We start from the raw sequence: 41,745 nt of genomic DNA, 5'->3' as shown, positions 1-41,745 counted from the left end.
ACATGGATCGCGCCCCAGCATCCCAGGCTCAAATCACAGATTGGCAGGTCCACTGCTCGACACAATGTTTGAGTGATCAGGCAGAAACGCGCCCTCCGTGTGGGAGCGGCCTTGCGCCGCGATGGGCCGCATGGCGGCCCCCGGCGATTTGAGGTGCGGGCTGAAATCCTGGGGCCGCTTCGCAGCCCATCGCGGCCGGTCCGGCGCCCCGGCGAGGCCGCTCCTACAGTGGATCGCGTGACCTGGGAAGAATCGCACCAAGCCCCGAAACATTTTGAACCAAAAATCTCACCCCGCTCTCCATCCGTAAACGAAGCGGCAAAAAAACCGCGGCGAACCCCGGCACCCCCTTGTATGCACCCCGGGCCTTTTACTGCTGGTAGCGGAGCCTCAAATGATCCAAACCCCCTTGCTGATCGGTTTCATCGTCATGGCCCTGGCATCCCTGGCCATCTACATCAAAGGCGCACACTACGGCCCGCTTCTCGGCCACACCCTCATCCATGCCGCCGTCCCCTTCATCGCCGCCACCGCCTACCTGTGCATGTACCTGGGCGTCGGCAACCTGATCAAAGTCGACGGCAGCGTCACCTACCTGGCCCGCTACGTAGACTGGGCCTTCACCACCCCACTGCTATTGGCAGGCGTCGTCAGCTCCGCCTACTACGGCACCCGAGACCTGTACGGCAAAAGCGGCTACATCACCGCCATCGTCACCCTCGACGTCATCATGATCGTCACCGGCCTGATCGCCTCCCTGGCCCCTTATGGCGTGATCAAGTGGGTGTTCTTCGCCTGGTCCTGCGCCGCGTTTGCCGGCGTGCTGTACCTGCTGTGGAAACCTGTCGCCAGCATCGCCAGCCAACAACCCGGCGTCAGCCCTGCCTACCGCCGCAACGTAGGCTTTCTCACCGTGTTGTGGCTGATCTACCCCGTGGTCTTCGCCGTCGGCCCTGAAGGCTTCTGGGCCGTGAGCGATGCCACCACCGTGTGGGTATTCCTGGTGCTCGACGTGCTGGCCAAGGTCGTCTACGCCTTTACCTCCGAACGTAACCTGCGCGCCGTACCGGTAGGCCGAGGCTACTGAGCATGACCTGCACAGGGCGCACCTGGCGCGCCCTTGTGGGGCTGGCAATAGCGGCCAGCCTTGCAGGCGGGCTGGCGCCGCTGGCCTACGTGCTGCTGGTCGGGCTGGGGCTTGGCCTGCTGCATGGGGCCAGCGACCTGTACCTGGTCGAGCACGGGCAGCGCAGGCGCTTTGTGCTCAGCTACCTGGGCGTGGCCGTGGTGTGTGCCCTGGTCTGGCAAGTGGCGGGGGCGTTGGCGCTTACCGCCTTTTTATTGCTGTCGGTTTGGCACTTTGCCCATGAGGATGAGGTGTTTCAGCGGCGGCATGAGCAGATTGCGCTGGGGCTGTTCATCCTGGGCGGGCCTGCAGTGTTGCACCGTGATGCGGTAGCCGAGTTGCTCAACCTGGCGATGGCGGCCGGTGCCTCTTCTGCCTTGGGCGGATGGCTGGCGGTGACGCTGGCGTGTGCCGGGCTGATTGCGTTCGGTGTGCTGCTGATGAGCGCCTGGCAACGGCGTGACCTGCGGCTGGCGGTGACCTTGCTGCTGGTGGTGGTGACGCCGCCGTTGATTGGGTTTGCGCTCGGGTTCTACCTGCTGCATGCCGAACCCCAAACCCGTGTGCGCGAGCGCATGGTAGGTGCCTTATCGATAGGCGACTACCTGCATCGCACCTGGCCAGTGCTCGCTGGGGCAGGGGTATTTGCCCTGGTGGGTGGAGCTGTGTTCTGGCAGCAGGAACAGACCGGCATTCGGGCCCTGTTCGTGGTGCTGGCAGCGTTTGCACTGCCGCATATGGTGGTGTTGCCGCGTTTTCTCTCGGGGCGCGCAGTGCCTCAGGTGTCGGGCCCGGTTTGACATCCCCGGCGCGTAGGTGCGCCGGGGGCAGCCCCCCTAAGGCGCTCCGGTGTTCAATCAACAATGAAACGAAGGGTGCCGGATCAATTCGGCTTGGCCTCTGTCGCGGCATCGTCGCTTAATACAGGGGCGGCGACATGCACCTTGGCCTCGGACAACGCAATACAGCGATGGACGTAGCTATCGATCTTTTTCAATCCGACATCTCGGTAGCTCGCGGGACAGATCAATAACGTATCGCCGAAGCGGAACAGACGGAACCCTCTAACACTGTACAAACCATTGGACCCCTCATAGCTTTCCAGTTGCCACGTGGCGCTACTGAACACCTCTTTCGGGTAGTCCTTTTCGCTCAACACATAGCTAAGCTCGGTATTGTCTCTGATCTTGATCAGATTGGCGGCGGAGTAAACCCACAAGTCCACGAAGGCCGGCAACAGCATTGCATTAACGAAGACGCACCCAAGTAATGCCAATGCGGCTCGCCCGATGCGGCGTATCGCATCGCCCTCTGTTAGGTAAAAGACGAGGACTGGCGCTAGGTACAGCGTCATGATCAGCAAGCAGAGCGCGATAGCACCAATGGCTTCCTCATCACTCTCTCCGCCTCGCCAGGTCATGATGGCTAGCTGGGCGGGCATGACGCCACTCATCGAAGTGAATGCCAGCAGCACACCGAGCCAGCCAACGACGGCTGTGTAAAAGATTTTGCGATGAGCAGGTTTGCGGGGGCCAGGTGGCAGTTCCAGTACTTTCTCGTGCAGGGGCGGATTGCGGCGAAGCACAATCAGCAGCGCACAGATGGCAGCGACTACGACGATAGGGAAGAAGTAGGCTGGGGCCATGGTGTAACCAAAGATTGCGCCCAGCAGGTTGAGTGATAGCAGTAAATAGCCCCCAACTACGATCAGGCCAAAGCGTAAGGCGAGCTTCTTTTCCAGCTCTCTGTCAACGTTGCATACAGACATGCTCAGCGTGAAGACCCAAGAGGGTACCGATACGACGATCAGCAGAGAGGCGAGTACCAGCAGGCTGAAGAATAACCAGGCAACCAAGTTTGAGGGGTTACCTAACGAGCTCAAAATCAACTCCGGGTGATGGATTACCCAAAGGTACTTGGTGAGGAGCAAGATTGAGATAAGCGTTGAAACTACTGGCAGCCACCATTTGATATCGGCAAGCAGTTTGAATACTGCTTGCCGGGTGGAGTTGGGGGTAGAGGGGTCGGGCGGTGGGTTGGAGGATTGGTTTTGCTGGACGGTTGTGGACGTAGATTCGGCTGTCATGGGTATGTGTTTCTTCCTTGAGTACAGTTTTGTGCTTAGGGAATGCAAAGACACGTTTAGGTGCTTTACACGTAGCCGCCCTTGATATCCGCATGTTGGGTAGGCATTAGCGTTTCAGGGCAAGCATGGCGATAGGCAACGACATGCGAGGCTAAGGGTAGGGGCAAGGCACCGCAATAGGTACGGCGGATTTCGTGGGTCTTTGAGAAGCGGACTACGAGGAAAGAAAATAATCTGAAAGTTTCAGCTTGCTTTTGAGGTGGAGGCTGTAGGAACGCTAAACTTTCAGTGCTGAGACTACTGGCATGTTGATGCATCGCAATATCCGCGACGTGGCAGAAGGGCGCCCGCGGTGTCTGGATAGTTGTCGCTTCGCCAGAGTAGAAGGCGATAAGAAACGATAACGGCTTGGGCTTGGGTCGTTGGATTTCACGGCTCTTTTATGAGCTCCCGCAAGCTTCACCCACGAGCCATGTCCCGGCGCGATGAGCAGCTTCATTCCGCCGGGGATCTATAGGCTTAGCGCATCATGCCAAGTTCAGCGTCGTCCAGCAGGGCTTTGCCGAGTGCGCAGAGGTAGTGGGCGGCCCAGATCAGTTTGGGTTTGTCTTCCATCAAGCCTTCGAGCGTGAGGTCGCGGGCGTAACCCATCAATTCCGAAGCCTGTTCGCGGGCGTGTTGGCAAGGGATGCCGGGTTCGATGCGGAACAGTGCGTGGGTGTGGTTTTCGCCCTGGTAGAAGACGGTTTGGCCGAGGGTGCGGGGGGTGTCTGGGGTGGACATGGGTGTGGCTCCCTGAAGTTTTTTGGGCTGGCTGTTTGGCTAGGCAAGTTGATGACTGCCGTTTTGCTTGAGCCAGGGGCTTGAGGGTTAGTGCGTGGGGTGTCGCGAGGGAGGGTGGTGGATTTGCAGGAGGGCTGATTCCAGCAGGCGGCGCAGGGATTCCAGCTCGTGCATGGAGGCCATGATCAGTGGGGCTGCCGGGGAGCGGGGCTGCATGAGGAGGGCTTGTTGGGCCACGGCTTCGGCGCAGAGGGCGTAGTCGGCGGCTAGGGTTAGAGTGTCTTCCAGGGTGGCGGGTGTGGGTGGTGGGTCGGGGACGATCTTCAGCATGTTCTGGTCCTCAGTGGAGCGACCAACGCTTGCTGTCAAACAAGTGGTGGCAGCTGTGCATGGGTTGACAGACCGGTGAAGACCAAACCGGCGCACACGAGGTGCCCCACACACAGCCGCCATAGGCAATCCGCGTGTTTGGTCGTCATCAGCCTGTCAAAGCTAGTCGTTGATGTGCAACGACGTGCTGAGACTAAGGGGGTGGAAACACGACCGCAATGGGAAAGGTGGGTTGGGAGTATCTTTGGGAAATGGACTACAGGGAAGGGGGGAAGTCTGAGGTTTTTGGTGGTATGGGCTATCCCTGAGCCGCTAATGTTCTGTGATGAAAGAACAGCGGCTCTTCTACATCAAAGTACCCCACGATTAGAGGGGGGGTGGCTTTGTGGGATGGTTGTGGGAGATACGGCTGTCATGAACGTGGGTTTTTTCCTGGAGTGCAGTGATCGTTGCTATGGCGTGCAAAGAGCTCGCCGAATTCAGTCATAGAGCCAAGGTTTCAGCGCGGTTAAGTTAGCGATCACGACCTGCTGCGCTTCTGGCTTAGGGTCCAGGTTCTTGGGGTCTATTTGATAACGTTGCAGCACATATTTGACTAACGCCTGCCGGCTCGGAATCTCCAGCTGGCCATTCTGCATTCCGTAGTCACCCTCTATGATCGCCTTTTGCGCGGCATCAAGCCGCGGGTCGGGCTTCAGGATTACCGAAACCTCAGTGTTCCAGACTGTATCGCCTTCGATGCCGTTGCCATTGCCGTCCAGCAGGTCTGGCTTGCCGCGTATGCGGCTGAGCACGAAGTCGCGATAAGCGCCATTTTTCTCGCAGTAGGCTCGAACGTGCCAACGCATACCGGTATGGATCAGAGTGTGCGGTTCGATCAAGCGAATTTCAGGCTCGGGGTTGGCTAGCGAAACGTATTCGACTTCGAGTCGCAACCCTTCCCGGCAAGCCCGCAAAAGGGGCCTAAGCACCTCGGGCTGAATGCTTCGGTCGGGAACTTGCAACATCAATGTATGCGCATAGGCCAGCTTCAGCCCTTCGATGTGCGTGGCCCGTTCATTGTTCTGAGCAAGCATATCGAGGTAGGCGCTGGCGCTGAGGTCGATGAAGCGTGGTTTGAAGTGCAGCGTAGGTACGTAGCCTTTGATTCGCTTGTCATATGTCAAGTTTCTTGACGCATGCTCGCTAATGTAAGTGTTGATGTCTTTAGACGCTTGCTGGCGGCTGATGCCAAAGCTCTGCATCAGGTGGCCCGTGGTCAGCCGGCCTTCCCACCAAGCCACGGTTTCGATTAGGCGATAGCGAAGTGCCAGGTCCCAGCGGACCTGAGCGATGGATTGCTTACGTTTCATAGCCCCTCCGTGTGTTCCATAACTTTACCTGTATGAGTCAACACTATGGACCTGTAAGCTAAAGCTACATATCGTCTTCCTGGCATAGATTGCACATCGCTACTTTTTAGGGAGACGAATATGAGTCTGTATGACTGGCTGACCGCAGGTGCGCTGGGCTTGATTGGGGTGATCTTGGTCGTGCTGTTGGTGCAGTATCTCCGGCTGAGGGAGATCTGGATGGGCCTTAGCCGGTGTAGAGAAATGCTGCGTTGGGCCAAGATATTCGAGAGCGAGAACCGCGAACTAAAACGTAGCTTACGCGCCGAGCAGCGTCTTAGTGGGCAGCTCAAAGCGCAGGTGGACCGGTTGAGCGCAAGCGCCAAGATCAAAGAGAACGACTGATACCGATTCGCCCATGTCTTACACGCCGGAGTGCTCCAAATGCTGCTGGCGCAAGACCGTTGAACCGGCAGCGATGCGCTGCAACCGGGGGAATGGTGCAGCAGCTGTCCACGGTGTAATGGCCAAGTACGCAAGAAAATACTGAGTGGGCCGATACAACGTTTAGTCGCTTAATGGTGGCTGTCGGCGCGGCGAAGGTGAACTTGACAGCCATAGTGGCAAAATGCGATTTACCGATCTGAATTGGATCCAGCCTAGAATGAACAGGGAACGATATGAGTAGGGCTCAAGATTTCTCCAAGCTGTACGCTCGGGTAGCGAATGACATTGCCACTGCGCTGGATGATGTCTCCCGGCTGGACGTGAGTAATGACAAAGGCAACACCCACCTTGCCAACGTCAAGAAAAAGCTTGGCGAAATGAAGTCGCGCTTCGACGGCGAAATCACCTATCTGGAGAAGCACGCCGAGTGGGAAAACTTCACCATCGCATTCTTCGGGGAAACCAACGCTGGCAAGAGCACTATCATCGAAAGCCTGCGGATCCTGTTCGAAGAGAAAAAGCGTCAAGCGCTGATCGAGCGTAATCAGGCGACCGCCAAAGACATCCAGGCGGTATTTTCTAGCAAAAGCGATGAGCTGATTGAAGAACTCAGCACACGCTACGTGAATTTCTGCGAAGACATCGCCTCTTTAGGCGACGATATCGGAGCGCTGGTCAACCAGACTCACCGTGATTTGGTGAGTACCCGCGAACAGCTGTTGCACACCCAGCAGGATCTCACTCAAAGCGAAGAGCGGCTGACCAGTGCGAATACCGATTTAGAAAGTACCCGCCAATCGCTGCAGAATAGCGAGGCGCGGTTGAGCCAAAGTCAGCTGGCGCTCACTGAGACTCAAAGTGCGATGCAGCAGGTCGAGCTTCAGTTGCAAGGCATGCGGGCCGATTTCCAGCGTAACCAGCAACAGCTGACCGAGCAAAGTAATCAGTTGCAGGCGACTCAAACGCAACTGAGCGAATGCCAACGCCATGGCGAAGCCACACGCGTCGCGCTTGAGCAGAGTGGGAAAATGAAATTGTGGTTCGGGCTGTTCGGCGGCGTGGTGATCGGTACTATTGTCGGTGCCGTGGGCTATATGCAGTTGATGTGAGCCGGGGCGGTGATCGCCTTGAACTGACTTTCATTTCATAGACTCCGGACTCCCCATGCGCGAACAACATTCTTTGAGCGAGCTGGTCAGCGACAGGCTACCCACTCTGCTGAAGCAACAGCAACAACTTGAGCGCCTGCAGCGCGTTGCCGGCCAAGTCGATGGCGAGATCGTCGGCACCGGTCAGGAAGACTTCACTCAGGACAACGTCGTTTATCACTTCACCCACCAAGGCAAGTCGTTCCAATTGATCGATGTGCCAGGCATCGAAGGCAACGAAAAGAAATACGAAGCAATGGTGCAAGCTGCCATCGCTAAGGCTCATTTGGTGTTCTACGTCAACGGCACCAACAAAAAGCCCGAACAGAATACCGCGCAGAAGATCAAGCACTACCTGAACCGAGATGCCAAGGTGTATGCCATCTGCAATTTGCGCGGCAAGGGTGACACCTACGAATTCGAGCGCGACCGCGAGTCGCTTGAGCAGACCCACAAAGACGCGGCAGCGATGCGCGACCAGACCCAAGAAGTGCTTGAAGACATGCTCGGCGCCGAACTGGTCAGTGGCTGCCAAACGCTGCAAGGGCTGCTGGGCTTTGCCAGTGTAGCCTTCGATCAGCGAGGCCTAACCAGCATCCACCCCAGCCGTACCGACTTGCTCAAGTCTCAGCGCACCTACTTGCAAGACTTTACCAGCCAGCAGGCCATGCGCAGCTTCAGTCGGTTGGATCAATTGCAGGATGTCATCGGCAACAGCTGCGCCAACTTCGAGATGGACATTGTCGAAAGCAACAAGCGCAAAGTGCTGCGCCTGTTGCAAGACACCGTCAATGACCTGCAAAAGCAGCGTAACGAGCACCAGGCTTTCTCCGAGAAAATCGGTGCCGAGGTCCAGGAGTGTCAGGACGTCATCCGCAAAAGTTTCGATGAGCTCAAAAGCAGCTTCAACTCCAAGCGCAATAGCGCTTTGAATCGTTTCTTCAATGAACTGAACTCGGCAGCCCGTGAAGCGGTTGAAGAGCATTTCAGCGATAAAGAAGATGTGGAGCGGGTAATTCAACAGCATGTCAGCAAGGGCCAGGATCGGTTAGGCAAGCGCTTGGAAACCATCCAGCAGCAATTGCTTGAGGACCTTACCCAAGCCATCGAACGCGCGCTCAAACGCCTGCAAGAAAATGCCAAGCGGGTGAACTTCCAACAGCAGTTGAGCGAAGCGGCGAACAACTCGTTGTCGCTCTCCAGCGCCATGAGCGCCATCAGCTTCAACTTCTCCGACGTCGGCAGCTTCCTGCTCAGTGTTGGCGGCTATGCACTCAGCGGCTTTGGCATAGGCACCGTATTCCCAGGGATAGGTAACATAGTCGGGGCAATCGTCGGCGGCGTATTCGGCCTCTTGGCTGCGGGCTTGAGCTACTTCTTTGGTGGGCGCGGCAAAAAAATCGCTGAAGCCCAAGAACAGGTGGCCAAGGCAATTCAGACCGAGCGCGAAAAAGTCACCAAGACCTTTGCCGCCGACACCAATGGGATGCTGGCAAAAATCAGCGAGCAGATCGAAGACAGCGTGCTGCGACACCTCAAAGACGAGCGCCGGAAGATGGCCGATGTCACCGCCCTGTTCGATGAAAAAATCGCTTCGATCCAGGCCCTTAAACAGCAAGTGGAAGCCAAACCCCATGGAACAATTTAAACAGTTCAACGCCAGCAAAACCGAGGTCATCAAGTCGCTCGACAACCTGCACAAGCTAGTTGGCGCGCTTGAAGAATTGGGCCTAGATGTTTCGCAAGATATCGACAAAATCAAGAAAGCCATTGGTGACGTGCAATCCGATGCCCTACGTATCGCCTTGCTCGGGGCATTTTCTGATGGCAAAACTAGCGTGGTCGCCGGTTGGCTTGGCCAGGTAATGAAAGACATGAAGATCGACACCAACGAGTCCTCGGACGCGCTGGCGATCTACCGCCCTGACAGCCTCCAGGACCGTTGTGAAATCGTCGACACACCTGGCCTCTTCGGTGACAAAGAGAAGGCGGAAAACGGTGCCTTGGTGCAATACGGCGATATCACCAAGAATTACATTTCCGAAGCACACCTGATTTTCTATGTTGTCGATGCCACCAACCCGTTGAAAGACAGCCATCAAGACATCGTGCGTTGGGTGCTACGAGACCTGAACAAACTCAGCTCGACCGTTTTCGTTATCAATAAAATGGACGAGGTTGCCGACTTACGCGATCCCGAGGAATTCGAGCAACAGAGCGCCATCAAGAAAACGAACCTGCTGAACAAACTGCAGCGCTTCGTCGAGCTAACGCCTGCAGAACGCGAAGCGATCAACGTGGTGTGCGTGGCTTCCAACCCCAACAGTCGCGGACTGGACTTCTGGCTGGAGCAAAAGGACCTCTACGACCAGCGCTCGCGTATTGGCGAACTCAAGCTGGTTACTCAACAAGTGCTTGACGGTAGCGGCCGCGATACCTTGATCAAAAAGACCGGCATCGATGTAGTGCGCGATGTACTGAGCAAGAAGATCGCCGTCGCTCAAGACGAGCTGATCAAGTTCAGGCTGCTAGCCGATAACCAGCGTCTCGATTCGGCGCGCATTCGAGAGGACATTGCGGAGGGCAAGCGCAAGGTTCTGGCTACCGTCGGCAACCTCTACGAGGAACTGAACAACCTCGAAACCGACTTGCTCAACTGCATTCGCACGTTGCCCCGTGACCAGGTGCACGCGTTCCTAGAATCGAGAATTGGCTTCACCAAGGAGGATATTGGCGAAAAGTTGCGTTTTCGCATCGATCACCTATTCAGCACCGCGTTCAATCAGTCGTCCAGCATCATGAATGGCATCAGCGCGAAGATCGAACATCAGCTCGATAGTTCTTCCGACTTCGCCGACAGCATTGCGGCGTCTGCCTTGACAGCCTCCAGCCGAGCGTTGAGCGCGGTTTCCAAAATTCCGGTCGAAAGCATCAAAAACGGGGTGTTCCTCGCGCGGGAAACGCTAAAGAACCTCACGGGTTACGTTTACAAGTTCAAACCCTGGGAAGCGACTAAGCTAGCGGCCAATATCAGCCGTTGGGCTGGGCCGATCGGTGCAGGGATTCAAGTGCTGAGCGACGCCATCAGCTTGGTCCAGCAGCAACGTGCGGAGGCCGAACTGAAGCAGTTGCAGAGTGATTTGGCTGAAGTAGTGAAGAGCCACTTTGCTGAGCCGATGAAGTTGCTTCAGGACCATGAAAAGGTGATGGAGATTTTCGCGCCTCAGATCAAAGCGTTCGAGAAGATTTTGCTGGAGCAGGAGCGAAGCTTGGAAGACTTGCGCAGACGGCAGGAGCAATTGGCGGAGTTGGAGAACCATCTGACCCAGGCGTTTGGCGCGCGTGCGCCGATTGAGGGTGAGTATCAGGTGGTTTGATAGCCAGGTTCCCAAGTATCTCCACGCTCATCGGCCCTGGGTGCTCTCGATGGGAGCACCCAGGGCCGCGAGCATGCAGCGCAGCATTGATTGAACATAAGGAGCCTGGATGTCCATCCCAGATTTTCAAACCATCATGCGCCCGGTATTAGAATCGGTGCGCGACGGCGTAGAGATGCCGCTGGGCGCGTTGCGCGAGCACATCGCTGATGTCTTCCAGTTGAGCGAGAACGAGCGCAAAGAGCGCCTGCCATCGGGGCGCCAGACTGTGATCAACAACCGAGTAGGCTGGGCTCGGACCTACCTGAATAAAGCCAGTTTGCTGACTATTCCAAGCAAAGGGATGGTACAGATCACCGCGCGTGGTCGGGAAGCGCTAGCCAATGGGCCCGAGCGGCTCACCGTGACTTGGTTGAAGCAATTTCCAGAATTTGCCGACTTTCACACAGCTAAACCACAAATGGTTGATGTGCTGGAAGGGATAGAGCCCGCGGTGCCCGAAATTACGCCAGACGAGCAAATGGCGCAGGCGCATCAGGCGCTTTTGCAATCGTTGGCTGATGAAATTCTCATACAAGTGAGGGCGTCAACGCCGACTTTTTTTGAGCAGTTGGTTGTTGATTTGATGCTTGCCATGGGCTACGGCGGGTCGCGAAGAGAGGCAGGTAGAGCGACACAGGCCACCAACGACGATGGAATTGACGGGATAATCAAGGAAGACAAGCTCGGCCTAGATGTGATCTACCTGCAAGCCAAGCGCTGGACTAACACCGTACATCGGCCCGAAATCGATAAATTCATCGGCGCGCTGACTCGGCAGCGGGCGCGCAAAGGTGTTTTTATTACGACCTCGGAGTTTTCGATGGGGGCTCGGGAGGCCGCACTTGGGTTGGATACCAAGGTGGTGCTGATTGATGGCGTCGAGCTGGCGCGGTTGATGGTTGAGAATAATTTGGGGGTTAGTGTGAAGCAGGTTTATGAGGTGAAGCAGATGGATAGTGATTATTTTGGGGAGGAGTGAGGGGAGGGGGGTAGTCGGGCGTGTGGGAAATCAGCAGCCCTATTACCCATTCTCGAATGCTCCGTTTATAGCCCTTCGCTTTAAGTCACCCAGTCTATCTCGCTTGACGCTGTAAACAGCCAAATGTCAGTAATTCATCAGCTAGGGCTGCAGTTGCGGAAGGTTACACACCTCAAGTCGGTGGGGGCTCGGTGCTGAACAGCGCGCCAGCATGTTCGATGAGTTCGACGCAGAAGTATTTTGCTGCAATCACTATGGCTTCTTTTCTGACGTTGGTAGCGCTTGGTGCGTGGATGTCTCAGTGGTGCCTGAATCCACGCTCGCTCCCCCAGTGAACCCGCGCAAAAAACACCACAGCCACGGCGGGTATCAATGCTGAGTAGCCGGGTTTCAACGCGGTCTTGAAATTAGTCATCCAGCGGCCGGTTATATGCTTGCCCATTAGCTCGGGCAACGCCGACAGCATGTTCCAGTCTGCTGATTGCTTGATGTTGAGCGTCCTGCCGATGACTGTCAGCGTTTGGGAGGTTTCCACCCCTGGAGCAGAAACTGGAGCCTTGACGTAGGAGGCCAAGGTCAAGCGCTTAGCCAGCGCGTCGACATGGCTGAAATAGGTGTCGGCAGACATGGCCTTAACTGCGGCAATAGGCGAACTGCTGAAGGGATGACCCTCCGGGAACGCGTTGTCGAACACTTGCCGAACCAACAGCGCCTCTAACTCCACTACAGCGCCGCAACGTTGTCGGTCATTGCCTAGGTCGAAGTGTTCCGCCAGCATGTCCAGCAGCGCGGAATAGGCAATACCCCGGCCCCGCAGGAAATTCACCATGCAGTGGCCACCCAGGTGCTGCATTTCGCGGACGAAGGAGTACAGCGGCTGTTGCTCATCAATGCTGGTCCAACTGCTGGTTTTGAGGTGTTTGATGCCTTGTGCCAGTACCTCTCGTGGGACTCCTTGGAGCAGGCCATATAACAGAACGTCGTTAAGCACCGGGTCTTGCACGTGAGGCTGGCCGAGTTGTTGGCCGTTGAATCCGGAAAACCTTGTGCGCATTAGTACGTCGTGCAGTTTCGGCCAGTAATCCAGGTGGCCGAATTTAGTCATTTCAACGTTTTCAAAGGGCTTAACTTGATGCCGTCCTAGGCACTTTTCATCGGCATTAAGCAGCAACACTCTGTCTGACTTGGAGTAGGCGTTGATTACACGTTTCGCGGTGTCATTCAGCGTTTGTGCTTCATCCGTCGACACTTCTACAGCAGCAGCCATCAGCAGCACGTCATTGATGACCAGGTCGCACGCATCGAGGTTTTGGGCCAGTTTGCGCAGCGCGCTGATCACCACTCGTCCGCCCAAAGAGTGGCCAACAAGGTTTACGTGGGTAACGTAGGGGTAGTGCTCCAGCAGGTAGTCCCCCAGCTCATCGAGCAGGGCTTCGCCAACGAGATTCGCGCGTTTGCGGGACACCGCGAAATGCACGGCCCGGTCTCCGGCAAACGCTGCCAGCGTAGCTGCAGGGTGCAGGCGTGAGGCGCCGAAGATGAAGTTGCGCGAAAGCTTGTTGATTGAACCGACGTGGCTGGACTCCCAAAACGCCAGCAGGTTGATATCGGTATTCAAGGTCTGCGGAATCTGGCTGACTAGCAGTGTCCGGTCGGTGAAGTTGTGGCCCGCAGAGTAGCCGTGGATAAACACGTTGGCGGTGGTGGCAGTGCTGTTGAAGGATTGGGTGGTGAAACTGAAGTGCTGAGGTTTCAAGGGCGAGAGCTCCGGGCGAGGGCGGGATCCACAGGGGCTTAGCATGTCAGGCTTGCTGGCAGACTGCCAGCTTGCTGGCGCAATCCACATACAGTGCTGTGGGCAATCAGCGTGTTTGGTCCTCATCAGTCAGTTAAAGCTGGCCGTTAATATGCGATGACGTGTTGAGCCGGAGGGGTTGGATAAACGACCGAAATGGGAAAATGGGTTGAGAATATTTTTGCGAAATGGACTGTAGAACGGGAGGGTTCAGAGATTTTGGGTCGTGAGAGCTATTCGTAAACTCGGTATCAGGGATGTCCGGCCGTTGATATGATTCACGGAATATGACATGGGCGCTCGTTTCAAGCGATATTGGCATAGCGGTTTCCAGATCCCAAGTGCCGACATGTGCTCAAAAGTAATTTGAAACTTCGCTGTGCCGGGGTGATCTGAATTTGACTCTTATTTTACTGAAATACATAAGAAAATATCGGTTTAATATTTGCATGGAATACCCATTGGAATACCGGTTGGCTGGAATCGTACTCTGGATGCCTCAGCGCTCACTGAGGCTGATCGCGTGATATCTGTCGATAAAAGGCTTTCGGTCATCGGTAAGGGATACACCAGCGTCAGCCTCTATCCGCGGGGGATGACTGGCAAATTTTCTTCGGTGGTGACTGCCTGCTAGATCAGCCCAACGGCAGCCATCAGTAACCCGCGGCGTGTGAATGCCCGTAGAGCCGAGGTGCATGAAGAAACTTAACCAGTGGAGGTGGCGCCGGCTGATAGGCTTAGGCAGCGTGGCTTTGCTGTTGAAGTGGGCTACCGGCCACTGGGGACCGAAGATGTGGATCTGATCAGCCACCTGGATGGTGTAGTGCGGCTCTTGGAGGTCAAGTCGTTGTACATCCGTTCGACCATCCATGAAGTCTGGCTCCATCGCACCCACACGTTGGGCAAAGCGGCATGGCAATTACGGCGCAAGCAGGTAGCTGTACTCAGTATCCTGGTGGCTGATCAACAGGTGTGGGCTGGCTTGAGTCATCCAGCTCAGGGTCTTGAGGCGGGTATGCGTGCCTGCAGTCCGTTAAAACCAGGAAATGAGCTCCCTTGGTTTGGTCTGCTGAGTATGGGGCATTGGCTTTTCCCTCGTGCCCTCGGCTGGACGTGCGAGGCATCCTCAGGCGAAGAAAATTTTGATGCCAAGTCGATAGCAGGTAAATTGGCAGTTTTGCCCCGCGCAACATTATTAGGATTCTTACAGTTAATGTTTGAACAAGCGTTCAAGAATATCGACGACGCGCTCTGGAAAGAGAGCGGCTGTACCACCGAGCTTGATTACACCGAGCAAACCTCTTGGTTGCTTTTCCTCAAGTATCTGGACGGGCTGGAGCAGGACAAGGCAAGCGAGGCCCTGCTTGAAGGTAAGTACTACTACTACATTTTAGATCCAGCCTACCGCTGGAGTACCTGGGCCGCTCCTAAGGATGCGAATGGCCTGCTCGACCACAACAGCGCACTGACGGGCGACGATCTGATCGATTTTGTGGATCGCAAGCTCTTTCCTTATCTGCATGGTTTCAAACAGCGTGCAGCTGGGCCGGACACCATCGAATACAAGATCGGCGAGATCTTCGGAGAGATCAAAAACAAGATCCGCAGCGGTTACACGCTACGAGACATTATCGATCACGTCGATGAGCTGCGCTTTGGCTCACAGGTCGAGAAGCACGAGCTTTCGGCACTCTACGAAGAAAAAATTAAACGTATGGGTAACGCTGGGCGTAACGGCGGCGAGTACTACACCCCGCGCCCGCTGATCCGCGCCATGATCCAGGTAGCTGCGCCGAAGATAGGTGAACGTATTTATGATGGCGCCTGTGGCTCGGCAGGCTTTCTCTGCGAAGCGCACGATTTCCTCCGCGCCAAGCCCAATCTGAGCACTAAAGACCTGGAAACCCTGCAGAGGCGTACCTTCTACGGCAAGGAGAAGAAAAGCCTCGCCTACGTGATCGCGATCATGAACATGATCCTGCACGGCATCGAAGCGCCTAACATCCAGCACACCAACACCTTGGCCGAAAACATCGCCGACGTGCAGGAGAAAGACCGCTTCGAAGTGATCCTCGCCAACCCTCCTTTCGGCGGTAAAGAGCGGCCCGAGGTGCAGCACAACTTCCCGATCCGTACCGGCGAAACGGCTTTTCTCTTCCTGCAGCACTTCATCAAGATGCTCAGGGCTGGTGGCCGTGCGGCCATCGTTATCAAGAACACATTCCTCAGCAATTCGGACAACGCTTCGGTCTGCCTACGCAAGCTGCTGCTAGAGAGCTGCAATCTGCACACAATTCTGGATTGCCCCGGCGGAACCTTTCAGGGCGCGGGCGTCAAAACCGTCGTGCTGTTCTTCGAGAAAGGCGCACCTACGCGCAAGATCTGGTTCTACAAGCTCGATCCCGGCCGCAATATGGGCAAGACCAACCCCCTCAACGACGCGGATTTGCTGGAATTCATCCAGCTGCAGAAGTCGTTTGCCGACTCCGACAAGAGCTGGAGCGTGGATGCTGCCAGCATCGACGCGACGAGCTACGACTTGTCGGTGAAGAATCCGAACAGCGGCGAAGAAATCACTCACCGCAGCCCGCAGGACATCCTCGACGAAATCGCCGCGCTGGATGCCGAGAGCACCGATGTATTGGCGAAAATCAGGGCGATACTATGAAAGCAGGGTGGCAGTCCAAGCCATTTGAGGAGTGTATCGCTAAAGTTAAATACACCCGAAAAATTCCTCGCCAGGATTTCCTTGACGATGGTGCATTTCCTATCGTTTCGCAAGAAGCCGAGTTCATAAACGGCTATTGGAATAATGAGGCCGACTTATTCAAGGTCAGCACTCCGCTGGTTGTTTTCGGAGATCACACAAAGTGTTTGAAGTACATTGATTTCGATTTTGTTCTGGGGGCCGACGGAGTAAAAATTCTTCAGCCTAAAGACTTCCTGCTCCCGAAGTTTTTCTACTACCAACTACAGGCAGCGTCTCTGGGTTCGCTCGGTTATGCGCGTCATTACAAGCTATTGAAAGAGCTTAAAATCGCCTACCCAGCGAAGCCAGAACAACAACGTATCGTCGCCATCCTCGACGAAGCCGTTACCGCCATCGCCGAGGCCTGTTCCGCTGCCGAGCAAAATCGCCAAAACGCCCGCGAGCTCTTCGAAAGCCACCTCCAGTCCGTCTTCAGCCAGCGGGGCGAGGGCTGGAGGGAGACAACGGTTGGTCAGTTGGTCCGGGATGGGCTCATTGCAAAACCCCAGGACGGTAATCATGGAGAGATTCATCCCACAAAAGCCGACTATGTCGAGGTTGGCATACCGTTTGTTATGGCTGCAGATCTTTTAGGTGGGCGTGTTGATACAAAGGGGTGCCGATTCATTTCCGAACAGCAAGCTCGATCGCTTCGAATTGGCTTCTCAGTCGATCAAGATGTGCTTCTTTCCCACAAAGGAACCATTGGAAGGGTCGCTATTCTTGAAATAGACCAAGAGTTTGTAATGCTAACGCCGCAAGTTACCTATTATCGGGTGCTGAATAAGTCAGAAATTTCAAATCACTACCTGTATTTTTATTTTCATAGCCCTAAATTCTTAGCCCAGATCGAGCATGTGGCTGGAGCTGGTTCGACTCGTGCCTACATCGGCATAACGAAACAACTCGATTTAAAAATACTGCTTCCTCCAATTGCGATTCAACAGCAGCTTGCCGTGCAATTCGAAGCGCTCCAGGATGAGTCTCGTTATCTTGAATCTATCTATATGCGCAAGATCACCGCGCTGTACGAGCTGAATCAATCTCTGCTGCATCAAGCTTTCAGCGGCAATCTGTAAAAGGACTTTCCCAATGGCCACCCAGCGTTACTCCGTTACACCGCATCCGGTTGAAACCCTGCTGACCTGGGTGAAGTCCGGTGAGATTGCGATTCCGGAAATTCAGCGGCCTTTCGTCTGGGAGGCTACACGGGTGCGCAACCTGCTTGATTCGCTCTATCAGGGCTACCCGGTCGGTTATCTGATCGCGTGGCGTAATCCGACAGTGAAGCTGAAGGACGGCACTGTTTCTGCGGGCAAGCGCATCCTGATTGACGGGCAGCAGCGAGTCACTGCGCTCATGGCGTCACTGCTGGGCGTGGAGGTGCTGACTGAGGATTATGAAACCGTCCAAATCCGCATCGCGTTCAACCCTCAGACCGAGAGCTTTGAGGTAAGCAACCCGGCAATCCGCAAAAACGTAGCTTGGCTGCCGGATGTGGCCGCGGTGTTCAACCCGACGACGAGCGTATTCCAACTGGTGAGTGAGTACTGCACTGCCAATCCAGGCTGCTCGCAAGATGTGGTCTTCAAGGTGATCGAACGTCTTCGCGGCATCGTGCATAACCACGTAGGCATTATCGAGCTGGCAGAAGACCTGGACATCGAAACGGTGACGGAAATTTTCATCCGCGTAAATTCGGCTGGGGCCCAGCTCTCACAAGCTGACTTCGCGATGTCGAAGATTGCAGTGAACGAGGGCTTTGGCGGTAATGTGCTGCGCAAGGCCATCGATTACTTCTGCCATCTGGCGGTGGCACCTGACTTCAAGGCCAAGATAGAGAAAGGCGACACTGCCTTCGTGGGCTCGGAGTTCTACAGCAAGATGAAGTGGATCTGCGATGCAAATGACGACATCTACGACCCCACCTACACCGACATGCTACGCGTGGCTTTTACTTCGGAGTTCGGGCGCGGCAAGCTGCAGGATCTGGTTGCCTTGCTCTCAGGCCGGAATTTCGAGAGCAAACAGTTTGAAGATGCTATTGCCGAACAGTCATTCGCCAAGTTGAAGGATGGCATTCATGCCTTCATCAGCGAGACCCACTTCAAGCGCATCACGATGATCTTGCGCTCGGCGGGCTTCATCACGAGCGACATGATCAGCAGCCAGAACGCGGTGAACTTTGCCTACATTCTGTATCTGCGTGGGCGTAAGGAGGGGGTGACTGCCGCAGAGCTGGAGCAACTGGTGCGGCGCTGGTTTGCGATGTCGGTGCTGCGCGGGCGTTATAGCGGCTCGCCCGAGTCGACCTTCGATTTTGACATCCGGCAGATCGAGAGCCGGGGCGTGAAAGCCGTGGTGGAGACAGTGATCGCAGCCGAGCTGCCAGATAGCTTCTGGACAGGCATGCTACCGCAGTTCATGGCCACATCGTCGGTCAAGAGCCCGTATTTCCTTTGCTATAAGGCGGCGCAGGGGAAGCTGGGCGATAAGGGATTCCTTTCGACCAACATCACCGTTACCGATCTGCTGCTGAATCGCTCGGATATTCATCACGTCTATCCACGTCAGCACCTGAGGAGTAAGGGCTTGAGTGCAAGCATCTACAACCAGATCGCCAACTATGTGGTGGCCCAGAGCGAAATTAATATCGCGATCAGCGCCACGGCGCCGGAGGTCTATTTTAAGGAGCTGGCCGCACAGTGCAACGGCGGTTCCTTGAAGTATGGTGGTATCACCGACGAAGCGATCATGCGTGAAAACCTGCGCATGAACTGCATCCCTGAAACCATGCTGGACGGTGATATCAAAGATTTCAGCGAGTTTATGGAAGAGCGCAGGAAGCTGATGGCATTGAAGATTAAAGCTTGGTTTGAGGTGTTGTGATGAACGAAGCCGAAACGAGAGCCGAATATATTGACCCCGCACTTGCTGCTGCAGGCTGGGGCGTGGTTGAAGGTAGCCGTATTCGCCGTGAGTACCCGATCACCCTGGGGCGCATCGAGGGCAATGGCAAACGTGGCAAGGCACTTGCCGCTGACTACGTGCTGGAGTACCGCAACACCAAACTGGCGACGGTAGAGGCCAAGGCCTGGCATCAGCCTTTGACTGAGGGTGTTGGGCAGGCAAAGAATTACGCGAGCAAACTCTCGATTCGATTTACCTACGCCAGCAATGGCCAGGGTATCTACAGCATAGATATGCACACAGGGGCGGAAGGTGAGCTGGAGGCGTTCCCTTCACCTGAGGAGTTGTGGCACGCCACCTTTGCGGCCGAGAACGCCTGGCGTGACCGTTTTGCTGTTGTGCCCTTTGAAGATAAAGGCGGCTACTGGCAAGGCCGCTACTACCAGGATATCGCTATCGAGCGGGTGTTGGCTGCGCTCGCTAATGGACAAGAGCGCATCCTGCTGACACTGGCAACCGGTACGGGTAAAACCTTTATTGCTTTCCAACTGGCGTGGAAGTTGTTCCAGAGTCGTTGGAATTTGACTGACTGGAAGTCTGAAGCTGATCCGTCACGCCGGCCGCGCATTCTGTTCCTCGCCGACCGCAATATTCTCGCTGACCAGGCTTACAACGCTTTTTCAGCCTTCCCCGAAGATGCACTCGTAAGAATCGCACCGGACGAGATCAAGAAGAAAGGCAAGGTGCCGAAGAACGGAAGCATTTTCTTCACAATCTTCCAGACCTTTATGAGTGGCCCGGGTGAGACTCCGCATTTTGGTGAGTACCCGGCGGACTTCTTCGACTTCATCATCATCGACGAGTGCCACCGGGGCGGTGCAAACGACGAAAGCAACTGGCGCGGCATCCTCGAATACTTCTCGCCCGCCGTGCAATTGGGCCTTACTGCTACGCCGAAGCGAAAGGATAACGCCGACACCTATGCCTACTTCGGCGAGCCGGTGTTCATCTATTCGCTCAAGGACGGCATCAACGATGGCTTCCTTACACCCTTCCGCCTGAAGCAAATCGCCACCACGCTGGATGACTATGTATTCACCTCGGACGACACTGTGGTGGAAGGCGAGATCGAGGCCGGAAAACGCTACGAAGAGAAGGATTTCAACAAGATCATCGAGATCAAGGAGCGCGAGAGGAAGCGCGTCGAGATCTTCATGAACGAAATCGACCAGACAGAAAAAACCATCGTCTTTTGTGCCACGCAAACACATGCACTGGTCGTGCGCGACTTGGTCAACCAGATGAAGAAGAGCGCCGACCCTAACTATTGCCAGCGAGTGACTGCACATGATGGTGCGCTGGGTGAGCAATGGCTGCGCGACTTTCAGGACAACGAAAAGACCATCCCGACCATTCTGACCACCTCTCAGAAGCTCTCGACTGGCGTGGATGCGCGTAACGTACGCAACATCGTACTCATGCGGCCGGTGAATTCTATGATTGAGTTCAAGCAGATCATCGGGCGCGGCACCCGGCTTTACGATGGCAAGGACTACTTCACGATCTACGACTTCGTTAAGGCTCACCACCACTTCAGTGATCCGGAGTGGGATGGCGAGCCGGTAGAACCAGAAGCCTGTAAACAGTGCGGAAATATACAGTGCACCTGCGAGAAGACGTCTCCTAAGCCCTGCGCGACCTGCGGTAATATGCCCTGCACATGCCCAAAGGAGCCCTGCCAGAAATGCGGAAACCACCCTTGTATCTGCACGAAAAAGGCGAAGGTGAAGCTCGCAGATGGCAAGGAGCGTCAGATCCAATTCATGACTGCGACCAGTTTCTGGCATCCAGATGGGACCCCCATGTCTGCCACGCAGTTCATGGAAGCACTATTCGGCAAGTTGCCTGAGTTTTTCAAGAACGAAGATGAGTTACGAGCCCTCTGGAGCGCTCCGGACACTCGACGAAAGTTGCTGGATGGGCTCGCAGAGAAAGGATTCGGAAAAGATCAGCTTGCCGAAATGCAGAGGATCATCAAAGCTGAAAATAGCGATATTTTCGATGTGCTGGCCTTTGTTGCCTATGCCGACACCCCGCTCACCCGTGAGCAGCGGGCTGAGCGGGCGAAGGTTGTGATCAGCAAAGAGTATGGCGACAAGCAGCAGGCCTTTTTGACATTTGTACTTGCCCACTACGTCAGCGCCGGCGTGGATGAGCTCGATGAAGTCAAACTGGGGCCACTCTTGAAGCTCAAGTATAACAACGCAATTGCGGATGCGTTTGCAGACCTTGGAGATCCCGATAGTATACGGCAAGCGTTTTTGGGCTTTCAGCAGTACCTTTACCAGGCTGAGCTGCGCGGATGAATCACGCCGGGCTAGGCCTCGCTTGGACCAGGTTTTGGTCAAAGAAAAACGTGTGAAACAAGAGGGATGTTAATGCCTCCCTCTTTGTTTCGCCATTATATGACGTTGACGTGATTAGCCAGCCGTTGTAGCTTTGCTTATTGATTACCGCGAAGTGCAGCTACGGTGCTGTTGGCGCTGGACAGGCGGTTTTGTGCGGTGCTGATGGCGACTTTAGAGCGTCTAACTATGTCGCGTAGATCCGCCGCATAGCTGGCCAACACTTTCCGATCGGTCTGCCGCGTATCAATGATACTTTGCCATTTTTCGGAACGGCGCCATGTGATGAATGCTTGTCAGCGAGCACAATACGCTTTGACCGACCGGTCGCCGCCGTCGACGAACATGTCTTAATACGCTAGCGACCTTGCGTAGCTCAATCGCTTGGCGTAGGCGAGATTACAACGATTTTTCCTATCCACCAATGCTATATACACTCACCTGATCTTCTGCTCTCCAGCCCTCGCCCCAAGTCACTCTGCCAAGAATGCTGAGTGTTATCAAAGATCAAGACCCCCGCGGCCTTTGGTCATGTCCATTCACGTAGGGCTAGCGGCTCCTTACGTCCGGGGGCAAGGGTATCTTCTGATCTGACTTTTTCGGGATTTCGTGAGGAGCCTAATAAAAGCCGTCTCCATCGCCGTCACGACGCTCGCTGTAAAACGTAAACAACACGAGCTGTTCCTCCGGTTCGTAAAACATCATTATCAGATCTGCGCCCCAGTACTGGTAATGGTGTGCAGGCACACTGGCTACATGATGAAACGGACGGCCAGCGGGGCTGATGGGATATCCGGCAGTGATACCGCCGTTTTCGATCGGCGCATAGCCAAGCGTAAGGCTGGAAATGGGAAACTTCGAGAAATCCGCCACGCCACCGATTTGCTCGACAAACGCCATTCGCTCAAGGTCGTACTGGGGGTAATTCTCTGCCAGTTCTGATGGTGAGAAAAGCCGCCCCGTCTTTTGATACATTTTTTTGGCTGCCGCGTAAGCAGCTTTTTGATTCGCATATAGCGATTCTAGGCGCTCGCGAGCCTCTACATATGGGTCTTCCAGATGCTCATTGTCCCTATGAAGGAAAAAATAGCGTGGATCGCCCATCAGGCGGTATCGCCCTTCCTCTACCTTGAAACCAATCCAGTTGGTGTGCAAAAGAATGGAGTGGTAATCAGTATCCTCGGTCGCTTCACCAACTTTTTCATGCTCTGTCGGCTCCAGCGGCCCTAGCATGGTCAAATACCCATGCCAATCTGGGTTTACCAAGTTGAGATCGATACCGAAAAAAGGTTGGAAGTGCTCGCTAAGTTCAGCCTGATCTGGCACGAAAATGGTGTCTGGGTCCGGAAACGGGTATGTCCCGTGAGGAGCATTCATGTAGTCCGGCCAGTGTTTTTTTATTTCAGCAATCACTCCCCTTGCTTCCCCGTCCCTGTCAAATTCGTCCGTGAATACGCCTAATAGGGCTTTTGCTGCTTCAAAGTGTTCTGGGTTGAGTTCACTCAGGTCGGCTGCCGTCACCGCGTACCTGTTAGGGCTGTCCATCGATAGAACGATGGACCGAAGGCACTTGGCGGAGGCGCTGTGGTCGTTGACGAGCACGTCCTTGTATCTGAGGAAAGGGGATTCGCTCATATCTGATCTTCCGTGGGCTTGATTTGGGAAGCACTGCGCATTGTTAACAGGGCTTGTGGAGGGACTTTACGTCTCTCGAGATTGCGGCGGCAACCACGAGCATCTTGGCGGGTCATTTTTGCTGCGTCCGGATGGCACTGGGGTTCGGTCCTGAATGCTCTACCCCTCCGGAAGGAGGCCAGAGGCTGTTGGGTTAGAGCTTTAATACGGCTGTGCACAATAGGGTAATGCAGTGCGTCAAACTGCTGATCTCAATGGCCTTGCCAGCCATGTTCATACCCATGATTTTTCTAAGCGGCGAGCGAGCAGTCGCAAGGTTAGCAGGTAGTAATATCGCGTTGCGTTGCTGCGTCGGGCTAGGCGCTCCTTGAGGAACCAAATCATATGCTTCTGCTGCCAAGCCCAGGGTGTTTCTCGCTGCCAGCGCTTTGCAATTTCAGCCTGGATGATTTTTGCCTGTCGCACATGGCGTTGCCGGGTTGAGTGCGAGCCGGTTAGAACGCCAGCTAAGAACAGCTCCATATCGAATGCCCTACTCATGCCCGGCCACCAATGTAGGCTGCGACCACGTCGATCCGACCGTGCCCTAGCTCACGGCTGATCTGCCTCCGGGCTTCACGATCAAGGTTCCTATCTACCTTGCAGCAATGGCCGCCGTTGATAGGCGCCCGATGCTGGGTGATTTGCTCATAGCGCTCACATGCGTATGCCGCTCGCAGCTCATGAATGCCTTTGAGGTTGTGTGCATGCAGGATGTCCCGCGCAGGGCGGATGATTTTTTGCAGAAGGTACAGATAGCTCTCGTGAGGCGCAATGAGGTGGCGGCTACCTGCAGGCGACACCTGCCATGCAAACCCAAGTGCACCTCGAATCTGGTCGTCCACCGCAATCCAACGTGGTGCCGAGGCGCCGGAGCGACCGCCTTTGGTGCCATCCTGAATGTTTATCCTGCCTAGGTCGTCAGCCTCACGGCTTAGCCGCGGCAGGTCAGCCAAGATGGCCTCGCGCAAACGCATGCCGGTGGCTCGCGCTAACAGAAGGATCGCGGCAGCCCGTAGCTGATGCTGCTGGCAAAGCGCACCGACGATCTGCTTAACCTGTTCGCGGTCTTGGCCCTGCGGTACCGACTGGCGAACCCCGGTGCGCTGCATACCCAATGCCTTGCTCGGACTGGGCAATTTCACATACTGATCACCGCGAAGCGCCGCCATGGTCCTGTTAACGCTGGATATGCGGTTTTGTGCGGTGCTGACAGCAAGGTCACCGCGCCTAACCACGTCGCGTAGATACGCCGCATAGTCGGCCAACAACTTCCGATCAATCTGCCGCGCATCATTGATACCGGGGCCCTGATCGGAGCGGCACCACTTCACGAATGCCTGCCACCGATCACTGTGCGCCTTGACCGTGCCGTAGTGGCCGCCGCCGAACATGTCTTTCAACGCCTGCGGTCCTGCGTAGCTCAGTTGCCTGCCGTAGCCGAAATTGCGGCCATCGCGTCTACTCACCAATGCCATGTCGAATCACCTCATCGCCGGTTCTCCTATCCTCGCCCCACGTCATCCCGCCAAGAATGCTGAGTGTTATCAGGGATCAAGGCCCCTGCGACCTGTGGGGATGTCCACTACGCGGGACTGGCGGCTCCTTACGTCCGGGAGCAAGGGCATCTCATGATCTGGCCTCCTGAGCACCGTTACCGGTGGGCGGGTGGAGGCAGCGCTGGCTGACTAAACCAGCGCCTGAAGATCCTGAGCCGGGTGAACGCAGCAATGCGATGACCGGGGCATGCCTGACCGTCAGTCAGGTGCAGTCCATTCCTTGGTCTGCGGCACCATCATCTGCAGCGCTGTTGCTGGTGACATCGGCGTTTGTCACGCCGATTGTCACGAGGGGGATTGCCGCAAAGCCCTGTGCGATCAGGGCTGCAGCAGTGGTAGAAGTGCCCGTCTCTTTCCAGAAGAAAGAGACGGGCACAGGTTGGCGCAATATTCGGCCAAGCGGATAGGTTGCTGCAGGGCAGCGCAATAGGAAGTGTCGTCTGGCGCAGGAGCGCCATGAAATGTAGTTGGCATCCATCACCGGGGAGGTGACCGGGCGAGCTGCCGGATGCGAATCGCCCTTGGGGAGAACCACCGCGGGGCGGCGTGACCTTTAAGGTTCGGGTCACCTGGGGTGCTGTCATCGACAGCCTTTGCACGGCCAGTTCTACGCCTGTGGATAAACCCGGTCAAGGGCGGAAATTCAGCGCTCTTGGGACGTGAAAAGCGGTTATCCACCGGTGGAATTCCATGGTAAATCCCGGACAACGTCGTGGCTTTTAGCTCTTCAGAGTAAGGTCCATCCAAACAGGGCGGCTTTGCAGCCCTGTTTGGATGGACCCGCGCTGAGAAGCGGATAAATGAGGCTGCTTTCCCTGAATATTGAGCGCTCAGTTGCTGTCGCCGCCGTTATTGCCTGTACAGCGTTAGCGGATTGGCACCATGTTCTTGTCTCTGACTTGACCGTATGCAGAGGCGAGCAGGCTACCGGTGGCGGCCTTCTGGATGTACTCACTCCACCAAGCCATCATCGGGCGTCGGCGCTCGATGTAATCGGCTCGGTTATACGCGCTGCGCACCTCATCCTTGTCGACATGCGCCAGTGCGACTTCAATAAGCTCCGGGTCCCAGCCTTGCTCATTCAAGATGGTGCTGGCAATCGAGCGCATGCCATGGCTGACCAGTCGATCTTGGAAGCCCATACGTTTCAACGCCATGTTAGCGGTCTGGCTATTGGCGTGTGTGCGCGGATTTCTGTCTGCCGGAAAGACGTATTCGCGATGGCCGCTGTGAGACTTGAGTGACTCCAACAGGGCTACAGCGTGATCACTCAACGGGATGCTATGTGGGCGGCGCTTCTTCATCCGCTCCGCAGGGATAGTCCAAACGCGCCTTTCAAAGTCGATGTCTGCCCAGCGAGTGGTCGCCGCCTCGGCGGGGCGAGTCATCGTGTGCAACTGCCATTCGATCAGGCAGCGGGTGGTGCGTTTGATGCTGGCGTTAGCAATTTCCAGCATGAGCTCGGGGAGTTCTTCGGGCGGAAGCGCGGCCATGTTCTCTTTCTTGGGCTTCTTGAATACTGCCCTGATGCCGGTGAGTGGGTTGGCGAAGATCAAGCCGGAATTCACGCCGTAGGTCATGATCTCGTTCAGCCGCTGGCTAAGACGCTTGACCGTTTCCAAGCTGCCTTTCGCTTCGATTGGACGAAGCAATCCGATCACCATCGGCGCGGTGATTTTCGCGAGGGGTGTCGTCTTCAAATCGGGGAACACGTGCAGCGTGAGCGACCGCCAGATGTCCTCGGCGTAGGCTGGGGTGACCGAGTCTTTCTTGAGCTCGAACCAGGCGGTGGCCACGTTCTCGAAGGTGTGTTCCGTTTCTGCGCGCTTGGCTTCATTCAGCCTATTGCGCTGCACCTTCGGATCGATGCCCTGGGCGAGCAGCTCGCGGGCATCGACTGCCATCTTTCGTGCATTCGCCAGTGACAGTTCGGGGTAGGTCCCAAAGCCGATGTTGATGCGCTTTTTGGTCACCGGTTCGCGGTAGTTGAAATTCCACAGCAACGAGCCGTTGCTGCGTACGCGGAGCTGCAAACCGTCACCGTCAGTGAGGACATAATCCTTGGACGCGGGTTTGACTCCCTTGAGCTGTCGATCGGAGAGGCGGAGGTTTTGAGCAGGCATGAGATTGTCCTCAGGCACTGATTCGGTATTCCAAAGATTAGCACCGGGTGGACTGGAATACCGTCTGGAATACCCGAACGGCTGGAACTCAAAAACTCTCCAAGGACCGCAAAAACGCTGGAGGCCGCGTATTTACTGGGTCGCAGGCACAAAAAAAGACGTCCGTGGACGTCTTTGTTTGATCATTTGGTGGAGCCGGGGGGATTTGAACCCCCGTCCGCCAGTACTCCGCTGTCGGTACTACATGCTTAGCCGTGTCTACTGAGTTAATCCGCAGCCGCCCGACGGGCAGGGTGCTTTGGACGAGTTGGGTAAGTTTTAGTCGCTTTGCCCCCAACGTGCTACACGACGATCCTGTTCTGTATGACAATCACTTCGGGTTTACAGGCATCCCCTGGTGATTGCTGGAGCCGAAGCTACCAGGAGAGCGGGCTCAGCTGCTTACGCAGCGAGAGCGTAGCCCTCGTAGTTTTCGTCATTGGCAACTATAGAAAGTTGCAACAGTGGATTTACGAGTTCTGTTACCAACTCGGCATGCACCTAGAGTTTCGCTACCGGCGTCGAATCCTAATCGGCCCCACACTAGCTCTAAGCTAACGCACCTTACGGCACGTGAACCGGAGTATACGGCATTGCGCGGGCGGCGTCGACAGCTGAGCGCTCACCCGCGCGATGCATTAGGCGCCGCCGCTGCTCGAGCCGCTGCCCTTGTTGGTTTTATCCAGACGTTCAACAACTTTGCTGGTGATTTCGATGCACTTCTTGGTGTCGCCGGAAGCCTGGGCTTGCTTGGCTTCGTCCACCTTGTTCTGGACGGCAGTGTCCAGGCCTTCGGAGGTGGCACCGGCGGTGGCCATGCTGTCGTTGATTTTCTGCAGGTTCAGGGCGCACAGGTCGTCGGCAGCGAAGGCCGGCGAAGCGAGCAGGGTAGCGGCCGCGAACAGGGCCGAAAGCGCGGTACCTTTCATGGGAGTCTCCTCTGTGGCCTCTGGTAGGTGGGCCTGTAAAGGTGGACTGTGCCGTTTGGCTGACAGTTCCGTTGTGATGGTGGCGGGATGGCATGAGGGTTTGTGGCGGGATGTTGCTGGGGTGTCGCTGGGGTGTGGGGAGGGGTTGCGGGGGAGGGGCTTGACTTCCGGAGGTGGCGGGAAAAGGGGCCGCTTTGCGGCCCATCGCGGCGCGAGGCCGCTCCCACAGGGGGGTTGGGTTAGGCTACTGGGCAGGCGGTTGGGCGGGTGCCGTCTACGACTTCGTTGTAGGGGGCTTGGTCGCGGTCGCGTAGGCCGTAGTCGCGAATCACTGAGGTGACGCGGACGCGGTAGTCGTCGAAGATTTTGTCGCGGCCGGCGCGTTGGGCGGAGAGGTGGGCGGTGACGTTGCGCCACTGCACCACGGCTTCTTCGTCGCGCCAGGTGGTCACCGACATCACTTTCTTGGGGTTGAGGGTGCTCTGGAAGCATTCCACCGAGATGAACCCTTCCATGGGCTTGAGCAGGGGGGTGAGCTTGTTGACCAGGTCTACGTAGGTTTCGCCCTGCCCGGGCAGTGCTTGCAACTCGAACAATACGACGATCATGGGTAGTGCCTCATCCTTGATGACTTTGTTGTTTTCATGCGGTGCTGGTGCAGCGGGTTACTTCAGGTTGGCAAGCCAGGCGCGCATCACGCGGGCGGCGGCCTGGGTCAGGCGCTGGCCGAGTTCGGCGGCGGCCGAGCGCAGGGCGATAGGGTCCAGGCCGGTCTGGCCGACTTCGTTGGCGTGGCCTACCAGCCACTGCTCGATGCGGGCGGGGTCGGCTTCCAGGTGGCATTGCAGGCCCAGGATGCGGTTGTCCACGGCAAACGCCTGGTGCGCGCAGATGTCGGTCTTGGCCAGCAGCACAGCGCCCTCTGGGATGTCGAACTGGTCACCGTGCCAGTGCAGCACGGGTACGTCGCCCAGTTCGGCGAGCGGCGATTGCTGGCCTTCGGCGGTGAGGGTAAGGGGCGAGAAGCCAATTTCCTTGACGCCCATAGGGTAGACCTTGGCGTTCATGGCGCGGGCGATCAGTTGTGCACCCAGGCAGATCCCCAGCATGGGCTTGCCCGACTCGACGCGTTGGCGCACCAGCTCAAGTTCGGCCTTGAGGAAGGGGTAGGGCTTTTCGTCGTAGGCGCCGATGGGGCCGCCCAGCACGATCAGCAGGTCGGCCTGCATCACCTGTTCGGGGTGAAGGGTTTCGACGGTGGGGTCGATGTAGGTCAGGGTATAGCCGGCTTCGTTCAGGACGGGGGCCAGGGTGCCGACGTCTTCGAAGTGGATGTGGCGCAGTGCGATGGCTGTCTTCATGTGCAAACCCGATGATGAAAGAAGTAAGGGCGCGGTTTACGCCGTGGGGTTAAGGTCGACCTTGATCGTACCGGCCTTGGGGAAGGTGCAGCAGGCCAGGGCATGGCCGTCGCGCTTGTCCTGGTCGGTCAGGCAAAAGTCGGGTTCGACGCTGTACTGGCCTTCCGACACTTTCAGCCGGCAGTGGCCGCAGATGCCGGCGCGGCACAGGCTGCGCACTTCGATGCCGCTGGTTTCCAGCATCTCCAGCAGGCTCTTGCCTGCGGCGGGCTCCAGCACCTGGTCGTTGTGCTGAAGGTGCAGGCGCAGGGGGCTTTCGGCCTTGGCATTGTCTGGCGTGACCGGGGTGGAGGCGGCTGGCGGGGTGAAGGATTCGATCAGCAGGGGGCAGGCGGGGAACAGCGCCAGCAGGTGCTCGCGCATGCCTTGGGCGAAGCCGTGGCTGCCACAAATCACCACGCTGTCCGGGTTGCCCAGCGCTTGCAGGTCCTGGGCTTGCGGGCGGCCGGCCTTGAAGTGGCCTTTGCCGTGCACTGCTTCGCGGGTGACGAACACCTGCAGGTCGAACCAGGGACAGCTCAGTTCCAGTTGCAGCAGTTCGTGCAGGAACGGGATGTCGGCAATGGACGGCACGCACAGCAGCAGACTGACCTGCGGCACGCTCAAGCCGCGCTGGGCGCGCTCGTGCAGCCCGCGCAGCAGGGCGATGGGCAGGGTGATGCCGATGCCGCCGGCCAGCAGGCCGACGTGGCGGCAGGCCTGGACCGAGGCCAGGGTGATGTCACCTGCGGCGAACTGCACGTCGAAACGCGAGCCGGGTTGGCAGGTGGCGTGCAGCTGGTCCGAGACCCCGCCGCGCCCTTCGCGCTTGATCGCCAGCTCGAACTGGTCGTTGCCGAGCCTGCGGGTGATGGAGTACAGCCGTTGCTGGCGGGCGCCAGACAGGTCCGTTGCCTGCAACGCCACGTGCCGGCCGGGCACCAGGTCTGCTAGAAAGGCGCTGGAGGCGTTGAGCACGCGCAGGCCGAATACTTTGATCTGCGCGGTCTCGCTGCTGACGTGCTCGCACACGGCTTCGAAGCTTGTCGGGGTACTCATGCGCTAGCCCTCTCGCGCAGCTGTTCGACGGCTTGTTCGGCGCTCTCCAGGCCATTGCCGGCCAGGCCGATGCGGTTTACCAGGGCTTCGAGGGAGTCGGTATAGACGCTGATCTCGTTGTTGTCGCCCACGTCGTGCAGGATCTCGTTGCCGTTGGGCAAGCCCAGCATGTCGAACACCCGCGCCCAGGCGCCCATCTCGTTGTTGGCGAACATCTGCACGGTGCGCAGGATGATCGAGCGCAGGTACAGGCGTTCCTTGCGGGTCAGGCCGTTGACGATGTCGGTGGCGACGAAGCTGAACACGCTGGAGTGGCTCCACTCGTCCATGGCGTGGGTGCGGGTGACTTCGTGGCAGACCGACTGGATGGTGGTGTCTTCGGCCATGGTCTTGAGGTAGTCGGTGATCAGTGTTTCGCTGGCGCAGGCGATGCCGAAGCGGGTCAGGCGGCGTTCCCATTCGGCGGTGCAGTTGGCCAGCAGCGCTTCGCGCCAGGTCACCAGGTTGAAGGCGCTGAAGTCCAGGGGGGTAAGTTGGCGCATGTCATAGATGTAATTGCAGGCCATGATCGACATACGGGTATGCAGGGCTTCATCAAGCAGGGCTTGTGACATCACATCTTGCAGCAGTGCGCGGTTATGGCTTTGCGGCGGGGTCTTGATAATGTCTTCACACGCCGGCACTACCACATTGCATTCAATATAAATGGTCTTGAGGTTATAGATGCCCCAGGCGTAGGACATGCACTTGGACTGCAAGTCCTTGGGGGCTTCAAGCCAGGCCTGGTGGTTGCGAAACGGTAGCAGTGAATGGCTGAAGTCGTTCTTGTTGGCATCGAACGCCAGGCCCCAGTAATCGGGCTGTGGCTGGTTTACAGCAGCGCGGGTTTTCCACAGGGTTGAAAGTTTGGCCAGCATGCCTTTAACTGCATCATCGGTACCGCTATGGTTAACATCCATGTTAAAACTCCAGGCTATCGGTTGTAGTTGTTAAGTTTGATTAAGCCGGCGTAGTTGCACGCGCAGGTGCGGGCGGCGCCCTTCAAGTTTGTGGTTAAAATGTTTCGTTATTATTGCTTCAAGTCATTTAAATGAAAGTTGCAGGGCAGTGACTTTGCGCTGCCGCGCCATTACCCATTCCTGCAGCAATGTCAGGGCCACGGTCAGGCCCATAAACGCGGCACTGGCCCAGAAAATCGCGTTGGGGTGGCCCTGGTCCAGCAACCAGCCGAACCCGACCGGCCCGATGGCACCGCCGATGTTGAACCCCGTGGACACGATGCCGAAGGTCTTGCCTTCGGCCCCTTTGGTAGCGGCGGCCCGTACCAGCATGTCCCGTGACGGGGCGATTACGCCGGTCAAAAAGCCTGCTACGCCCAGCACGGCGAGCAACAGCGGCTCGCTCAGGCCCGCCGTGGCCACCAGCAGCATCAGCACGCACGCCACCCCAAAGGCACTGGCCGCCACCACTCCGTGACGCTGGGTGCGGTCGGCCAGTGCACCGCCTGCCAGCACGCCGAAGGCGCTGGCGAACAGAAAGGCAGTCAACGCCGAGTTGGCCCAGTACAGCGCCACGCCCTGGCCTTGCATCAGGGCCGCGACAGAAAACTTTTCGATGGCCCCGGTGCTCAGGTTCAGCAGCACGAACAGCAGGGTCAGGCTGATGATCATGGGCGAGAGCAGTGCCACGCGTTGCGCCTGCACGGGCTTGGGTGCCGGGGCGGGCGGCGTGTCACTGACCTGGGCCAGTGCCGAGCCGGGTATCAGGAGCAGGGCCAGTGCTGCAAAGCCCACCAGTGCTGCGGTCGCAAAGGCCATGGCCGGGCCGCTAGCCACCGCCACCCCCAGCAACAACACCGGGGCCACCGCCGCGCCCAGAAAACCTGCAAAGGTGTGCACCGAAAACGCCTTGCCGATGTGCGCAGGGTTGATGTGCCGCGACAGCAGGGCGTAGTCGGCAGGGTGGTAGACGGCATTGGCCACCCCCGCCAGCGCCATGCCCACCAGCAGGCAGGTGTAGCCGGGCAGCAGGGCAATGAGCAGGAAACTGCAACTGCCTAAGGCCAGGGCCATCAGCAGCAGGCGCCTGGCGCCATGGCGATCGACGGCGAAGCCCATGGGGGCCTGCACCAGCGCAGTGACGATGTTGAACACGCTGAGGGCCAGGCCCAGCGCTACATAATCCACGTTCAAAAAAGCAGGCAGCAGCGGAAAGAGCGCCGCCAGCACCATGATGTGCAGGTGGCTGACAAAGTGTGCTGCGGCGACTTGCGGCAACAGGCCGATACGTATCGTCATGGTGAAACCTGTAGGGGCATGAGCTGAGTCGGCGCAGAGCTTAAAGAGGCTATGGTCTTGCCGGGTAGTCCAGTTAATGGCATTAGGCCAGACCACTTTGGCCCATCTTTCGCGCGTTCTGGCATGCCCAGGGCAGACGCCTGCTTGCCGGGCCAGGACAGGTGGTCTGCAACAGCGCGGGCAACCGGTACGGCCGCAGGCGCCGCAGGCCGCTAGGGTAGTGCGGTTATTGCCGGCGTTCAGACAAGGAGTACACATGCCGCATTTCGCTTATAAAGAGGGCCACGCGCTGCCGGGCATCAGTGCCGCTGCGCTGCCGCAGGTGGACAGCGAGGTGTGGACCGCCATCGATGCCGAGCGGCTGCGCCAGGTGCAGTCCATCGAGCTGATCGCCGCCGAGAACGTGGTCAGCCGCGCCGTGCTCGAAGCGCAAGGGTCGGTGCTGACCAACAAGTATGCCGAGGGGTATCCGGGGCGGCGCTATTACGCCAGCTGCGCCAATGTGGATGTGGTCGAGGACTTGGCCACCGAGCGGGCCCGGTTGCTGTTCGACTGCAGCTACGCCAACGTGCAACCCCACTCTGGCAACCAGGCCAACCAGGCGGTGTTCCTGGCGCTGCTGGAGCCGGAGGACAAGATTCTCGGCCTGGACCTGAAGTCGGGCGGGCACCTGTCCCACGGTGCGGCGTTCAACGTGTCCGGGCGCTGGTTCCAGGCGGTCAGCTACGGTGTGCACCCGCTGACGCACCTGGTCGACATGGACCAGGTGGCGCACATCGCCCGCCGTGAGCGGCCACGGCTGATCATCGCTGGGGCGTCGGCGTACTCACGCGCGCTGGATTTCGCCCGTTTCCGCGCCATTGCCGACGAGGTGGGGGCGTATCTGATGGCCGACATCGCCCACGTCGCCGGGCTGGTCGCAGGCGGCGCCTATCCCTCGCCAGTGCCCCATGCCCACGTCACCACGCTGAGCACCCACGCGACCCTGCGCGGCCCGCGCGGGGGGATGATCCTGTGCAACGACCAGACCCTGGCGCGCAGGATCAACGCGGCGGTGTTCCCCGGCCTGCAAGGCGCTGCGCTGATGCACACCGTCGCGGCCAAGGCCGTGGCCCTGGGCGAGGCGCTGCAACCGGGCTTCGGCCCCTACGCCCATGCGGTGGTGGCCAATGCTCGAGCCTTGTGCGGGCGGTTGGCCGAAGGCGGCTTGCTGGTGGTATCGGGCGGCACGGACTGCCACCTGGGGGTGATCGACCTGCGGCCCTGGGGCCTTGCCGGTAACGCCGCCGAAGGCGCGCTGGAGGCGGTTGGCATCACCGTCAACCGTAACGTCGTGCCCGGTGACGAGGTCAAGTCCAGCGTCACCTCGGGCATTCGCCTGGGCAGCGCGGCCTGCACCTCCCGGGGCATGGGCGAGGATGAGTTCCGCGAGATAGGGGACATGATCCTGGCCATGCTTGGAGGTGTGCGCAGCGGTGCCATGGACAGCCGCACCGAGCGCTCGATCCGCGAGGGCATCTTCGACCTGACCCGGCGTTTCAAGCTGCCTTACTGAACCCGGCGCTCAAAGCTTGAGGGCGTTGGCCAGGCGCAGCATGGCCGCTTCGATCTCGTAGGCCGTGAGCGAGGAATACCCCAGCAGCCAGCCATGGCTCTGTGGCTCGCCCAAGTACAGGCTGCTCAGGCCCGACAGCTGCACGCCGGCTGTGGCCGCCTGGCGAATGGTCTTTTCTTCGGACCAGCCTGGCTTGAGCAGGCAGGGGATCTGCAAGCCACCTGGCGGCAGGTGGGCGGTGACCACCGGGCTCAGGTACTTGGCGATGGCATCGTGCATCACCGCCCGGCGCCCGGCGTACAACTTGCGCATGGCGCGCACGTGGGCGTTGTAGTGCCCGTCCTCCATGAAGCGCGCCAGGGTCAACTGCAAGACCTGCGGGGTGTGGCCATCCATCATGCTGCGGGCATAGGCGAAAGGCTTGACCAGTTCGGGCGGCAGCACGATGTAGCCCATGCGCAGGCCAGGGTAGAGGGTCTTGCTGAAGGTGCCGATGTACAGGGTGCGCTGGTACCGGTCCAGGCCCTGCACGCAGGCGGTGGGCTGGCCGTCGTAGTGAAACTCGCTGTCGTAGTCGTCCTCGATGATCCACTTGGCTTTTTGTGCGGCCCAGTTGATCAGCTCCAGCCGGCGCTCCAGGGGCAGGGTCGCGCCCGTGGGGTACTGGTGCGAGGGGGTGACGTACACGCAGTTGGCGCCGCTGCGGTCGGCGAACAACAGGTCGGTGCGGATGCCCCGTTCGTCCACGTCGATGGGCAACACCTTGGTTTCGGCGATGGCGAACGCCTTGCGGGCGCCGTAGTAGCCGGGGTTTTCCAGCAGGATGGGTTTGCCAGCATCTACCAGCAACTGCGCGCACAGGTACAACGCCTGGCGCGTACTGCTGAGCACCAATACCTGGTCGGGGGTGCACGTGGCCCCGCGTTCGAGGTTCAGGTAGGTGGCGATGGCCTTGCGCAGGGGTTCGGCGCCTTGTGGGTCACCGTGCAGCAGGACGCTGGCGCGGTAGTCCTTGACCACCTGGCGTTGCAGCCGCTCCCAGACGTCGGTGGGGAAGCTACGGGTTTCCGGCAGGCCGGTGGCGAAGGCCTTGATCACTTGCTGGTCACGCACGCCACCGGTCTCGAAGATCATGCGCCCGCGTTGGCTGAGTTCGGCGCCGGGCGCGACCACGCTGCGCCGCACCTCTTGCGTGCGTTGCCGGCGTGGCCCGGCCCCGCGCAATTCGGCGCCCACCGTGTCGCACACGTAGCTGCCCGCGCCGCCGCGGCGCACGATGAAACCGTCCCGGTGCAGCTGCACGTAGGCGTTTTCGACGGTATCGCGGGCACAACCCAGGGATTTGGACAGCACACGGGTAGAAGGCAGCTTCAGGCTCGGACCCAGCGCGCCATCCAGGATCAACGCACGCATGGCGCGCTGGATGCGCTGGTGCAGGTCCAGCAGCTGAAACTCGGCGTCGTTGAGCCGAATCTTCAGGGTGTCCAGCGCGAAGGTCTTCGCCATGTGGTCTGCTCTCCATCCATGAACTGGCAGGTAAGGGCAGGCCAGTTTATCCGTAGACTCCGGCCTTCGCCAGCCAGGCCAGGCCTGGTATTCACCGCGTCGGCGCGTTCACGCACAGGAGCCCACCCCCCATGGCACGGTCACACAATTTCAGCGCAGGCCCCACTGCAGTCCCCCTGGAAGTGCTCAACCAGGCGTACGACGAGTTCCACGATTTTGCCGGCACGGGCATGTCCATCATGGAGATGAGCCACCGCTCGCCCATCTTCCGCGCCATTGCCGAGCAGACCGAGGCCGACCTGCGCGAGCTGCTGGAGGTGCCGGCGCACTACCGGGTGCTGTTCGTGCAGGGCGGCGCTTCGTTGCAGTTCGCCCAGGTGCCCATGAACCTGGCCGGTGACAACGGCAGCGTGGACTACCTGCACACCGGGTTGTGGTCGGGCAAGGCGATCGAGGCGGCGCGCCAGTATTGCGAGGTACGCGTGGTCGCCAGTGCCCAGGGCACCGGCTTTGACCGGGTGCCGGCGGTCGAGGGCTGGCAGCTGAACCCGAAGGCTGCCTATCTGCACTACACCGAGAACGAGACCGTGCACGGCGTGCAGTTCGCCGAACCGCCCGCCAGCGAGGCGCCGCTGGTGTGCGATGCCTGTTCGAGCCTGCTGTCCAAGCCCATCGACATCGCGCGTCATGGCCTGGTGTATGCCGCCGCCCAGAAGAACATGGGCGTGGCCGGGCTGACGGTGGTCATCATGGACCCGGCGCTGCTGGACCGCTGCCACGGGTTCACCCCGGACATTCTCAACTACGCGTGTATCAGCGATGCCCAGTCGATGCTCAACACGCCCGCCACCTTCCCCTGGTACCTGACCGGCCTGACGTTGCAATGGATCAAGCGCAGTGGGGGCTTGCAGGTGCTGCACCAGCGCAACCAGACCAAGGCCAGCCTGCTGTACGAAACCCTCGACGGCAGCGACGGCTTCTACCGCAACCCGGTGCAGCCGGCCTATCGCTCGATCAACAACGTACCGTTCCGGCTGGCCGATCAAGCTCTTGAAGCGGCTTTCCTGCGCGAGGCCGAGGCGGCCGGGCTGCATGGCCTGAAGGGCCACGCCAGCGTCGGCGGTATCCGCGCCAGCCTGTACAACGCCATCTCCGTCGAAGCGGTGGCCGCCCTTTGCGAATTCATGGGGGCGTTCGCCCGCAGGTACGGTTGAGCGCGCTGAAAGTGGTCTGGTCTGCCTAGGCGAAGCGTCGGGGTAAAACCAGCCAATCTGCGGCTATAAATGACTGCCTACCGCAGCCGGATACAGCGTCTAGCAAGGAGCCAAGACCTATGTCATCTACTCGTACCCCCTCGCCCCTGCGCCTGCAGGACCTGCTGCACCCGGTGGTGGCCGGGCTCATTTCGGTGATCGTCAACTATGGCGGCACCTTCATCCTGGTGTTCCAGGCTGCCAAGGTCGCAGGGCTCAGCCCCGAGCTGACCGCCTCCTGGGTGTGGTCGGTGTCCATCGGCGTGGGCGTGACCGGGCTGCTGCTCAGCTGGGTCAGCCGCGAGCCGATCATCACCGCCTGGTCCACGCCGGCGGCGGCGTTCCTGATCGTGGCCCTGGCCACCACGCCCTACGCCGAGGCGGTGGGAGCGTACATGGTGTCAGCGGTGGCCTTCGTGCTGCTGGGCGTGTCGGGCTACTTCGAAAAAGCCGTGCGCCTGATTCCGCCAGGGGTGGCCGCAGGCCTGCTGGGCGGCATCCTGTTGCAGTTCGGTATCGGCGCCTTCGCCAGCATGAGCGTCGACCCGCTGCTGGTCGGGCTGCTGATCGGGGCGTACATCGTGTTCAAGCGCCTGAGCGCCCGCTATGCGGTGGTCGGCATCCTGGTACTGGGGCTGGTCTACCTGGTGATGCAGGGGCGGGTCGATTTCGCTGGGCTGTCCCTGGAATTCGCCACGCCAGTGTTCACCCGACCCGAGTTCTCGCTCAACGCACTGCTGAGCGTGGCGCTGCCGCTGTTCCTGATCACCCTGACCGGCCAGTACATGCCCGGCATGCTGGTGTTGCGCAACGACGGGTTCAGCACCAGTGCCAACCCGATCCTCGGCATCACTGGGCTCGGCTCGCTGCTGATGGCGCCGTTCGGCTCCCACGCCTTCAACATCGCCGCCATCACTGCCGCCATCTGTACCGGCAAGGAAGCGTCCGAAGACCCATCCAAGCGCTGGGTGGCGGGTGTGGCCGCCGGTATCTTCTACATCCTGGTGGGCATCTTCGGGGTGACCCTGGCGGCGGTGTTCATGGCCTTCCCGGCCACCTTCATCACCACCCTGGCGGGGCTGGCCCTGCTGGGCACCATCGGCGGCAGCCTGGCCAATGCCATGCTCGATGCAAAAGCGCGCGAGGCGTCGTTGATCACCTTCCTGGCCTGTGCGGCCAATATCACCCTGCTGGGTATCGGCGGTGCGTTCTGGGGGCTGGTGATCGGCCTTGTGGCCTACGCCGTGCTCAACGGTCGCCTGCCTCGCCGGGCCAAGGCCGCCCAGGCAGAACCGGCAGCAGTGCCTACCAAAGGAGCGACGAATTGATGAGCGAGTACGCCGAAGACCTTACCACCCTGCATGCGCGCCATGGCCGCTACCCGCAGGCCAACACCGTCGAGGATTTTCGCCGCAACCTGGCCACCGTGCATGAGCGCATCGCCCGGGCCTGCGAGCGGGTCGGGCGAGACCCGGCCGAAGTGCGCCTGCTGCCGGTCAGCAAGACCTTCGACGAAGCGCACCTGCGCCTGGCCTATGCTGCCGGTTGCCGCCTGCTGGGCGAGAACAAGGTGCAGGAGGCCCAGCGCAAGTGGGAAGCCATGGCCGACCTGCACGACTTGCAGTGGTCGGTGATCGGCCACCTGCAGACCAACAAGGCCAAGCAGGTGGCGCGCTTTGCCAGTGAGTTCCAGGCGCTGGACAGCCTACGGGTCGCCGAGGTGCTGGACCGCCGCCTGCGCATTGAGGGGCGGCAGATGGATGTGTTCGTCCAGGTCAACACCTCGGGCGAGGCCAGCAAGTACGGGCTGGTGCCTGATGACGTGGCGGCGTTTGTGCAAGCGCTGCCAGCGTTCCCGGCGCTGCGTGTGCGCGGCCTGATGACCCTGGCGCTGTTTTCGGCCGACGCCGCGCGAGTACGCCCGTGCTTTGTGTTGCTGCGCGAGTTGCGCGACCGGCTGCGCGCCAGTGCGCCTGAAGGGGTGTCGTTGCAGGAGCTGTCGATGGGCATGTCGGGTGATTTCGAAGTGGCCATCGAGGAGGGCGCCACGGTGGTGCGCGTCGGCCAGGCGATCTTCGGCGCCCGCGCCATGCCCGATGCCTACTACTGGCCCACGGCCGATGCCGCACCGCACCAGGACGCTACCCCGTCGCTGGCCCCCAGCCACTGACCCCTCTGTACAGGAAACCTGCAATGTCTGCTGCTCCCGCTTACCTCATGCACACTTCAGCCCGCCAACCGGTTGCGTTCAGCCGGGGCCAGGGCGCCCTGTTGTGGGATTCGCACGGGGTCGAGTACCTCGACGCCATCGCCGGGGTGGCCGTGACCAGCCTGGGGCACGCCAACCCCGAGATCGCCTCGGCCCTGGCCGAACAGGCCGACGTGCTGCTGCACACCACCAACATGTTTCGTATCCCGTGGCAGGAACAGCTTGGCGAGCGCCTGTGCCGGCTCTCGGGCATGGAGCGGGCGTTCTTCTGCAACTCCGGCGCCGAGGCCAACGAGGCCGCGCTAAAGCTGGCGCGTTTGCACGCCACGGCCCGGAACGTTGCCCAGCCCCAGGTGCTGGTCATGGAAAACAGCTTCCATGGGCGCACCCTGGCAACCTTGGCCGCCACTGGCAACCCGGCCGTTCACCGCGGCTTCGAGCCGCTGATGCCAGGCTTCATCCGCGTGCCCTACGATGACATCGAGGCCTTGCGCCAGGTCGCGGCCCAGTCGCCCAACGTGGTGGCCGTGCTGGTCGAGCCCGTGCAGGGCGAGGGCGGTGTGCACCCGGCGTCGGCGGGCTATCTGCAAGCGCTGCGCCAGCTGTGCGACGCGCACCAGTGGCTGATGATGATCGACGAGGTGCAGACCGGCATGGGCCGTACCGGCACCTGGTTCGGCTTCCAGCACGCCGGCATCGAGCCCGATGTCATCACCTTGGCCAAGGCCTTGGGCAATGGCTTCCCCATCGGCGCGTGCCTGGCCCGTGGCAAGGCCGCCGAGCTGTTCTCCCCTGGCCACCATGCCTCCACCTTCGGCGGCAACCCGCTGGCATGCCGCGTGGGCTGCACGGTGGTGGACATCATGCAGCGCGATCACCTGCCGCAGCGGGCTGCGGTGCTGGGCCAGCGTTTGCTGGCGGCCCTGCAACGGGCGCTGGCCGGGCACCCTGAGGTGGTGTCGGTGCGCGGCCTGGGCCTGATGGTCGGTATCGAGCTCAACCGCCCCTGCGCCGAACTGGTGGACCGGGCCCGGGACGAGCAACACCTGCTGATCACCGTCACCCGAGGTACCACCGTGCGCCTGCTGCCGCCACTGATCTGCTCCGAGGCGCAGATCGACGACATCGCTTCACGCGTGACCCGCTTGCTGTCATCCCAAGCCTGATTCAGAACAAGGACGCTTAATACATGTACGACTCGACGCTGACCCTCAACGCCTTCGATCCAGAGCTGCACGCCTCGATTCGCAACGAAGTGAATCGCCAGGAAGACCACATCGAGCTGATCGCCTCGGAGAACTATGCCAGCCCATTGGTGATGCAGATCCAGAGCACGGTGCTCACCAACAAGTACGCCGAGGGCTATCCCGGCAAGCGCTACTACAGTGGCTGTGAATACGTGGACGTGGCCGAAAGCCTGGCCATCGAGCGGGTCAAGGCCCTGTTCAACTGCGACTACGCCAACGTGCAGCCCCACGCTGGCGCCCAGGCCAACGCGGCGGTGTTTTTGGCGCTGATCCAGCCAGGCGACACCGTGATGGGCATGAACCTGGCCCAGGGCGGGCACCTGACCCACGGCAACCCGGCCAACTTCTCGGGCCGCCACTACAAGATCGTGCCCTACGGCCTGGACCCGAAGACGGGCTTTCTGGACTATGACGAGATGGAGCGCATCGCGCTGGAAACCCGCCCGAAGATGCTCATCGGTGGTTTCTCGGCCTACTCGCGCTACAAGGACTGGGCACGCATGCGCAGCATCGCCGACAAGGTCGGGGCCATCTTCTGGGTGGACATGGCCCACGTGGCCGGTCTGGTTGCCGCTGGCGAATACCCGGACCCGCTGCCCCACGCCCATGTGGTCACCAGCACCACCCACAAGACCCTGCGCGGCCCACGCGGCGGCCTGATTCTGTCCAAGGGGCAGGACGAGAGTTTCTACAAGAAGCTCGATTCGGCGGTGTTCCCTGGTGTCCAGGGCGGCCCACTGATGCACCAGATCGCGGCCAAGGCCGTGGCCTTCAAGGAAGCGCTGTCGCCGGCATTTCGCAGCTACCAGACCCAGGTGGTAACCAATGCCCGGGCCATGGCCAAAGTGTTGCAGGCGCGCGGGTACAAGATCGTGTCGGACGGGACCGACAACCACATGATGCTGATCGACCTGTCGGCCAAGCCCTACACCGGCAAGGAAGCCGATGCGGCCTTGAGCAGCGCCTATATCACGGCCAACAAGAACTCGGTGCCTAACGATCCGCGTTCGCCGTTCGTGACCTCGGGGCTGCGCATCGGTACGCCGGCAGTGACCACCCGTGGGTTCGATGTCGAGGCGTGCGAGCAGGTGGCGGGCTGGTTGTGCGATGTGCTCGATGCCCTGGAAACCGGGCGCAGTGACGAGGTGGGGCACCATGTGCGTGAGCAGGTGGTTGCGCTGTGCCGTCGTTATCCGGTTTATGGCTGAGAGGGTCGGGACCTGGCACCGGAGGTGTCGGGTTTTGATGCAGGTTTTATAACCTGTGTGAAAGGGCTGCTTGGCAGCCCTTTCTTGTTGCTGAGTTTGCTGTGCCGTTGGGTATCGGATGAAGATCACCGGGGCCGCTGCGCGGCCCATCGCGGCGCAAGGCCGCTCCCACTGGGTTT

33 protein-coding genes and 1 other RNA gene are annotated in these 41,745 nt (G+C 58.9%); 17 read left to right on the top strand and 17 right to left on the bottom strand.

Features of this window, described 5'->3' with window-relative positions; translation table 11 throughout:
* Positions 1-394: 394 nt before the first annotated feature.
* Both ACF8R3_RS00180 and ACF8R3_RS00175 read left to right on the top strand, forming a co-directional pair.
* A complete protein-coding gene (locus tag ACF8R3_RS00180; RefSeq protein ID WP_023534529.1) occupies positions 395-1,087 on the top strand; it encodes a bacteriorhodopsin in 693 nt (230 codons plus the stop codon).
* 2 nt (positions 1,088-1,089) lie between these two features.
* Positions 1,090-1,926, top strand: a complete 837-nt coding sequence (locus tag ACF8R3_RS00175) for a beta-carotene 15,15'-dioxygenase, Brp/Blh family (RefSeq protein WP_392514552.1) — start codon at positions 1,090-1,092, stop codon at positions 1,924-1,926.
* 83 nt (positions 1,927-2,009) lie between these two features.
* Here the strand turns inward: ACF8R3_RS00175 and ACF8R3_RS00170 are convergent, their stop codons facing one another.
* The 4 genes from ACF8R3_RS00170 to ACF8R3_RS00155 all read right to left on the bottom strand — a co-directional run bounded on the left by ACF8R3_RS00170 (position 2,010) and on the right by ACF8R3_RS00155 (position 5,677).
* Positions 2,010-3,212 carry a hypothetical protein gene (locus tag ACF8R3_RS00170; protein ID WP_392514550.1) on the bottom strand — a complete coding sequence of 401 codons (1,203 nt, stop codon included), beginning with the start codon at positions 3,210-3,212 and terminating at the stop codon, positions 2,010-2,012.
* Between the two features lie 519 nt (positions 3,213-3,731).
* Complete coding sequence (locus ACF8R3_RS00165) at positions 3,732-3,995, bottom strand: DUF3077 domain-containing protein (RefSeq protein WP_392475136.1); 264 nt, start codon at positions 3,993-3,995, stop codon at positions 3,732-3,734.
* An 87-nt stretch (positions 3,996-4,082) separates the two neighbouring features.
* Complete coding sequence (locus ACF8R3_RS00160; RefSeq protein WP_028687111.1) at positions 4,083-4,325, bottom strand: hypothetical protein; 243 nt, start codon at positions 4,323-4,325, stop codon at positions 4,083-4,085.
* A 479-nt stretch (positions 4,326-4,804) separates the two neighbouring features.
* Positions 4,805-5,677: a helix-turn-helix transcriptional regulator gene (locus ACF8R3_RS00155; protein WP_392514548.1), complete on the bottom strand. Its 873-nt coding sequence runs from the start codon at positions 5,675-5,677 to the stop codon at positions 4,805-4,807.
* A 120-nt stretch (positions 5,678-5,797) separates the two neighbouring features.
* Between ACF8R3_RS00155 and ACF8R3_RS00150 the strand changes: the two genes are divergently transcribed.
* The 5 genes from ACF8R3_RS00150 (at position 5,798) to ACF8R3_RS00130 (ending at position 11,649) form a co-directional block, all read left to right on the top strand.
* Positions 5,798-6,061 (top strand): hypothetical protein, encoded by a 264-nt coding sequence (locus tag ACF8R3_RS00150; protein WP_392514547.1) that lies wholly within the window; start codon positions 5,798-5,800, stop codon positions 6,059-6,061.
* Between the two features lie 275 nt (positions 6,062-6,336).
* Positions 6,337-7,212 (top strand): hypothetical protein, encoded by an 876-nt coding sequence (locus tag ACF8R3_RS00145; protein ID WP_392514545.1) that lies wholly within the window; start codon positions 6,337-6,339, stop codon positions 7,210-7,212.
* A gap of 55 nt (positions 7,213-7,267) precedes the next feature.
* On the top strand, positions 7,268-8,899 hold the full coding sequence (locus ACF8R3_RS00140; protein WP_392514543.1) for a GTPase: 1,632 nt from the start codon (positions 7,268-7,270) through the stop codon (positions 8,897-8,899).
* Positions 8,886-10,628, top strand: a complete 1,743-nt coding sequence (locus ACF8R3_RS00135) for a LeoA/HP0731 family dynamin-like GTPase (protein ID WP_392514542.1) — start codon at positions 8,886-8,888, stop codon at positions 10,626-10,628. The genes ACF8R3_RS00140 and ACF8R3_RS00135 overlap by 14 nt, the downstream gene beginning before the upstream one ends.
* A 109-nt stretch (positions 10,629-10,737) precedes the next feature.
* Entirely contained in the window at positions 10,738-11,649 is a 912-nt protein-coding gene (locus tag ACF8R3_RS00130; RefSeq protein ID WP_392514540.1) for a restriction endonuclease, read from the top strand.
* A gap of 298 nt (positions 11,650-11,947) precedes the next feature.
* Here the strand turns inward: ACF8R3_RS00130 and ACF8R3_RS00125 are convergent, their stop codons facing one another.
* The gene (locus ACF8R3_RS00125; protein ID WP_392514538.1) at positions 11,948-13,405 is read right to left on the bottom strand and encodes a DUF726 domain-containing protein; all 1,458 of its coding nucleotides are present in this window, start codon (positions 13,403-13,405) and stop codon (positions 11,948-11,950) included.
* Between the two features lie 832 nt (positions 13,406-14,237).
* Between ACF8R3_RS00125 and ACF8R3_RS00120 the strand changes: the two genes are divergently transcribed.
* The 4 genes from ACF8R3_RS00120 to hsdR are packed head-to-tail and all read left to right on the top strand — an operon-like array spanning position 14,238 to position 21,469.
* Positions 14,238-16,112 carry an N-6 DNA methylase gene (locus ACF8R3_RS00120; RefSeq protein WP_392514536.1) on the top strand — a complete coding sequence of 625 codons (1,875 nt, stop codon included), beginning with the start codon at positions 14,238-14,240 and terminating at the stop codon, positions 16,110-16,112.
* Positions 16,109-17,272 carry a restriction endonuclease subunit S gene (locus ACF8R3_RS00115; protein ID WP_392514534.1) on the top strand — a complete coding sequence of 388 codons (1,164 nt, stop codon included), beginning with the start codon at positions 16,109-16,111 and terminating at the stop codon, positions 17,270-17,272. Before ACF8R3_RS00120 ends, ACF8R3_RS00115 begins: the two co-directional genes overlap by 4 nt.
* Positions 17,273-17,285: 13 nt before the next feature.
* Positions 17,286-19,082 (top strand): DUF262 domain-containing protein, encoded by a 1,797-nt coding sequence (locus tag ACF8R3_RS00110; protein WP_392514532.1) that lies wholly within the window; start codon positions 17,286-17,288, stop codon positions 19,080-19,082.
* Positions 19,082-21,469, top strand: coding sequence for an EcoAI/FtnUII family type I restriction enzme subunit R (gene hsdR / locus ACF8R3_RS00105; RefSeq protein ID WP_392514531.1), 2,388 nt, complete (start codon positions 19,082-19,084; stop codon positions 21,467-21,469). The genes ACF8R3_RS00110 and hsdR overlap by 1 nt, the downstream gene beginning before the upstream one ends.
* Positions 21,470-22,126: 657 nt before the next feature.
* Here the strand turns inward: hsdR and ACF8R3_RS00100 are convergent.
* From ACF8R3_RS00100 to ACF8R3_RS00050, 11 genes are all read right to left on the bottom strand, one after another.
* Entirely contained in the window at positions 22,127-23,143 is a 1,017-nt protein-coding gene (locus tag ACF8R3_RS00100) for a hypothetical protein (RefSeq protein WP_392514529.1), read from the bottom strand.
* 273 nt (positions 23,144-23,416) lie between these two features.
* Positions 23,417-23,683 carry a hypothetical protein gene (locus ACF8R3_RS00095; RefSeq protein WP_392514528.1) on the bottom strand — a complete coding sequence of 89 codons (267 nt, stop codon included), beginning with the start codon at positions 23,681-23,683 and terminating at the stop codon, positions 23,417-23,419.
* Entirely contained in the window at positions 23,680-24,660 is a 981-nt protein-coding gene (locus ACF8R3_RS00090; RefSeq protein WP_392514526.1) for an integrase domain-containing protein, read from the bottom strand. Before ACF8R3_RS00090 ends, ACF8R3_RS00095 begins: the two co-directional genes overlap by 4 nt.
* A 947-nt stretch (positions 24,661-25,607) precedes the next feature.
* Positions 25,608-26,864 (bottom strand): integrase domain-containing protein, encoded by a 1,257-nt coding sequence (locus ACF8R3_RS00085; protein ID WP_392514525.1) that lies wholly within the window; start codon positions 26,862-26,864, stop codon positions 25,608-25,610.
* Positions 26,865-27,051: 187 nt separating this feature from the next.
* Positions 27,052-27,443: a transfer-messenger RNA gene (gene ssrA / locus ACF8R3_RS00080) on the bottom strand.
* A 98-nt stretch (positions 27,444-27,541) separates the two neighbouring features.
* The gene (locus ACF8R3_RS00075; RefSeq protein ID WP_058605955.1) at positions 27,542-27,832 is read right to left on the bottom strand and encodes a hypothetical protein; all 291 of its coding nucleotides are present in this window, start codon (positions 27,830-27,832) and stop codon (positions 27,542-27,544) included.
* Positions 27,833-28,071: 239 nt separating this feature from the next.
* Positions 28,072-28,440 carry an antibiotic biosynthesis monooxygenase gene (locus ACF8R3_RS00070; RefSeq protein WP_027915438.1) on the bottom strand — a complete coding sequence of 123 codons (369 nt, stop codon included), beginning with the start codon at positions 28,438-28,440 and terminating at the stop codon, positions 28,072-28,074.
* 57 nt (positions 28,441-28,497) lie between these two features.
* Entirely contained in the window at positions 28,498-29,193 is a 696-nt protein-coding gene (locus ACF8R3_RS00065; RefSeq protein ID WP_100850847.1) for a glutamine amidotransferase, read from the bottom strand.
* A 36-nt stretch (positions 29,194-29,229) separates the two neighbouring features.
* Complete coding sequence (locus tag ACF8R3_RS00060; protein WP_392514523.1) at positions 29,230-30,291, bottom strand: 2Fe-2S iron-sulfur cluster-binding protein; 1,062 nt, start codon at positions 30,289-30,291, stop codon at positions 29,230-29,232.
* The gene (locus tag ACF8R3_RS00055; RefSeq protein WP_058638212.1) at positions 30,288-31,250 is read right to left on the bottom strand and encodes a diiron oxygenase; all 963 of its coding nucleotides are present in this window, start codon (positions 31,248-31,250) and stop codon (positions 30,288-30,290) included. Before ACF8R3_RS00055 ends, ACF8R3_RS00060 begins: the two co-directional genes overlap by 4 nt.
* Before the next feature lie 123 nt (positions 31,251-31,373).
* Positions 31,374-32,588 (bottom strand): MFS transporter, encoded by a 1,215-nt coding sequence (locus tag ACF8R3_RS00050; RefSeq protein ID WP_392514521.1) that lies wholly within the window; start codon positions 32,586-32,588, stop codon positions 31,374-31,376.
* A 256-nt stretch (positions 32,589-32,844) separates the two neighbouring features.
* On the opposite strand from ACF8R3_RS00050, the gene ACF8R3_RS00045 reads away from it, so the two are divergent.
* Positions 32,845-34,143 carry a serine hydroxymethyltransferase gene (locus tag ACF8R3_RS00045; RefSeq protein ID WP_058604779.1) on the top strand — a complete coding sequence of 433 codons (1,299 nt, stop codon included), beginning with the start codon at positions 32,845-32,847 and terminating at the stop codon, positions 34,141-34,143.
* A gap of 9 nt (positions 34,144-34,152) precedes the next feature.
* Here the strand turns inward: ACF8R3_RS00045 and ACF8R3_RS00040 are convergent, their stop codons facing one another.
* Positions 34,153-35,649: a PLP-dependent aminotransferase family protein gene (locus tag ACF8R3_RS00040; RefSeq protein WP_182140082.1), complete on the bottom strand. Its 1,497-nt coding sequence runs from the start codon at positions 35,647-35,649 to the stop codon at positions 34,153-34,155.
* A gap of 131 nt (positions 35,650-35,780) precedes the next feature.
* On the opposite strand from ACF8R3_RS00040, the gene serC reads away from it, so the two are divergent.
* The 5 genes from serC to glyA all read left to right on the top strand — a co-directional run bounded on the left by serC (position 35,781) and on the right by glyA (position 41,566).
* Positions 35,781-36,863: a 3-phosphoserine/phosphohydroxythreonine transaminase gene (serC, locus tag ACF8R3_RS00035; RefSeq protein WP_182140080.1), complete on the top strand. Its 1,083-nt coding sequence runs from the start codon at positions 35,781-35,783 to the stop codon at positions 36,861-36,863.
* 119 nt (positions 36,864-36,982) lie between these two features.
* Positions 36,983-38,230: a benzoate/H(+) symporter BenE family transporter gene (locus tag ACF8R3_RS00030; RefSeq protein WP_392514519.1), complete on the top strand. Its 1,248-nt coding sequence runs from the start codon at positions 36,983-36,985 to the stop codon at positions 38,228-38,230.
* Entirely contained in the window at positions 38,230-39,072 is an 843-nt protein-coding gene (locus ACF8R3_RS00025) for a YggS family pyridoxal phosphate-dependent enzyme (protein WP_392514517.1), read from the top strand. Before ACF8R3_RS00030 ends, ACF8R3_RS00025 begins: the two co-directional genes overlap by 1 nt.
* A gap of 23 nt (positions 39,073-39,095) precedes the next feature.
* The gene (locus tag ACF8R3_RS00020) at positions 39,096-40,277 is read left to right on the top strand and encodes an aspartate aminotransferase family protein (protein ID WP_392514515.1); all 1,182 of its coding nucleotides are present in this window, start codon (positions 39,096-39,098) and stop codon (positions 40,275-40,277) included.
* 23 nt (positions 40,278-40,300) lie between these two features.
* The gene (gene glyA, locus ACF8R3_RS00015) at positions 40,301-41,566 is read left to right on the top strand and encodes a serine hydroxymethyltransferase (RefSeq protein WP_078477975.1); all 1,266 of its coding nucleotides are present in this window, start codon (positions 40,301-40,303) and stop codon (positions 41,564-41,566) included.
* The last annotated feature ends 179 nt before the right edge of the window (positions 41,567-41,745 follow it).

This window comes from Pseudomonas sp. FYR_7 (genome assembly GCF_043106155.1).
Taxonomy (GTDB): Bacteria; Pseudomonadota; Gammaproteobacteria; order Pseudomonadales; family Pseudomonadaceae; genus Aquipseudomonas; species Aquipseudomonas parafulva_B.
This window is presented reverse-complemented; position numbering and strand designations above follow the sequence as displayed.

Bases quoted from the DNA above. Each gene is read 5' to 3' on its own strand.
- glyA (WP_078477975.1), top strand. From the start codon at position 40,301: ATGTACGACTCGACGCTGACCCTCAACGCCTTCGATCCAGAGCTGCAC.
- ACF8R3_RS00155 (WP_392514548.1), bottom strand. From the start codon at position 5,677: ATGAAACGTAAGCAATCCATCGCTCAGGTCCGCTGGGACCTGGCACTT.
- ACF8R3_RS00045 (WP_058604779.1), top strand. From the start codon at position 32,845: ATGCCGCATTTCGCTTATAAAGAGGGCCACGCGCTGCCGGGCATCAGT.
- ACF8R3_RS00165 (WP_392475136.1), bottom strand. From the start codon at position 3,995: ATGTCCACCCCAGACACCCCCCGCACCCTCGGCCAAACCGTCTTCTAC.
- ACF8R3_RS00115 (WP_392514534.1), top strand. From the start codon at position 16,109: ATGAAAGCAGGGTGGCAGTCCAAGCCATTTGAGGAGTGTATCGCTAAA.
- ACF8R3_RS00095 (WP_392514528.1), bottom strand. From the start codon at position 23,683: ATGAGTAGGGCATTCGATATGGAGCTGTTCTTAGCTGGCGTTCTAACC.
- ACF8R3_RS00030 (WP_392514519.1), top strand. From the start codon at position 36,983: ATGTCATCTACTCGTACCCCCTCGCCCCTGCGCCTGCAGGACCTGCTG.
- ACF8R3_RS00130 (WP_392514540.1), top strand. From the start codon at position 10,738: ATGTCCATCCCAGATTTTCAAACCATCATGCGCCCGGTATTAGAATCG.
- ACF8R3_RS00075 (WP_058605955.1), bottom strand. From the start codon at position 27,832: ATGAAAGGTACCGCGCTTTCGGCCCTGTTCGCGGCCGCTACCCTGCTC.
- ACF8R3_RS00150 (WP_392514547.1), top strand. From the start codon at position 5,798: ATGAGTCTGTATGACTGGCTGACCGCAGGTGCGCTGGGCTTGATTGGG.
- ACF8R3_RS00170 (WP_392514550.1), bottom strand. From the start codon at position 3,212: ATGACAGCCGAATCTACGTCCACAACCGTCCAGCAAAACCAATCCTCC.
- ACF8R3_RS00070 (WP_027915438.1), bottom strand. From the start codon at position 28,440: ATGATCGTCGTATTGTTCGAGTTGCAAGCACTGCCCGGGCAGGGCGAA.
- ACF8R3_RS00025 (WP_392514517.1), top strand. From the start codon at position 38,230: ATGAGCGAGTACGCCGAAGACCTTACCACCCTGCATGCGCGCCATGGC.
- ACF8R3_RS00180 (WP_023534529.1), top strand. From the start codon at position 395: ATGATCCAAACCCCCTTGCTGATCGGTTTCATCGTCATGGCCCTGGCA.
- ACF8R3_RS00060 (WP_392514523.1), bottom strand. From the start codon at position 30,291: ATGAGTACCCCGACAAGCTTCGAAGCCGTGTGCGAGCACGTCAGCAGC.
- ACF8R3_RS00020 (WP_392514515.1), top strand. From the start codon at position 39,096: ATGTCTGCTGCTCCCGCTTACCTCATGCACACTTCAGCCCGCCAACCG.
- ACF8R3_RS00085 (WP_392514525.1), bottom strand. From the start codon at position 26,864: ATGCCTGCTCAAAACCTCCGCCTCTCCGATCGACAGCTCAAGGGAGTC.
- ACF8R3_RS00145 (WP_392514545.1), top strand. From the start codon at position 6,337: ATGAGTAGGGCTCAAGATTTCTCCAAGCTGTACGCTCGGGTAGCGAAT.
- ACF8R3_RS00040 (WP_182140082.1), bottom strand. From the start codon at position 35,649: ATGGCGAAGACCTTCGCGCTGGACACCCTGAAGATTCGGCTCAACGAC.
- ACF8R3_RS00140 (WP_392514543.1), top strand. From the start codon at position 7,268: ATGCGCGAACAACATTCTTTGAGCGAGCTGGTCAGCGACAGGCTACCC.
- ACF8R3_RS00110 (WP_392514532.1), top strand. From the start codon at position 17,286: ATGGCCACCCAGCGTTACTCCGTTACACCGCATCCGGTTGAAACCCTG.
- ACF8R3_RS00160 (WP_028687111.1), bottom strand. From the start codon at position 4,325: ATGCTGAAGATCGTCCCCGACCCACCACCCACACCCGCCACCCTGGAA.
- ACF8R3_RS00050 (WP_392514521.1), bottom strand. From the start codon at position 32,588: ATGACGATACGTATCGGCCTGTTGCCGCAAGTCGCCGCAGCACACTTT.
- ACF8R3_RS00065 (WP_100850847.1), bottom strand. From the start codon at position 29,193: ATGAAGACAGCCATCGCACTGCGCCACATCCACTTCGAAGACGTCGGC.
- hsdR (WP_392514531.1), top strand. From the start codon at position 19,082: ATGAACGAAGCCGAAACGAGAGCCGAATATATTGACCCCGCACTTGCT.
- ACF8R3_RS00100 (WP_392514529.1), bottom strand. From the start codon at position 23,143: ATGAGCGAATCCCCTTTCCTCAGATACAAGGACGTGCTCGTCAACGAC.
- ACF8R3_RS00090 (WP_392514526.1), bottom strand. From the start codon at position 24,660: ATGGCATTGGTGAGTAGACGCGATGGCCGCAATTTCGGCTACGGCAGG.
- ACF8R3_RS00135 (WP_392514542.1), top strand. From the start codon at position 8,886: ATGGAACAATTTAAACAGTTCAACGCCAGCAAAACCGAGGTCATCAAG.
- ACF8R3_RS00055 (WP_058638212.1), bottom strand. From the start codon at position 31,250: ATGGATGTTAACCATAGCGGTACCGATGATGCAGTTAAAGGCATGCTG.
- serC (WP_182140080.1), top strand. From the start codon at position 35,781: ATGGCACGGTCACACAATTTCAGCGCAGGCCCCACTGCAGTCCCCCTG.
- ACF8R3_RS00175 (WP_392514552.1), top strand. From the start codon at position 1,090: ATGACCTGCACAGGGCGCACCTGGCGCGCCCTTGTGGGGCTGGCAATA.